Below are 57,671 nucleotides of genomic sequence, written 5' to 3'. Positions count from 1 at the left end.
TGAAAGCAGCTGATCAGGCAGGTTTAGGGCTATCAGCACTGATCATGCTATGTATGATTGCAATTCATGGTGTGATATTCCATATTGCCTATGGCTGGTATGCAACTTATTGTGCAAAAAAATTATAGTCATCGAAACATTCAAAAAATACCATTGCCGAGACTAAGCAAATGCTTTGGATGTTTTAAACTGATCCATGTTGTGTGATTCAATCCTTTTTAATAACGATAAAACGAAGTTTAAAAATGAAAAAATATATCCTGACTTTTACTGCAGCTTATGTGATTACGATGCTGGCTGTTGTTGCCATCGAGTCATTATTTGATTTACCTAGCGGAACATCCATGACCTGTTTAATTGTTGGTGGTTTTAGCGCTGCTGCAAGCTTTGTCAAAGACCGTCAACGTGTTCCTGATGAGACTGAAAAGAAAACTTTAGTTTGGGGCTGTCTACTTGCCTCAATCATCATCAGCATCATTGCGACATTAATTAGTATTGTTGTATTCCCTGAAACATTGGCATTTTTAAAAATGGCTATGACCCAGCTGCCCTCTTGGGTTTGGTTGATTGCGATCGCATTTACACTGCTTATTCACTATTTGATTTTGGCATTATCTTTTGGTTGGATAGCAAAGTACTTTTTACCCAAGACAACAGTATAAATGCTTATTTAACCCATAAAAAAAGCACCTTACGGTGCTTTTTTGAATCATTTGAAACACACTTGCAATGTAATTCAACATTGCACTGCAAACATTATGCTGGTGTGTGATACATCAAATACAACTCGTTCAAGTTAGTTGGAATTTCTTCTGCAAGTTCATCCATTAACTGACCATTACGACGGAAAGATTCCATTTGTGGATCTTCTTCGTCAATGCCACTGAACACCATAATTGGTAAAGTCAGGTCAACAAGTTGCTCTTCAAACTCATCTGTAAACCAAGCATCTTCGTTTAGGAACATAGCATCAACGAAACCAACACTCCAGTCACCAAGACTTGATTCAACATCTGCTTCTTCAATTTCAAACGGAAATTCAATACCGTCTTCATTCGCAAGATTTTGACGTATAGATTCAAGCCATGCTTTTACTTGTGCAATAATTTCAGTAGGAACTTTCTTTTGATTATTATCAAAAAGTTCATCCAACCATTTATCAAAAGTTGGGCCAACTGCAATTGCACACAAAAAACCATGAGTCGCTGCAAAATCTAGACCATGCTCGTTGTCATCGCCGTCTAGATAGTCACTCAAAAGGTCTAAATCTAAAGCACTCATTTCATATCCAGAGTTAGAAACTTAATGCGCTAGCATAGCATTTTCAGGCGCTATGCTAAACGTTAATTAGTCTTCTTCGTCATCAAAATCATCATCGTCGTCGAAGTCATAGTCAAAATCTTTAAGCTCACGCTCAAGACGACGTTGTGTAAGAAGTTCATCGATAAGACGGCGTTTTTCTAGCGATTCTTTCGCTGAAGTTTTCGCACTGGCCTCATCGAAATTCACATCATCATCACCGTAGTTATCATCTAGTTCAAAATCTGTAGAAGACACTGAAACTACCTCATAATGCAAAAAATTGAAGGGGTCTAGCCGCTATTTATATGGGTTATAAAATATTGTCAAGTTTTATTTAAAAAAAACATATTTAAAAGCGAAAAATAGGGCTTTTTTTCTTACTGAAATGTATGGCATGATATAATCCACCCTGCGTCCTTCTGTTTTATGACAGTTTTACAAAACTTTCAAAATAGGCGCGCGTATGGGATGAACTTGAAAACAACAAATTCACCCCCACCTTAAATTACTGAATTTATATTTTTAATATTTTATCAGTCAGCACATTTCGCTGTCAGAACTGATGAAATACTCAAGCTATTCACAAAATTTAAATGAGATGAATCGTGCACTTATGCACGGTTTTTTACTGCCACAGATTCACTGAAGAGTAAGCAAAGATGAGCGATATGACTTCCCCTACTTCTCAAGTAGCGGCGCTGATTAGCCGAGGCAAAGAGCAAGGTTACCTAACTTTCGCCGAGGTTAACGATCATCTCCCAGACTCGATCACAGAAAGCGAACAGATTGAAGACATCATTCAAATGTTGAATGACGTTGGTATTCCTGTGCATGATCGAGCTCCGGAAACTGACGATACAATGTTTGAAGGTGGCAGCGAAGCGACGGATGAAGTTGCTGAAGAAGAAGCTGCTGCTGTACTTGCATCTGTAGAAAATGAACCTGGTCGTACCACTGACCCTGTACGTATGTATATGCGTGAAATGGGGACAGTTGAACTGTTGACTCGTGAAGGCGAGATCAGTATTGCAAAACGTATTGAAGAAGGTATTCGTGACGTTCTTCACTCGATTGCTTACTGGCCAAACGCGGTTGAAGTAGTTTTATCAGAATACAAAGATTATGAAGCGGGCGAACGCCGTCTTGCTGACATTTTGTCTGGTTATCTCGATCCAGAATCAGATGAAGAAATTCCAGAAGTAATCGAAGAAGATGACGCTGATCTTGATGATGAAGATTCAAGCACAACGAAATCGACGAAATCGACGAAATCGACGAAAGATGTCAAATTAGATGACGATGAAGAAGACGAAGAATCTGAAGGTGATGACGATTCTGAAGGCGAATCTGGTCCAGACCCTGAAATTGCAAAAGCACGTTTTACGGAACTTGAAAATGCTTGGATCGTAACTAAAACTGCGATTGAGAAACATGGTCGTAACAGCAAAGAAGCTGCTGCTGCACTTGAAGCTCTTGCAACAGTGTTCATGATGTTCAAATTCACGCCACGTTTATTTGACATTATTTCTGACCTAATTCGTGATACGCATGATCAAATCCGTACTTCTGAACGTGAAGTAATGCGTTATGCAGTACGTCGTGGTCGTATGGATCGTACGCAATTCCGTACTTCTTTCCCTGGTCAAGAGTCAAATCCCGCTTGGTTAGAAGAACAAATTGCCAAAGCTCCTGCGGACATGAAAGGTTACCTTGAAAAAGTTCGTCCTGACGTTTTAGCATTCCAACAAAAAATTGCTGATATTGAAAAAGAATTGGGCCTTGACGTTAAAGGCATCAAAGACATTTCAAAACGTATGTCGATTGGTGAAGCGAAAGCTCGCCGTGCGAAAAAGGAAATGGTTGAAGCCAACTTACGTTTGGTAATTTCGATTGCGAAGAAATACACCAACCGTGGCTTGCAATTCCTTGACTTGATCCAAGAAGGCAACATCGGCTTGATGAAAGCGGTAGACAAGTTTGAATACCGTCGTGGTTATAAATTCTCGACATATGCAACTTGGTGGATTCGTCAGGCGATTACCCGTTCGATTGCTGACCAAGCACGTACTATTCGTATTCCAGTACACATGATTGAAACGATTAACAAAATCAACCGTGTATCTCGTCAATTACTTCAAGAAATGGGCCGCGAACCTACGCCTGAAGAATTAGGCGAACGTCTGGAAATGGATGAAGTTAAAGTTCGTAAAGTACTGAAAATTGCCAAAGAACCGATTTCTATGGAAACGCCAATTGGTGATGATGAAGATTCGCATCTTGGTGACTTCATTGAAGATGGCAACATCACCTCTCCAATTGATGCTGCAACTTCAGAAGGCTTAAAAGAAGCAACACGTGAAGTGCTTGAAAACTTAACTGAACGTGAAGCGAAAGTCTTGAAAATGCGTTTCGGTATCGACATGCCAACGGACCACACTTTAGAAGAAGTTGGTAAACAATTTGATGTAACACGTGAACGTATTCGTCAGATTGAAGCGAAAGCATTGCGTAAATTACGTCATCCTTCACGCTCAGAACATCTGCGTTCATTCCTTGAGAATGACTAACCTATCCATAGGATAATACAGGCTTGAATATGGGGGGAACTCCCCCATAATATGAGCATGTAGAGATAAAACAAAATACCTGCATCTTGCAGGTATTTTTACAAATGAGGTGTCCCATGACTGACATGACAAATCGTATGCCATCACGCGAATTGCAAGAACATCTTTGGGTGTTCCCGATGGACTATCCAATTAAACTGATTGGTCTTGCAGGTGAGGAACTCCGTCAAGCGGTAAATGATATTTTCTTGAAACATTTCCCTGAGTTTGATGGCAGTACCATGACTGTAACGCCTTCACGCACAGGTAAATACCATTCTGTAACTGCTCAGTTGCGTTTTATAGAGCTTGAACAAGTTCACGCAGTTTATGCAGACCTTGCAGCTTGTCCATTAATTAAGACAGCACTGTAAGTACTAAAAAACACGCTTTCGAGCGTGTTTTTTTATGTGAAAATAGAGCATTAAATTACAACTCAAACCGTTCAACGCCCCCATTATTCTGCCAATTCATTATAATAAAACTCTATGTTTGACCATAAAGGACGCAACACGCGTGACTGAGACTGCTCAAAAGCCAGAACTAATTATTCGCCAGTACAATACACTGACTCCCTATGAAGATCGCTTTTTAGAAATGAAAGCGTTGACTGAACAACGTGATGAACACACTGCGGATGAACTCTGGATATTGCAGCATCATGATGTGTTAACTCAAGGTCAGGCAGGCAAACCTGAACACATCCTCATGCACAGTAATATTCCTGTGGTACAAACCGATCGCGGTGGTCAAGTAACGTGGCATGGTCCTGGTCAGTTGGTCGCTTATTTCATGTTTGACTTAAATCGCTTAGGTTGGAACGTGCGTACGCTGGTTTCCTATGCAGAAAACTTGATGATCGAACTGCTGAAAAAGTACGGTATCGACGCTTATGCCAAGCCTGATGCACCTGGTGTTTATGTTGCAGAACGCAAAATTGGTTCACTCGGTTTTAAAATCCGTAAAGGGCGCTCATATCATGGTTTAGCATTAAACATTGACTGTGACTTGTTTGGATTTCATACCATCAACCCATGCGGTTATGCAGGTTTAGAAATGGTACGTATACAAGACTTAGTTCCAGATTATCCAAAATTTGCAAACTTGTGCGTCGATATCATTGATACTTTGAAAAACAGCGGTTACTTTAAAGACGTAACCGTCAAACAACTATAAAGACTTTGCTTTCTAATACAAAATAATTTAGAGTATTTACTCTAAACAGATAATTATAGATAAGGGATGATCGCGTGATTGCAACTAAATCCGTTAAACCCGCCCTCCAACAAGCCTATGTCAAACTCATGATGGATGTAATTGGCAGAGGCTTGGTCATGGCGAGCCAGGTCGATGAAGAAATTAAACAGGAAGTGGCTAAATTTCCTGTGAACTTCATTCTCTCTATGAATGTATTTCCAAATGGTGCTGCATTTGTGGCACAGGTAACTGAAGATCATCAGCTAAAGCTGCTGACACCGGGTAGCCAAAAACCTGATTTAACCATTACCTTTAAACATTTGACCCATGCTTTTTTAGTGTTTTCCTTTCAAGAAAGTACAGCTCAAGCCTTTGCTAATGACCGTATGATTGCAGATGGTGATTTGTCTTATGCGATTCGATTAGTACGTTGTCTTAATAAGATGGAAGCACTTATTTTGCCAAAACTGGTGGCTGAACTTGCAGTTAAAGAATATCCAACACAATTAAGTTTAAAAGAAAAACTCAGTGGTGCTGCAAATATCTATTTGAAAGTAGCCCAATCTTATTTAAAGCGGAGTGCATAACACATGGCTAAACCATATTACGAATTTTTCTGTCCTGTAAAAGTGATTGCTGGCCATGCAGCTTTAGAACACATTCCCTTTGAACTTGCCAGCCTCGGCTCAAAACGCCCGATGATCATTACTGACAAAGGTGTCCGCAGCAATAATTTACTTGCACCCATTGAAGCTGCGTTCGAAAGCACAGATGCTGTGATTGGTTTTATCTTTGATGATGTTCCACCGGACTCTAGTCTAGAAACCGTTCGTAAAGCAGCACAGCTTTATCGCGACAACAACTGTGATGCAATTATTGCCATCGGTGGTGGTTCCGTCATCGATACCTCTAAAGCGACCAATATTTTAGTGTCTGAAGGCGGCGATGACTTATTAAAATATTCAGGTGCGCATAATTTACCAAAGCCATTAAATCCTTTCTTTGTGATACCAACCACATCAGGTACGGGCTCTGAAGTCACAATGGTTGCCGTGGTGTCTGACACTGAAAAGAATGTCAAAATGGCCTTTGCATCTAACTACTTGATGCCACATGCTGCTATTTTAGACCCGCGTATGACACAGACATTACCACCTCATCTTACAGCAATGACAGCAATGGATGCGATGACACATGCGGTTGAAGCCTATACGTGTATGGCGGCAAACCCAATTTCAGATGCCTATGCCACTGCTGCCATCAAAAAGGTTAGCAATAGTTTATTTAGTGTATTAGATAATACAACCGATGCACATGGCCGTTTAGAATTGGCACAAGCATCAACAATGGCAGGAATTGCTTTTTCAAATTCGATGGTTGGTTTAGTCCATTCATTGGGTCATGCTTTAGGTGCTGTTGCTCACCTGCCCCATGGATTATGCATGAACTTATTCTTGCCTTATGTGCTTGAATACAACAAAGAAGTCAATGGCGATAAAATTGCAGAATTATTATTACCTTTAGCTGGCCCAGACATTTATGCGCAAACTCCAGCACATCTTCGTGCAGATAAAGCAATTTCAACGATTTTAACTATGCGTGATCGCCTGTATAGCTTGACCAAATTACCACGTACTTTGAGTGAAACAGGTAAAGTGACTGAAGCACAATTAGACGAAGTGGCCGAAAAGGCACTGAATGATGGTTCTATCATTTACAACCCGAAAGAAGCCAGCTTAGAAGACCTAAAAAGTATTCTAAAAAAAGCTTGGTAATTACTGAAAAATAAGCGAATATAGCGACAAATTTAAGCCTGATGTTTTTTTAAACATCGGGCTTTTCACTTGCAGAAACAAAGAATAGTCAGTTTTTTAACCAAATTGGCATAATTTCTGCTAAAAACAAATTCAAAGTTACTGACAAAATGTTCCATTTACAGTAGATTGGCACACTTTTGTTTTAAAACGTAGGGGGGATCGTTCGTCTCAAACGATCCTTAGAACATGACTGATCCTTGATCAACGATAAGAGGATAACGCCGTTGACAAATTTTTCTGGGACTCAATCGGCAGCTAAACTGCAAAAAACGCTTGGACTCTGGCACATTATTATTATCGGTTTGGCTTACATCCAACCAATGACTCTATTTGATACTTTTGGTTTAGTATCTGAAGAAAGTCATAGACATGTGCCGACTTCTTACATTATTGCCCTTATTGCAATTCTGTTTACCTCGATTAGTTATGGTCATATGATCCGTCGCTACCCTTCTTCGGGTTCTGCGTATACCTATGCCCAAAAATCTATTCACCCGAACGTAGGTTTCATGGTGGGTTGGTCTTCTTGGTTAGACTACCTATTATCTCCAATGGTAAATATCATTCTTGCAGTGATTTATCTTGAAGCCTTATTCCCAGAAGTTAACCATTGGGTTTGGGTAATTGTACTGACAGCATTCATGACAGGAATCAACCTGCGTGGTGCTAAATTCGTTGCAAACTTCAATGGTTTGATCGTATTCGTACAATTAGGTGTTATTGCTTACTTTACTTGGATGGTATACAGCCTATTGGCTGGCGGTGTAAATGCCGACGGTACATTGGTTAATGCGCAATACCAATTATGGAGTTTAGAACCATTCTGGAATGAATTAACCAGCGTAGGTGCATTAATTACAGGTGCAACCTTACTCTGCTTCTCATTTACAGGTTTTGACTCATTAAGTTCACTAGCTGAAGAAACTAAAGATACTGAGAAGACTTTACCTAAGGCAATTTTCTTAACTGCCTTAATTGCAGGTGTGATCTTTATCATCAGTACTTACTTCATGCAAATCTATTTCCCGAACGATCCAAAAACATACTTTGAAGATGTTGCTGCAACGCAACCTGACATTCTTCAAGCAGTTGGTGGTGTAGCATTTAAGACTGTTGTACTTTACTTTGCAATTGTAACTGTAATGGCATCGGGTATTTCTGCTCATGCGGGTGTATCACGTTTAATGTACGTTATGGGCCGTGATGGTGTTATTAATAAGAAAATCTTCGGTCATATTAGCCCGAAAAATTTCACCCCGTCTTATAACATCATGATCGTTGGTGCTGTTGCATTAACTGCAGGCTTCATGGATCTTGATATCGTTATTTCGATGATCAGTTTCGGTGCTTTGACTGCATTTACATTCGTTAACTTGTCTGTAATTTCACGATATGCGCTGCGTGATGGTCGCACCAAAAATGCCAAAGATATCTTTAGCTTCGTAGTTATTCCACTACTTGGTTTTATCAGTATCTTTGCAATGTGGTTGGAAATTGAAGAAACTGCTTTGAAATACGGTTTATGGTGGGCAATGTTTGGTATTTTATACCTTGGTTATAAAACCAAAGGTTTTAAACACCCTGCGCCGCAACATAACGAATTTGATGATAAATTCTAATCAAGTTTATCTCTAAACAAAAAAGGCGCTTTAAGCGCCTTTTTTGTTATTCTAAATATACCAATTAAGGTTGTATGGCTTTTCTAGATTGCTGAAATTGAATTGAAATTTCTTCACACTTGTCTGGTGTATTGCCTTTTAATTCAACCGATGCTCCATCACCGTGTGACCATATACCATCTTCAACAGTCTCTAAATTTACAGCTGCTTCAAATATATGCTGTTGTTGTGGATAGAGTTTGATATCTATAGGTGTATCACATACTTGTTTTGGAAAATATGGTCTAACCTGCTCGAATAATTGCATGGTTAATGGCATATCACATTGCAAATGAATGGTGACTGGTACGCTATTGGTATTTTTTAAGATCAATTGAACATTTTGCGAATTAAGATCCGCTTGGGCAGCAGGTATTTCTACATACGTTTTTGTGTCAATCGACTGACGATCAAATGGATTGAGGAAGGCTAATTTACGTTCCACGCCATAACAAGAATCCTGCACGGAAGCTGAAAACTCTAAATATCGTGTCCCCAAGATAATTGTTCCGCGGCCTTCCCCTGCATGACCGATATCAATGATTGGATCACCTGTACCTTCAATTGAAACCCCGCCACTGCGAAAAAACTCTATGTCACAACCCGCTAAAACGCTGATCAAGCCACAAAGGGTTAAAGTCTTAAAGTTTAATTTTCGTATCATGTTGATAAACTCCAAAGCGAAATACACGATTTGCTTCAGGATTTCCCTCATCCATTTCGCAACGCTCCGCGGCAAGTTTGAAAAGTTGTAGTGAGTATTTTTGCCAAAGCTCTAAACTCATTTCATGTAATTTATTAATCGATTCTTCTGTTAATTCGTCAGCACAAATGGCTTGTTCTAAGTATGGCATTTCATCAGGATTCAATAAATTATGCAAACCTGCTTCTAAATGCGCTTGAACGTTTCGAGTTAAAATTTTGCGTGCTTCTAATTGTGAAGGATCTGGAATAAAACGACGCTGTTGTAAATATACCTGCCCATCTTTTTCTGTCGCAATTTCAAGCCTTATAAGCTCGTTGAGTACTGAACGCGGATGACGTTCTGTTGAAATTCTTTTCACCAGCATTTCAAAGCTATTTTCTGACTCACTGCTAAATGGTAAACAATCCCCCCAACCTTCTGCTAACCATAAACCAATCACACGCGATGGCACACTAATCGGTTCAGACACAGTTGCATCTTTCAGCGCTTTACCTTCGGAAATCACTTCTTTATAAGCCGTGACATCTTTACGATGCAGCCCTGAAAGTAAACTAATTGCTGATATTGTTGGTTTTTGATCAATACGCTCAAGTTCATGCACAGCTTGTTGAAAAAATATAGGCTTCAATGCAGCAGTAAACTCAGTATATCCAACACCTGATCGTATCAACCATTGGCTCAACTCATTCATCAGCACCAATACTTGCTGTAAATTTTGATCTGCCTCATTGGTGAGAAGTTTGCTCATTAAATTGCCATGAAAATTAGACTGCATAAGTGAAATTTTCGCATTATTTGTTCTACTGCACAATTTTTATCTGATGAGATCTTGAGGGTATTCAGTAAAAAAATCATTCTTTACATTAAAGTGCGTAAATGACACGCTGATCGATATATCCAAACTTTCAACGCTATGCCACCACCCAATCGGTATAAATAAGGTTTCTCCTGGATGCACTGTACACTCAATAGGTGTGACCTTTTTCAACGATGGATATTGAAAAAAATCAGCCTTTTTTAAATCTGTAATTTCACTAAATACCCACTGATCGTTATACATATATGGCATTTGCCAAGCAGGAATTAAGGTCACTTTCTTACGACCATAGATTTGTGCCAACAAATTATTGGTTAAGTCATAATGCAGTGGCGTAAATGTGCCTGCTGGCCCAAACCAAAGAAAATGTCGATCTGTTTGTACAGTTTGACTATAGCCTGTTGAAAAGTCAGCGAGATCATCTTTCAATTTCAACATGAAATCTTTATTTTGAGCTGCATTATTTGCCGTCAAATAAATATCATTTGTCTGTTCAGACAATTTTATTTTTTCAACAAAATCTTGCATCAAAATAATCCGCTTAAGTTGTACCGACTTTTTTTCAAAGTCTTGATGTCGTGTTCTGTCCATCTGAACTTCTACAAGTTCATTTTTGAAAGTTTGTGAAAAATAGTCAGGTGACCATTTACTCAGTGCTGGCCAATGATCTATACCACCTTGTAAGATTACAGGTTGCATTTGGCTATAAAAATCTTGAATAAATGTTTTGAAATTTGGTGTTTCGATACGCTCGATATGATTTGTGGTTGTTGCGTTCAATGTTTTAAGTTGTCCTATTACACTCAACAACCAACGCTCTTTGTTTTGTTGCTGTGTTACTTTTTTCAATCTTTTAAAAATAACGTTATTGTTTATTTGCTTTAAAAAATGAATGATCAAATGATTTGAAATATTTTCTTGCTTATTTTTTTCTAATATTTCTGCAGTATTTAAACCATTCAAGCAGTCATCTAATAATACATTTTGCAGATGCACTGGTAATTGCTCTATTGGAGCAAAAGTATCTGTATAGCTAACTGGACTAAATCCATGTGCTTGTAAAATTTCACTTATTTTTTCTGTATCACAACCGTTATCAATGTTTTCAGTCAACCAGTCTTGCCATTCCGTTGGTAAAGATTGATACCAAATTTGACTATGCTGAATATTCTTATACTGGCTTTCTAAGTTCATCTCACTATCTCCACCCTCTTTACAACTGAAGTATAAATGATCTATTTTAAAAATGCTAAATTTTCGCATTTTAAAATTATTTAAACACAGTGGATGTTATCAGCCCCTATAAAAATAGCGCTAGATAACTCAACAAAGGAGAAAGTTAATGAAAATTAGTTACTTAATACTAGCAAGTAGTCTCTCTTTGATTTGCATTCAGACTAATGCTGGCTTTGCAGATACCATGCGTGATTTACGCAGCACCCTGAGCCAATTTAATGAAACTTCAAAAGAGGTTTCAAATACAGCCCGTGAATGGACAGGTAGTCGAACGAATAACACGTCAAATTATACAAATTCTAGTTTCACCGTAGGCCAACAACTTCGCCCGAAAATAAATAATCTTCCGCTTTATCAAAGTGCCGATAAATCTGGGGTAGTTTTGAACAAACTGTCAAAAAGTGCGGATATTATTTTTGCTGGGAATGCGACCAAAACTGGTCTAATCGAAGTCACTACAGAATACGGCAATGGCTGGATTGAATCTCACCTTGTGCAATAAATCATTTCTGAAAAAAAGCAAACATCAAAAATAGCTGTGCATAACAATTTCTTTTATCGAGCACTAGTCATGAATAACATCAATAAAATCAGCATTATTACTGCTGTATTTAGTACTTTGGTCGGCTGTGGCGGCTCCAATAATGATGGCCCATCACCAACGCCGACACCGACACCGACACCGACACCGACACCGACACCGACACCGACACCGACACCAACACCAACACCAACGCCAACGCCAACGCCAACGCCAACGCCAACAACTGTAGCGGATAAATTCACAGGAGAGTGGATTCAAGGAAACTCTGCTCTCGGTAATAGTAATTGTGATTTACCACAAATTTCCATTCATAAAACCAGTGAAAATTCAGTCAGTTCACTGAACGAAGAACTAAAATATGCTGAACACAATAGTTCAAGCAAAACCTGCAGCGGTGAATTTATTTCCAAACGTTATCAATTACTGCATGACATGGTAATCAGTGATATCCAACCTGCTGCAGCTCTAAATAACTTTGAATATCATGCCATTAAGTTTCAACCAGTCAGAGATGGAACAACCAGCAACCGTGTCCTGACTTTTTTAAATAGTAATTCTTTTTGTGTGATTAATGCGACGACTTCAAATCCAAGCTATATCATCATGGAGCGTGGTCTAATTAAAGATCCACTCAAGGACAGCCGCTGCTATACAAAAAATACCAATGAATTCTTCACCAATTTAAAACCGAAAGCCAAAATCACAACTGCAGACTTTAAGTCTGAGAGCTTTATTAATACGACTGACACTGTGAACTTCTTGGCTCAGCTCAATGCGATGGGACAAAATGGTTATAAATTAATTGGCTATGATACTAAGCCCCTGGACAATGGTAATGTTAATAGCTACATAAAACTTGCTAATGAAAACATACGTTTCAATCATATTGTGGCAGACCGTACAGCATCCTCTACCGCTGACATTTATTTTACATGGCGTAATCAGTTAAATGAAAAAGGTAAATCAGGTTATCAATACCTACATAGCGTCAGACCAACCAATGCCATGAATTTCAAAGATTATTTCATTAAAAAGGAAAACGATACCGCGACGTACACCTATGACAGCGGCTATGTTTCCCCACTCGTTGACCCAGTGCAACTGGAAACCATGCTCAATACATTAGGTTCCCAAGGCTGCCGTATTATTCAGTTCAAAAGCTATTTCACAGGTTTACGACCTGAAGTTCTGAACGGCAAACAAAATAGTCCTAAAGTTGCAACCTGTATCAATAGCAGTACACATCATGGCACTTACAGTTATCGCCATAAAACCTATCCAACCGGTAGCAATAGTCTAGAACGTACTCTGAAATTGCAGACAATGATTGATGAGCAAGCAAAAGAAGGGTATCGCTTAGTTAGTCGATCTTTAGATATGAGTTCAACCACCAAAAATGGCATGCTGTTTATGAAAGACAGTGAAAATACCAATGTCGGCGAATTTAAAGTCTTTAGTGAAACTGTCTTTGCAACATCGACGTTTAACGATGTCTTACTGAAACGTCTTCAGCAGCAAGGTCAATTGGGTTGGTTATACACCAGTGGTCAACTGCTATTTGCAAATAATCCAAAACATCTACAAACAGAACTGAGTGACTTTAATTTAATTGATTAATTCATGAGGTATCTCGAGCTTTTCCATGTCCTTTATTTTTTGCATCAAGGACATGGATCATTCACATAAATCAAAGCAGTGATAAAAACTACTTATTTTAAGCGGCAATTAAAACCCATCTTGGTATCAACGATATTATTTTCATAACCTAAGCTTTGAATAAATTGGTTGCGGTCTGATATTTGTTTTTGATCCGCTTGACTCAATCTTGCTTTATTTTTTTGTGCCAACCCATAGGTTTCATTCACTAAACCCTGATAGATCCCGCAAACTTCCTGACGCTTGGACTTTTTCAATTGACGACCACCATACCATGAACGTTCAAAATCTTCCGCTTTAAGTGTCTTACCCCAGTCTTCAATACGTTGATTTTGTCGCTGCTGCATTTCCAATAAGCCTTGTTGAATCTCAGCTTTAGTAAAAGGTTTATTTATTTCAACTTTTGGTAAAACAGGAACAACGTCTGGCACAGGTGCTGCAGTGGTAATCGCCTCCTCTGCAGTATTCGATACAACTGGATTTGCCAAACTCATTGATGAAATTAATCCGGTCACAATGACGACACCAAAAGCTTTTAAATTTATAGATTTCAAGTTTTAAGTACCCATTTTAATTTTTCACAGTGTCCTTATACACATTTTTATATTTTGGCAGAAGTTTTTAAAGTATTAATTTACAAAACTTCATTAGTGTAAATGATTAGGCTAATGCAGGCTCAATAAAAAACCGCTCCTAGAAGCGGTTTTTTAAATTATGATAACTTAAACCAATTCTTTAAAATCTTGTTGACGCCAAGCTTCATATAAAATTACTGCTGTCGCATTCGACAAATTCAAACTACGTGAATTTGCAGCCATTGGTAGACGAATCCAATGTTCTTTCGGGAACATCATACGTACATCTTCAGGTAAACCACGTGTTTCTGGACCCATCAAAAGTGCGACCGGTCGATTTAGATTAGACGTATGCGGTGTTTCAAAACCCTTGGTCGTTAATGGATAAATCGCATTTTGATCGATCCCTACACTCGCTAAATGCTCTAAACACGCAGCAAAATTTTCCCACACTTTCATGTGCGCCCATTCATGATAATCCAATCCAGCACGACGTAATTTTTTATCATCTAGTTCAAAACCCAAAGGCTTGACTAAATGTAACTGCGCTCCAGTATTGGCACATAAACGAATGATATTCCCTGTATTTGCAGGAATTTCTGGCTCGTATAAAACAACATGGATCACAGGATTTACTCTACTCTTTGGTTAAAAATGGATGAGGTAAGATATTCACTTAGCGATGATATGCCATAGCTAGCAAATAAAAATTCATTCGACTGAGTATTCGCACTTTAGCATAACGAACACCGAATAATGAGGGTAGCAACTATAGCTATGTCCACTTTACTCAGACATAGCCTTCGCCTTGTGCTCGGGCAGCGTTATCCCTGCTTTATCCTCTTTACTCAGGCACAGCCTTCGTCTTGCGCTCGGGCAGCGTTATCGCTGCTTTATCCTCGCTCATGCCATTGAAGTTGATCACGTAAGCTAACCACATCACCAATAATGGTCAATGTCGGCGCCTGTATTTGGTACTCGGATACTTTAGAAGCAATATCTGCCAAAGTCCCGACCACCACTTTTTGCTCTGGAGTTGTGCCTTTCGATACCAATGCAACTGGCATATCCGGACGTTGCCCATGTGCAATTAATTTTTCACAAATTTTTTCAAGACCCACCAAGCCCATATACAGCACAAGCGTTTGGTTTTGGTAAACCAGTTCATTCCACGGTAATTCAGGTGAGCCTTCTTTCAAATGCCCAGTTAAAAAACGCACACTTTGAGCATAATCACGATGGGTTAAAGGAATACCCGCATAGGCTGAACAGCCCGAAGCCGCAGTGATACCAGGCACAACTTGAAAGGCTACACCAGCAGCAAAGAGTTCTTGAATTTCTTCACCCCCGCGCCCAAAGATAAATGGATCACCACCTTTCAGACGACAAACTCGCTTACCTTCACTAGCGTATTTAACCAATAATGCATTAATGCCTTCTTGTGGCACTGCGTGATTCGATCGAGCTTTACCTACATAGATTTTTTCAGCGTCACGGCGGCATAGGTCCATAATCGGCTGTGAAACCAAACGATCGTAAATCACCACATCTGCTTGCTGCATTAAGCGTAAAGCTTTCAGAGTCAATAGCTCTGGATCACCAGGCCCAGCACCGACCAAATACACTTCGCCTTTTGGACGTGTCCATTCAATAAGAGCCTGCTGAATTAAGCGATTCGCTTCAGCTACATTGTCGTTAAACACCTGTTCTTTCAGTGGACTTGCATATAAGTCTTCCCAAAAGATACGGCGTTCGTCTGGATTGGCTATTTTTGCTTTAACTTCAGCACGCCACTTACCAGAAAACTCAGCAAGCTTGCCCATACCATGTGGAATAGCTGCTTCTAGTTGAGTTCGAATTTGGCGAGATAAAACGGGCGATGTTCCATTAGATGCAACTGAAACAATCAATGGTGAACGATCAATAATTGCAGGTACCATAAATCGGCAATGCGGCGGATCATCAACACTATTGACCAAAACATTTTCAGCTTCACAAGCCTCAAACACGGCTTGATTAATCGTTTTATCATTGGTTGCGGCTATAACCAAACGGTATACACTCAAATTAACTTGAGTATCTTGATAGCGTGAATTGAGATATTGCCCTTGGCTATGTGTCACCAATTGCATTAAATCATCTTCTATTTCGGGTGAAAGCACCGTAAGGCAAGCACCTGCTTTTGCAAGCAGCACTGCCTTACGATATGCAATTCGACCACCACCAACAATCAGACAAGGTTGCTGTTGCAACTTCAACGAGATTGGAAAAATATCCACACACTACCTCAGTATTTTAAATCTGATTGTCTTAAGCAAATTTTGTGCACAAAACTGTGCACTTTATCGTTCATTAGTCGATAAATTCTGCACCGCCCATATATGGACGAAGTACAGCAGGAATTTCAATTGAACCATCAGCGCGTTGGTAGTTTTCCATCACCGCAAGTAAAGTACGACCAACAGCCAAACCTGAACCATTCAATGTATGTACGAATTCAGTTTTCTTTTGGTCTGCACGGTAACGTGCTTTCATACGACGTGCTTGGAAATCGCCCATGCATGAGCAAGAAGAAATTTCACGATAGGTATTTTGACTTGGCACCCAAACTTCAAGGTCATAGGTCTTGATTGCACCAAAGCCCATATCACCGCCACACAGAACGACTTTACGGTATGGCAAGCCTAATGCTTGAAGGATACCTTCGGCATGACCCGTTAATTCTTCCAAAGCATCCATCGAAGTTTCAGGTTTTACAATCTGAACCATTTCTACTTTGTCAAATTGGTGTTGACGGATCAAACCACGTGTATCACGGCCATACGAACCCGCTTCGCTACGGAAACATGGTGTATGTGCTGCATATTTTAATGGCAAACGTTCTGGATCAATGATTTCGTCACGCACGAAGTTGGTTACTGGAACTTCAGCTGTTGGAATCAGGTAATATTCTTTTTCGCCTTGAAGTTTGAATAAATCTTCTTCAAATTTAGGCAATTGACCTGTACCACGTAAAGAGTCAGCATTTACTAAATAAGGTACATATGCTTCGGTATAACCATTTTCTAATGTATGCGTGTTCAACATGAACTGAGTCAATGCTCGTTGTAAACGCGCTAAAGGCCCTTTTAATACACTGAAACGTGTACCAGTTAATTTGGTCGCAGTTTCGAACTCTAAACCACCCATCATTTCGCCAAGATCGGTATGGTCTTTGATTTCGAAATCAAATTCGCGAGGTGTGCCCCACTTTAAAACTTCCACGTTATCATTTTCGTCTTTACCCTCAGGCACAGACTCGTGTGGTAAGTTTGGAATTGAAAGAGATTTAGCTTCTAACTCAGCTTGAAGTTCTGAAAGTGCAACTTCTGCTGCTTTAATTTCATCACCAATGGCAGACATGCGCGCCATGATTTCTGAAGCATCACCGCCTGCTTTTTTAATCTGACCGACTTGTTTTGCGCCAGCATTACGTTCAGCCTGCAAAGACTCAGTTTTTGACTGAATTTCTTTACGGCGAGCTTCTAGGTCTGCCCACTCTGCTACGTTGAGTTGAACACCACGTTTTGCTAAGGCTAAATTTACAGCCTCAATATTATTTCTGAGTAATTTCGGGTCGATCATAGCCAATCTGAAGTAAAGAAAAAAACTGGCTATAGTGTAAGCTCTTAACGCTTAAAAATACAGTGATCGAGCTTACACCTGAGCTTTATTGAATCAATATTATTGACTCAATGAACTTCATTTCGTTTCATAATTTGGCAAATTCGGTAAATACTCAGGTTTGAATAAACCTTTTACAGAATAATACGGTAGTTTTAATTCAGGCATACCTTCTGCATAACTTGCTAATTCATACAATGGATAAACAAACACAATACCGTTACCCCCATAGTAGAAATTATCACTCAGTTGTAATTTACCGCGTTCAATATCATGGTTATCTAACCAAATTGAATTGGAATCAAACAAAGCACTTATAACTTTGGCATCGGCACCTTTCACCAATACATCTTGTAGTGCTAAACGTTTTTTTGCATTCAGATCAAAATTGACATATTCCACATGAGACATACCGTGCGCAGCATGTGCGGCATAGGTATAACTTTCTATCGCAAAAGTCGCAATATGGCCCCATTGGCTAATATATCGCACCGAAGTTGTGCTTTGACCCATGCCAGCTTCTGGATTTTGTGCTAAATCCACTTTTTCATTAGGTTCAGGCGAAAATGCAATTGGATCCGCTTTCTTAATACGCTCAAGGAAGTATTGATTGATCCAATCAACATTGGTTTCTACAGTTTGAATGGAATATTGTGTACACCCTTCAGCTTCGCATGCTTGCGGTTTCGGCAAATTAACCACAACAGATTTAGATTCAATCAGGGGAACCGATTGCGTCGTCTTTTGTTTACTTTGTGTCGTGCTTGCATCTTCGACAGGTTCATTTCGTGGATGACAAGCTGTCAATGCTCCAACCATCAAAATTGTTGTGATAGCCGTAGCCAAAACATTGATACGTGTTTTTTTCATCCTAAAATCCCTATACCTCAAATCAGATATGCTGCAAAGTTGACGCTCAGCTTTGCAAAATAAGCATACTACTAAATGCATAGCTGCATACGCTTAGTTGATTTACATTTATCCATAAAAAAAGAGCAGATATTTATCTGCTCTTTTGCATATCTAAAGATCAAATTTATTGATCAATAATATCTGTACCTTTTGGAGGTACAAAATTAAAGGTCGATGCTGGAATTGATGCATTCACTTTAACGTTGTTAAAACGCACATTTGTGGTTTGACCCAATGAATCCTGAAGAATCATCAATGTAGGCGCATTTTTCGCACCAAAACTAATGGTTAAGCTTTGGAATACACCATCATCGCTTTTTGGATATAGAGTGTAATAAGTTTTGCTCTTATTCGGCTGCGTAATACGGTAAGACTTCATAATTTGAGCCGTATTACCCGACAATAACAAGGCTGGTGTATTTGCTACTTGCTCATCTAGGCTTTGACGTACAGCTTGTTGTAAGTCTGGATCATAAATCCATACCGTTTTACCTGTAGTTGCAATGGTTTGTTTCGATGGACTTGTGGTTTCCCAATAGAACTTACCTGGACGCTGAACTTTCATCACACCTTTAAAAGTCTGATTCATGTGCTGCGCGCTTAAGCCTTTTTTCTGAGTGGCCTTCGGATTGGTTACTTTGGTGGTTTGCTCAAAGTTTGCAGTAAAGCTTTTAATCCCAGACAGCTGTTTTACAAGATTCGCAGTTGCCTGTTGCTCCGACGCTGCTACTGGCGCAGCGAATACTGTAGTACTCATTACAGGTGCCAGAGTCGCTGCACCTAATGCCATAGCACAGATGGTTTTACGAAGCATTTTCATAGATTCACCTTTTATATTTGCATCAATGCAATTTGTTAGATAAGCCATCTTAAACCAATTTCAGCTGCTAAATTTAGAGAAAATAAGAAGTTTTGTATGGTTATTAATTCAATTTGATCATTTTTATTCATCATGATGGAGAAATTTGCAGATCTTTTACTTTATTTTGAGTGTTATTTCTATCAATCATTTTGGCTTTGCAAAGTTTTTGGTAAAGCATAAAAAAGCTCCGTCATTATGCGGAGCTTTTAAAGTAGACAACAATTTGACATGTTTTATTTCCATTACTAGCCAATGGAAGCATCTGCACCAAAATCACCTTCAGAATTTGATGTTGCTGCGACTTTATATACATATTTATTACTTTCAGCTACTCCGCTAAATCCAAGTGCATAAATTTGTTTACTCTCCCAAGTCCCCATACCTACGCTGAACTTATTGTATCCAGCATCAGTTGGTTGTGGTAAAGAAGCTATGGCAATACTAGAAGCCACGGCTGCATATACTTCATCTCTAAAGCTATCAAATCGGCTATTGAGCTCATTCACACGATGATGGGTATAGGCTTTGGACTCCTTCAGCACATCTTCCGTGTCAAGACCACCTTGTCCATTTGCACCTTTTAGACTTAATAATCATTGAGACTCTATTCCATTAAAACCTTGATTGAGTGCGACTTCATAAGTCGCTTAGACCTTGCGAACCTGTTGCACCAAGAGAGTAGAATACTCACAGCAAGTAATTTTGGTACAGCTTTAATAGCGATTGAAGTTGTTTCAGCAAGTCCTAATAGCTTTTCAAGTGCAATTTCTTGGTTTTTATCAGAACAATTCCTTTTCTGAAAGTCAGTATGCGCCAGCACTGTTTTTAAAATTTTATTAATGTCTTTATCCTTTTTTGTATTTTTATTCTTTTATGACCCACCCTTATTTATGTGAATTTAATCACTTATAATTTTGATTAATTGATAAAAAAATAATTTTTAACAATCTTGAAACTTTGATCCTATTTTTATAGACAAAAAAAAGCCCACATAATGTGGGCCTTTTTTTCTATTAAAACTTACGCTTCAACAGATACGTAGCGACGACCGAATTGGCCTTTCACTTCGAATTTTACAACGCCGTCAGCAGTTGCAAATAAAGTATGGTCACGGCCCATACCTACGTTTACACCAGCGTGGAATTCAGTACCACGTTGACGAACGATGATGTTACCAGCAGTCACAGATTGACCGCCATAGATTTTAACACCCAACATTTTTGGGTTCGAGTCACGACCGTTTTTAGTCGAACCACCGGCTTTTTTAGTTGCCATGTCTACTTACTCCTCGTAATTAGCCTGAAATAGCTGTAATTTTCAACTCAGTGAACCATTGACGGTGACCTTGTTGTTTACGATAGTGTTTACGACGACGCATTTTGATGATGCGGATTTTGTCGTGACGACCATGGCTAACTACTTCAGCAGTTACTTTAGCGCCAGCAACTACTGGTGCACCAATTTGAATGCTGTCACCGTTTACAAGCATCAACACGTCATCAAAAGTGATTGTTGAGCCAGTTTCAGCTTTCAATAATTCTACTTTAAGGGTTTCACCCTCAACTACACGGTGTTGTTTACCACCGCTTTGGATTACTGCGTACATAAATGTACTCCAAACATGCCCGTGTTGTCGTGCCGGTAAAGGGATATACCGATCTTAAAACGATCGTCACTGGGGTTTCACAAAGGCAGAGATTTTAAGGGATAACCAGCAAAACAACAAGCTATTTAGGCAAAATATTAGTTTAGCATGCGTGTATTTATTAAACAGCGGCGTTTAACTCAATAAAGTTCAGACATTTGATCGTGTTATTTTAAATTGAAATGGATTTTTAATACGCGTTCGCTAATATAGGCTTCAATTTTCAGTATTAGCGCTTTAAAACTTGGAAAAACACACTTAGGAATATTAAAAAAATCGACAGGAACATACCCTAGGATAAAAAAATCACTTAAGATTAAGCCAATTGAGTACGTTTCTGTCTGTAATTCATAAATCAAATTGCTACACTACGGCTGTAATTTAAAAATAACTGAGGTTTCTCTTCATATGACCATCGACTTTAAGCAAGATATTCTCGCGCCTGTTGCATCTGACTTTGCTGCGATGGACACATTCATTAATGAAGGGATTACGTCTAAAGTTGCCTTAGTGATGGCGGTCAGTAAACATGTGGTAGAAGCTGGTGGTAAACGCATGCGCCCGATTATGTGTCTACTGGCGGCAAAAGCATGTGGTGCAGAAGACCTTGAAAAGCATCGTAAGCTCGCTGCTATTATTGAAATGCTGCATACAGCAACTTTAGTACATGACGATGTGGTTGATGAATCCGGTTTACGTCGTGGTCGCCCAACGGCCAACGCAACTTGGAATAATCAAACTGCCGTGTTGGTAGGTGATTTCCTAATTTCACGCGCATTCGATTTGTTGGTCGATTTAGACAACAATGTCTTGCTGAAAGATTTTTCGACCGGGACGTGTGAAATTGCAGAAGGTGAAGTTCTACAACTGCAATCGCAGCACCAACCTGATACGACTGAACAAACTTATTTAGACATCATTCATGGTAAAACTTCGCGTCTCTTTGAATTAGCGACCGAAGGTGCTGCTATTTTAACGGGAACGCCAGAATTCCGTGAGCCACTGCGTAAATTTGCAGGTCATTTTGGTAACGCATTCCAAATCATTGACGATATTTTAGATTACACCTCTGATGCTGAAACATTAGGTAAAAATATTGGTGATGATTTGATGGAAGGAAAACCAACTTTGCCTTTAATCTCTGCGTTAAAGAATACAACAGGTGAAGAACATGAGATTATTCGCCGTAGTATTGCAACAGGTGGTACAGCAGATTTAGATCGTGTGATCCAAATTGTGCAAACATCTGGTGCTTTAGATTATTGTAGCCAGCGTGCCACAGAGGAAACCAATGCAGCACTTAGCGCATTGGATGCTTTGCCAGAAACAGAATATCGTCAAGCCTTAATTAATTTAGCAAACTTGGCATTACATCGAATTCAATAATTCACTATATTCATCGTAATACCCTTGCCTATGCATATAAAATTAAATGATTTATTTTTAAACATGCAGCAACAGCTCGACACGCCTCGAGCTGTGCTGGATGAAAATTTACTGATTGAACTGATTAATCGTATTCGTCCTGAAGACACAAAAAATACCGACGAAATTAAAAAGCGCTTTCAAGCTTTTATTCAAGCCCTATTGATTACCCCTGATGCAGCCTCAACACTGCAAAGTTTTGTCTTAAAGCTGATCAGTAAATATAAGCAAACCAGTCTTTATGCTGATACTGGGATTTTGTCTTTGGATGGTTTCTGGGGACAATTATTTCAACGTCTGGGTGCACACTTTCTCCCTTTAATTAATGATGAAACGCAGTTACAAGATCTTGTTCGTCGTGTTTTCCATCGACATAGTGACAAATATTGGCTCGATAGCATCCCAGATCAACAATGGATTCAATTGTTCCGATTATTTAATCAGGGGCATAGCAACCAAGATGAAAAAAGACAAATTCGCCGCGAGCTGATCAAAGCAATTACCGTCTTGTCTTATCGTGTCAGTGGTATTGGTCTTTACCCAGAATTCATTAATGCACAACCTGAATTAACTGAATATGAATCGCCTTTTTTGGTACAAAACCGTGAAATAAACGATTTTATTCAGCAATATAAAAAGCTCCATCAAAGCGCAGAACAGATGACTGCGGTACTTCCTCCGGATGCATCTCAAGCTTTAGTGATGTTAGAGCAGTGCCGCGATGTTGTCCTAAAAATCCGCCGTGCAACCAAACGTATTGGTGTGAGTGTCAGCCTGACATATTTACTGTCTCTACTTGAGCAATGTTTAGATCGTTTAGAAATTTTGCTTAACCTAATTGTTGAAGAAGATGACGTCCGCTACATCTCGATGGGTAGCCTACTGAGCGATGTCACTTCAGCCATATATAGTGAACGTAGTGTGCGTGATTTGCTCGCTACTAATAGTGAATTAATGGCTCTACAAGTTACTGAAAATGCCAGTAAAACTGGTGAACATTATGTAAGTACGGACAAACAAGGCTTTATGAGCATGTACCGCTCTGCTGCGGGTGCAGGTGTCATTATTGCCTGTATGGCCACATTAAAAGTACTAATGACACGTTTGACAATGGCGCCTTTAATGCAAGCCATTTCATACAGCCTAAATTACTCTCTCGGCTTTATGCTAATACATGTCTTGCATTTTACAGTTGCGACCAAACAGCCAGCTATGACAGCTGCTGCACTTGCTGCTACGGTCCAACACCGTAAAGGCTCTAAAATGGCGCAGATTGCAGAATTGGCTGCACTGATTATTAACATCATTCGAACCCAGTTTATTGCAATCTTAGGCAACATCAGTATTGCAATTCCTGTTGCCGCCCTGATTGCGCTGAGTTGGGATATGGCCTTACATGAACCTTTGATGAATCATGCAAAAGCCGCAAAAACCTTACATGACCTCAATCCATTTACCTCACTAGCTGTACCTCATGCTGCAATTGCAGGGGTCTGTTTATTTTTATCTGGCTTAATTGCAGGTTATTTTGACAACATGGCTGTGTACCGAAAAGTCGGCCCACGTATACAAGCACACCAGAAGCTCAAACGCTGGTTAGGTCAAGAGCGTCTTAATAAATTTGCTGCTTATATTGAACGTAATCTTGGTGCATTAGCGGGTAATTTCTTATTCGGCATTATGCTCGGTAGCATGGGTACCATTGGTTACATTTTAGGTCTTCCCTTAGATATTCGTCATATTGCATTTGCTTCAGCCAATTTTATTCAAGGTTTAATTAATATTAATGGCTCACCAGATATCGGCTTAATTATTGTGTCATTTTTAGGGGTTATCCTGATTGGTCTGACTAACTTATTCGTCAGTTTCACGTTAACCATTATTGTGGCATTACGTGCACGTCGCGTAAGATTTGAGCAATGGAAACCCTTGGCTAAATTGGTGATGACTCATTTTCTAACTCGACCAAGTGACTTTTTCTGGCCACCAAAAACCCCACTTGAAGTTGAAGATGGCACACAAGCCAGTAAGAACAATCATTAGCAGATTTGTGTTTTATTTTAGTAAGATGTTAATGAACACAAAAAATAAAATCAGCATAATTTACACAGACTTGAAATAAAGTGTACTGATGAGTACACTTTAGTCCATTAATTAACCGAGCTCAAACCGGTTAAAATGACAAGGAATTAAGCATGCCACGATTGCTGCTGATTGTCGGTTGTTTTGCATTAATTATCAGTGTGTTGTCACTCTATTCACCTCTGCTTAATCTTTTTGATTTAGCTTCAGTTGAATGGATGAGTCAGCACCGTATTGCTGTTTTTAATCAAATTACCACCGCTTTTTCAGCACTGGGCGGCATGCCTTTTGTATTATTTTTCACCACTCTATGGTGTTTACACTTGGCGTGGTATAAAAAATACTCAGAAATTGTTTTTATCAGTATAGGGATCTTCGGAAGTATAAGTATCGTATGGCTACTTAAATTCACTTTCACCAGACCTCGACCTCCGGAAATGTATCATCTTGTAGCATCTTACGGGAGTTCATTTCCAAGCGCGCATAGTTGTTATGCGGCAGCTTTGGCCTGTTTGATGATTTTGGTTTATCGGCAACATACACATCATAAACTGATCGCTCTCTTTGCATTCATTTGGATGCTCTGTATGGGGATTTCAAGAGTTTATGTAGGCGTTCACTTCCCGACAGATGTCCTATCCGGTTGGAGCATTAGTTTGATTTGGATCGCGCTACTTTATTTGATCACCATCAAATTCAGTAAAGCGTAAACAAATGAATAATTTAGATAAAAATCTAATTGAGGTGGAACAATGATGTCTGCAAAGCTTTGGGCACCTGCCCTGACTGCTTGCGCATTGGCAACAAGTATTGCACTTGTTGGTTGTAGCAAAGATCCTAAAGATGCACAGCAAGCTGCTGCTGCACAGCAAATGCCACCAACTGAAGTCGGTGTAATTGTTGCTCAACCACAAAGCGTTGAACAGTCTGTTGAACTTTCGGGCCGTACATCTGCCTACGAAATTTCTGAAGTGCGCCCACAAACCAGTGGTGTCGTACTTAAACGTCTTTTTGCAGAAGGCAGCTATGTTCGTGAAGGACAAGCCTTGTACGAGATCGACTCACGTACAAACCGTGCTTCAGCTGACAGTGCTCGTGCTGCTTTAACACGCCAACAAGCGAACTTAGGTGTGTTACGTGTTAAAGAAGGTCGTTACCGTCAACTTGTAGGATCGAATGCGATTTCTAAACAAGAATATGATGACATTGTTGCGCAAGTTAAACTGGCTGAAGCTGATGTTGCTGCCTCTCAGGCAGAACTTAAAAATGCAGAAATTAACTTAGGTTACTCAACTGTACGTGCGCCAATTTCAGGTCAAACAAACCGTTCAACTGTGACTGCTGGTGCTTTAGTTACAGCATCTCAGGCTGATCCATTGGTGACAATTCAACGTCTTGACCCAATGTATGTTGATATCAACCAATCGAGTGCTGAGCTACTTCGCTTACGTCAACAATTAAGCAAAGGCAACTTGGACAGCAGCAACAATACAAAAGTTAAATTACGTCTTGAAGATGGCAGTGAATATCCAATCGAAGGGCGTTTAGCTTTCTCTGATGCCAGTGTGAATCCGGATACAGGTACAGTCACTTTACGTGCTGTGTTCTCTAACCCGAACCACTTATTGCTACCAGGTATGTTTGCCAATGCACGTATTGTGCAAGGTGTGATTCCGAATGCCTACCTTGTTCCACAAGCTGCAATTACACGTACTCCAACAGGTCAAGCGATTGCAATGATTGTTAATGCTAAAGGTGCTGTAGAGTCTCGTCCTGTAACAACAGTGGGCACTCAAGGCGCTAACTGGATTGTGACTCAAGGTCTGAATACTGGCGACAAAGTAATTGTTGATGGTATTGCCAAAGTTAAGCCAGAACAACAAGTTGTAGCAAAACCGTATCAACCACAGGCTGCTGCCGCACAAGGTGCGCAACAACCTGCTGCAAAAGAAAAAGGTAAAGCTACTGAACAAGCAGCTCCAAAAAATGAACAAAAAGCTACTTCAAACGCATAAGGAGTAGACTGAATGGCTCAATTCTTTATTCATCGCCCCATTTTTGCATGGGTGATTGCATTGGTGATTATGTTGGCGGGTGTACTCACGCTAACAAAAATGCCAATTGCGCAGTACCCGACCGTCGCTCCGCCGACTGTGTCGATCTCTGCAACTTATCCTGGTGCATCTGCAGAAACCGTTGAAAATACAGTGACTCAGATCATCGAACAACAAATGAATGGTTTGGATGGCTTACGTTATATTTCGTCAAATAGTGCGGGTAACGGTCAAGCATCAATCCAATTAAACTTCGAACAAGGGATTGATCCAGATATCGCCCAAGTTCAAGTTCAGAACAAATTGCAGTCTGCGACAGCACTTTTGCCTGAAGACGTTCAACGTCAAGGTGTAAAAGTAACAAAGTCTGGCGCGAGCTTCTTGCAAGTTGTGGCATTCCACTCACCGTCAGGTAAGTTGACTGCCGACGACATTAAGGACTATGTAAACTCGAATATTTCTGAACCTCTTAGCCGTGTAGCGGGTGTAGGTGAAGTCCAAGTATTCGGTGGCTCATATGCAATGCGTGTATGGTTAGACCCTGCCAAAATGGCAAACCTAAAAGTAACACCGAGTGATGTTGCTGCTGCAATCCGCACACAAAACGCGCAGGTTGCTGTTGGTCAATTGGGTGGTGCACCATCAACACAAGGTCAAGTTTTAAACGCAACAGTTACTGCTCAAAGTTTGCTACAAACACCTGAACAATTCTCAAACATCTTCCTACGTAACAGCTCGGATGGTGCTCAAGTACGTTTAGGTGATGTAGCACGTGTTGAATTAGGCGCGGATAACTATCAGTTCGACTCTAAATTTAACAACAACCCTGCCGGCGGTGTTGCAATCAAACTAGCAACTGGTGCAAACGCATTAGATACAGCAGAAGCAGTTGAAGCACGTCTAAAAGAATTACGTCCAAACTACCCTGATGGTTTAGAAGATACTCTTGCCTTTGATACAACGCCATTCATTAAGTTATCTATTGAAAGTGTTGTACATACCCTTGTAGAAGCCGTGATTCTCGTATTCTTTGTGATGTTCTTGTTCTTACAGAACTGGCGCGCAACGATTATTCCAACATTGGCTGTACCAGTGGTTGTATTGGGTACATTTGCTGTCATTAACATGTTTGGGTTCTCGATCAATACACTCACCATGTTCGCGATGGTACTGGCGATTGGTCTCCTCGTGGATGATGCGATTGTTGTGGTAGAGAACGTTGAACGTGTCATGGTCGAAGATCATCTTGACCCAGTGACTGCAACTGAAATCTCAATGAAACAGATCTCGGGCGCCCTAATCGGTATTACCTCTGTTTTAACCGCTGTATTCGTTCCGATGGCATTCTTCGGTGGTACGACAGGTGTAATTTATCGTCAGTTCTCAATCACGCTGGTAACAGCAATGGTTCTGTCATTGATTGTGGCTTTGACCTTTACCCCTGCCCTCTGTGCAACCATGTTGAAACAACATGAAAAAGATAAACCTCAAAGCAACAGCATTTTTGCGCGTTTCTTTCGAGGCTTTAACAACGGTTTCGATAAACTTGCAGATAAATACCAAGGTGGCGTGAACTTCATGACACACCATAAGATTTTCTCTGGTGTGATCTATGCAGTTGTGATTGGTTTATTGGTGCTATTGTTCCAAAAACTTCCATCTTCGTTCTTACCTGAAGAAGACCAAGGTGTCGTGATGACACTGGTACAGTTACCACCGAATGCCTCATTAGAGCGTACGGACAAAACTGTTACCGCAATGACCAACTATTTCCTTAAAAATGAAGAAAAATACGTCGACTCTGTATTCAGCGTTTCCGGTTTCTCATTTACAGGTGTCGGTCAAAACGCGGGTCTTGCTTTCATTAAATTAAAAGATTGGGAAGACCGTACTAGCCCTGAATCTCAGGTTGGCGCGATTATTCAACGTGGTATGGCATTGAACATGATTGTGAAGGATGCTTCATACATCATGCCAATTCAATTACCAGCAATGCCTGAATTAGGGGTGAGTGCTGGCTTCAACCTTCAGTTGAAAGCATCAGCAGGTCAAACACATCAACAATTAATCGACGCACGTAATATGGTGCTCGGTATGGCTGCTCAAGATAAACGCCTCATAGGTGTTCGTCCAAACGGTCAAGAAGATACACCACAGTACAAAATCACGATTGACCAAGCTCAAGCTGGTGCTATGGGTGTCAGCATTGCTGAAATCAATACCACCATGGGTATGGCATGGGGTGGTTCATACATCAACGACTTCGTTGACCGTGGTCGTGTGAAGAAAGTTTATGTACAGGGTGAAGCTGCGGCACGTATGATGCCTGAAGACTTAAGCCAATGGTATGTACGTAATAACCAAGGTACGATGGTTCCGTTCTCAACATTCGCTACAGGTGAATGGACTTATGGTTCACCACGTCTTGAGCGTTATAACGGTATCTCATCTGTGAACATTCAAGGTTCACCAGGTATTGGGGTAAGTTCGGGTGACTCAATGAAAGCGATGGAAGAAATTATCCAAAAACTTCCATCTATGGGTGCACCTGGCTTTGACTATGAATGGACAGGTTTATCACTAGAAGAACGTGAGTCTGGCGCACAAGCACCATTCCTATACGCACTTTCATTGTTAATCGTATTCCTATGTCTTGCTGCCTTGTATGAAAGCTGGTCAATTCCGTTCTCAGTATTATTGGTTGTACCACTGGGTGTCTTGGGTGCGCTACTACTGACTTTCCTTGGAATGGTGTTCTTCAAAAATCCAAACTTGGCGAATAACATTTACTTCCAGGTGGCAATTATTGCCGTCATTGGTTTGTCCGCGAAGAATGCGATCTTGATCGTAGAATTTGCCAAAGAACTTCAAGAAAAAGGTGAAGATCTGTTTGACGCAACATTGCATGCCGCTAAAATGCGTCTACGTCCAATTATCATGACAACATTAGCCTTTGGTTTTGGTGTACTTCCGCTTGCCCTTTCTTCGGGTGCAGGTGCAGGTAGCCAACACTCTGTAGGTTATGGTGTATTGGGTGGCGTAATCAGTTCGACCCTACTCGGTATCTTCTTTATTCCTGTGTTCTACGTATGGATTCGAAGTATCTTTAAGTACAAACCAAAACAACAAAATAATCAGGAGCATTTATCGTGATGCAAAATGTATGGTCTATTGCAGGTCGTAGCATTGCGGTTTCTTCACTTGCGCTTGCTTTGGCTGCCTGCCAAAGCATGCGTGGTCCAGAACCGGTTGTTCAGACCAATATCCCAGAAAGCTATACAGCAAGTGCAGCTGGCACTTCAGTGGCTGAACAGGGTTATAAAGATTTCTTTGCTGACCAACGTCTGGTACAAGTTCTTGACTTAGCTTTAGCCAATAACCGTGACTTACGTACTGCGGCATTAAATATAGACCGCGCGCAGCAACAGTATCAAATCACTGCCAATGGTCAATTACCGACGATCGGTGCGAGTGGTGGCGTACTACGTCAAGACACTTTAAATATAACCAAGCCTATCACCTCTTATAATGTAGGTTTGGGTGTAACTGCCTATGAGCTAGATTTTTGGGGCCGTGTACGCAGCCTGAAAGACAACGCTTTAGATAGCTACCTAGCAACTGCAAGTGCACGTGATGCAACACAAATTGCATTGATCGGCCAAGTGGCTCAAGCTTGGTTAAACTATGCTTATGCCAATGCTAATTTAAAGCTTGCAGATCAAACGTTGAAGGCTCAGCTTGAATCTTACAATCTGAACAAAAAGCGTTTTGATGTAGGTATCGACAGTGAAGTTCCTGTACGTCAAGCACAAATTTCTGTAGAAACTGCACGTAATGATGTTGCCAACTACAAGACACAAATTGCCCAAGCGCAAAACTTGTTGAATTTACTTGTAGGACAACAAGTTCCGGCAAACCTACTTCCTGCCCAGCGTGTTAATCGTATCACTGCAACCAACACCATTGGCTCAGGTATTCCAAGTGACTTGTTAAACAACCGTCCTGATGTACGTGCAGCAGAATATAAACTGTCTGCAGCGGGTGCTAACATTGGCGCAGCAAAAGCACGTTTATTCCCAACCATCAGCTTAACGGGTTCAGCAGGTTATGCTTCGACTGACCTAGGTGATTTGTTCAAATCAGGCAACTTTGTATGGTCTGCAGGCCCAAGCTTAGATATTCCTATCTTCGACTGGGGTACACGTCAAGCCAACATTAAAGTCTCTGAAACTGACCAGAAAATTGCATTGTCTGATTATGAAAAATCAGTGCAATCAGCTTTCCGTGAAGTGAATGATGCTTTAGCTGTTCGTCAAAACATTGGTGACCGTATTGCAGCACAACGTCGTTTAGTTGATGCAACCAATACAACTTATAAACTATCAAATGCCCGCTTCCGTGCAGGTATTGATAGCTACTTAACTGTCCTTGATGCACAGCGCGCATCTTATGCAGCTGAGCAAGGTTTATTGTTGCTCGAACAAGCCAATTTGAATAACCAAGTTGAGCTTTATAAAACCTTGGGTGGTGGTATTAAAGCCAACTCATCTGATGCTGTTCAATACCAACCTTCAACTGCTGAACGTAAAGCGGCAGCGACAAAATAATCATTCGTTTTTAGCTTAGCTAAAGTACGAAATAAAAGCTCACTTCGGTGGGCTTTTTTTATTGCTTTTTCAATGAGACTTTTCTATCTTCAATTCATCTCTTTACTTTTTGATATTAAAAATGCTTTTAAGTAATCTCGAATCTGTTCCAGGCCACACCATTACCCAACAATTAGACGTGGTTTATGGCAGTACAGTACGCAGTAAACATGTTGGCCGTGACTTTATGGCTGGCTTAAAAAATATTGTCGGTGGTGAACTTAAAGGCTATACCGAATTATTAGAAGAATCTCGTCAAGAAGCCATGAGCCGTATGATTGATAAAGCCCGTGCGATGGGTGCAAATGCAGTCGTGGGTATCCGCTTCTCAACATCAAATATCGCCCAAGGCGCATCGGAGTTATTTGTCTACGGCACGGCTGTTCGTGTTGAACCACTACAACATAAAATTCCAGATCCATTTCCAACACAGGACTAAGTCATGGATGCTTTTATTTTAAAAGTCCTGATTTTTGTGGTGCTGTTTTGCATCGGCTGGGGATTTGGTCGTCATGCCGAACAAAAACATCTGAGAGAATTGGAAGAACAAGAACGAAGGTTGGCACATATTCGTGTAGACAATAATCGTTTTAAAACCAGTACACAGACAGGCCAAATGATTTCGAGTAATGTTGTCATTTCACATGATTACTTTAAGTATGTGATTGCCAACATTCAAAACTTTTTTGGGGGTCGTTTGACCAGCTATGAAAGTGTGGTCGAACGTGCGCGCCGTGAAGCGTTAGTTCGCTTAAAACAAGAAGCGGAAAATATGGGTGCAACTCATATTATGGGCTTACGTTTAAGTACCACCGAGCTGGGCATGCAAGGCGGTATGGTTGAAGTCTTTGCTTATGGCACGGCAATTCAGGGTTAAAAAATAAAAAGCCTCCTATATCTTTATTGCTAGTCATGGAGGCTTTTTAAATTCATAAACTTTTGAAAATGGATCTGTATTACTTCACTTTCATTTTACGAATCATCTTATATAAGGTCTTCGGCGATAGTCGTGATACCACAACGCCGAGTTTTTCCTTGCGACCACCTACTACAATATATTCTTGCCCTTGCTGTAAAGCTTTAATGGTTATTTTAGCAAAATCATCAGCTTCTAAACCATTGGCAGTGGCTTCATTGTCATAGCCTTGTGCTTTACCTTCACCATTCAGTGCATTTATCGAAACATTGGTTTTAACAAAACCAGGGAAGATTACCGAAACTTCAATGCCATCTTGAGCAACTTCAGCCCGTAAGCTATTTGCCCACATGTGAATGGCTGCTTTGGCCGCCGAGTAAGACGCTCGATATTGCGTACCTAGCAAGCCTGCCACACTCGAGACAAAAGCAATACGCCCAGATTTTTGAGCTAGAAAGGTCGGTAATACCGTTTTGGTTAAGAATACTTGCGAGAAGTAATCTACTTCCATAATAGCGCGTTCAGTTTGCATGGACGTTTCACTAATCAAGGCACGTTGGCTAAGCCCGGCATTATTAATTAGCCAATCGATACGACCTTTACGCTGTAAAACTTGCTCATAGGCATGTCGCACTTGATTTTCATTGGTTAAGTCTGCTGCAACGACTATATGATGCTCAGGGTTTGTAAGGCTTAAACGTACACTTTCCAATTCATCTACACGACGCGCCGTAAGAATAAGCTGCGCCCCTTGTGCTGCACATTCTGCTGCCATGGTTTTACCAATACCGGATGATGCACCGGTAATCCACACCACTTTGCCATCTAAATTTTCAAACTTTGCCATGCGCGTGCCTATGCCCTTCACTTTGTTTTTAATTAACTTTTTACCGACTTATCATTAAAAAATGCCATAAAATGGTCAAAATATTGACTCATGTCTTGTGCATTATAAGTTTTACCTAATTTATCAAAACGTTTATAACCCAATTGCGTGGTCAAATTAATGACACCATTTAAGGTTTTATCCACCACCATATTAAACTTCAGCATTTTTTTTGGTTCACGCACTAAGTGTGTTACGCCCTCATCCACCACTTTGGTAAAGGCTTTTAAAGCAGGCGATACATATTGATTATTGCCTTCCTTCATTTGATTCACACAACCCAACAATTCATTGGCAAGTGCGGCATCTACTGGGTAATTCATAAAATGCTGACCATTTTCTTGATAAAAACGACCATGTAAATAATTCACCATGGGTTTTAAACGGTCATTGCCAAAGAAAGACACCGACCATGGCATATACTTTCGGGTCGTTTCACGAATTTGCTGAATAATTTTTTCAGACTCGTTATCTCCCGATTTATTCATACGCGCCATTTGACCAAACACTTGATCTAAGATTTCGCAGGTAATATCTGCGAGATTGTCACCCAAAACTTTAGACTGGCTTTCAGACTCACCTGCATTTAATTTTTGATAAATCGAATCAAAACGTTGATAAGTTTCTGGCTGAATTTTAAGAAAAATTGAATAACTCATATGATATTGCTCCTATTTTTATCTTAGTTTTGGGATCAATCTGTGTTTCTTGTACTTGCCCTATCATACGGACTCTTTTTTATACTGCCAATTGGCTAAAGTTTACATTCGCCCAACATCCCTAAATCGTCATTTTTTTTGCTACAATAGATCCAATTTTTTATCCACTTTTGATCTGTTTAGACTATGACTGATTCAGCGCAAAATATCGCGACAACCTACGATCCGACTGAGATCGAAAAAAAATGGTACCAAACTTGGGAAGAGCGTGGCTATTTCAAGCCCTCTCAAAAAGGTGAATCTTTTTGTATCATGATTCCACCACCAAACGTCACTGGTAACTTGCACATGGGTCATGGTTTCAACAATGCCATCATGGACGCATTAACACGTCATAAGCGTATGTCAGGTTTTAACACCCTTTGGCAACCGGGTACTGACCACGCTGGTATTGCAACACAAATGGTTGTAGAGCGTCAGTTGGGTGCACAAGGTGTAAGCCGTCATGACCTTGGCCGTGAAAAGTTCATTGAAAAAGTATGGGAATGGAAAGAACAATCTGGCGGTAACATTACTCGTCAAATTCGTCGTTTAGGCTCATCTGTAGACTGGTCACGTGAACGCTTCACCATGGATGATGGTTTATCAAATGCTGTAAAAGAAGTGTTTGTAAAACTACACGAAGATGGTTTGATCTACCGTGGTAAACGTCTGGTTAACTGGGATCCTAAATTACAAACTGCCCTTTCTGACTTAGAAGTTGAGTCTGATAAAGAAGAAGCAGGTTCACTTTGGCACTTCAAATATTTCTTTGAAGACAAATCAATTCGTACCCACGATGGTAAAGATCACATCGTTGTTGCGACCACTCGTCCTGAAACACTACTTGGTGATACTGCCGTTGCGGTTGCGCTTGATGATGAACGCTATGCAGCGCTTGTTGGCAAAAACATTATCTTGCCAATTACAGGTCGTGCAGTTCCAATCGTTAAAGACGAATATGTAGACAAAGAATTTGGTACAGGCTGTGTAAAAATCACCCCTGCACACGACTTCAATGACTATGAAGTAGGTAAACGCTGCGAATTGCCAATCATCAACATCTTCAACAAAAATGCTGAAGTGTTGGCTGAGTTTGAATACATCGCTAAAGCGGGCGAACAAATTTCTAAAACTATTCCTGCACCTGCAGAATATATTGGTTTAGAGCGTTTTGAAGCACGTAAAAAGTTAGTTGAACAAGCTGAATCTGAAGGCTGGTTAGACCAAATTCAACCATACACGCTTAAGCCACCTCGTGGTGACCGTTCAGGCGTAATTGTTGAACCATTACTGACTGACCAATGGTACGTAAAAATTGCACCGCTTGCTGAGCCTGCAATTAAAGCGGTTAAAGATGGCGACATCAAATTTGTACCTGAGCAATACAGCAACATGTACATGGCTTGGATGAACAACATTCAAGACTGGTGTATTTCACGTCAATTGTGGTGGGGTCACCGTATTCCAGCTTGGTACGACAAAGACGGTAATGTTTACGTTGGTCGCAACGAAGCTGAAGTGCGTGAGAAAAACGGCATCGCTGCTGATATTCAATTGGATCAAGACGAAGACGTACTGGATACTTGGTTCTCATCTGGTCTTTGGACATTCTCAACTTTAGGTTGGACTGGCGACGCGGCGAAAGATAAAGAAAACTATTTCTTAAATACTTTCCACCCGACTGATGTACTGGTCACTGGTTTCGACATTATCTTCTTCTGGGTTGCCCGCATGATCATGATGACCATGCACTTCATGAAAAATGAAGATGGCACACCACAAGTACCGTTCAAAACTGTGTATGTACACGGTTTGGTACGTGATGGCGAAGGTCAGAAAATGTCTAAATCTAAGGGTAACGTACTTGACCCATTAGACTTGATTGACGGTGTTGACCTTGAAACTTTAGTACAAAAACGTACGACTGGTTTGATGAACCCGAAACAAGCATCGAAGATTGAGAAATCAACCCGTAAAGAATTCCCAGAAGGTATTCAATCTTACGGTACAGATGCAGTTCGTTTCACCTTCTGTGCGCTTGCCAACACGGGTCGTGACATTAAGTTCGACATGAAACGTGTTGAAGGCTACCGTAACTTTGCCAACAAAATCTGGAACGCAACCCGTTTCGTGATGATGAACTGCGAAGAGCAAGTGATTGGTCAAGAAGTTCGCCAAGACCTTTGGGAATTGCCTGAACAGTGGATTGTCAGCCGTCTACAAAAAGCGGAACAAGCAGTGCAAACCGCATTTGCAACGTATCGTTTAGACTTGGCTGCTCAAGCAATTTACGAGTTCATTTGGAATGAATACTGTGACTGGTATGTTGAGCTGACTAAGCCTGTTCTAAATGATGAAAACGTATCGACTGAACGTAAAGCTGAAGTACGTCGTGTTCTTCTTTCTGTGATGGAAGCGTCTTTACGTTTGGCTCACCCATTGATGCCTTACCTAACAGAAGAAATCTGGCAAACACTTGCACCAAAACTCAACATTTCTGGCGAAACCATTATGTTGGCGCAGTATCCTGTTGCTGAGCAAGCACTCATTAATGACCAAGCTGAAGCTGATATGCAATGGCTGCAAGGTTTGATTGGTGCGGTACGTAACATCCGTGGTGAGATGGGTCTAGGTAATGCTCGCTTATTGCCTGTACTACTTCAAAACACCACTGATGCAGAAAAAGCGCAAATCGCACGTATTGAACCGTTGTTTAAAGCATTGGCAAAAGTTGAAAGCATTACGTTCCTTGCAGATGCTGAACAACCGCCATTGTCTTCTTCATCTGTAGTCGGTCATGTGTCTGTATTCGTTCCAATGAAGGGCCTAATTGACCCGAAAGCGGAATTGGGTCGTCTACAAAAAGACTTAGACAAAGTTCAAAAGCAGCATGACCAAATTGCCACTAAACTTAGCAATGAAGGTTTTGTGGCGAAAGCACCTGCTGCTGTGGTTGAAGGCGAGAAAGTGAAACTTGCTGAGTTTGCGGATCAGTTAGCGAAGATTAAAGCGAATATGGAGCAAATTGCAGCGCTTTAATTTAATTGCTAAATACTTAAAAAATAAGATAAAATCCCCTCATTATTGAGGGGATTTTTTAATTAAAGGATAAAAATGATTATTTCTAAATTATATATAAAAAATTTTAGGGGCTATAAAGAGCAAACTATATATTTGCATGACGATTTGAATGTGATTATCGGTAAAAATGATGTTGGTAAATCTACAATTTTAGAAGCATTAGAAATATTTTTTAATAATGATCTAGTTAAAATCGATATCAGTGATCTAAGTAAAAAAAGAGATCAAGAATCGGATACTGATATTACTATTCAGGTTTCATTTCAAGTCGCGCAAGGTAAATCCTATACAATCGATACAGTCCCAACATATCTTGCAAGTGAATATCTACTAGATTCTGACAAATACTTAACAATTAGAAAAGTCTGGAGTGCTTCAGCTCAAACTATCACAACAAAATCATTAAAAACATTTATTGTTGCAGACTATCCAAACGCTAAATTTTCAACACCGTTAGTAAGTAAAAAAATAACAGAGTTAAGAAAGGATTTAGCTATATTTGACAATTCACACGATACCTCATTAGTTAATAAAGCAAAAAGTAGTGCTATTAGACAGGCAATCTATACTTTCTCTAATGTTCAGTCCATAGATTTAATTGAAACCTTTATACCTATTGATGCTGAAGATGGTAAAAAGATTTACGAGGCAATAAAAAATGACTTTCCTCTATACTTCCTCTTTAAAGCTGATAGAGAAAATAAAGACTCAGATAGCGAAGTACAGAGCCCACTAAAAGTTATTACAAAATCAATTTTAGCAAACATGCAAACTCAGCTTGATGAATTAAAAGCTCAAGTTGTGACTGCTACTGAAGAAGTTGGACAAAGAACTATAACCAAACTAAGAGAAATGAATCCTGAGATAGCTGATGAACTAATACCAAATGTATCAACAAAAGCATGGGACACTCTTTTTTCATTTACATTCGAAGATGAAGCTGGAATACCAATTAATAAACGAGGAAGCGGTGTACGCAGGCTAATTCTTCTAAATTACTTCAGAGCTGAAGCTGAAAATAGACGAACAGATGATAGAACTGTAATTTATGCTTTAGAAGAACCAGAGACGGCACAGCATCCAGATTGGCAAATTATGCTTTATAAGGCATTAGTTGAACTATCTGGCAAGCCAAATACTCAAATTTTTATGACTACTCATAGTCCTAGTTTAGGGACATTGGTCCCATTATCAAACATTATTTTCCTTTATAAAGAAAATAATGAACTAAGAATTGAAACAAATGATGTAACAATTTTAGAAAGAGTTACTGAGTCTTTAGGTATTACACCAAATATTGAAATATCTAAAATTTATTCCGAAATAAAATTAATTATTTGTATGGAAGGTCCTACTGATATTGAATTTTTAAAAAATATTTCTATATCTTGTTTTAATTTTGACTTATCAAGTCATTCCAGTATTTTATTATTACCTTTAGGTGGTGGCAATTTAGAGCATTGGGTAACATTCAAATATTTAGATAAAGTAGCAAACATACCACAAATTCACATTTATGATCGCGATGTAAAAAAATATGGAAAGTTTATTCAGAAAATAAATCAAAATCCACTTCATAAAGCTTTTCAAACTCAGCTCTATGAAATAGAAAATTATATTCACCCTTCTCTTTATGTGCAGTGTTATGAATATTCGAACCCTTTTGTAGAATTATCAAATAATGATTGGAAAGTTAATTGGGGAAATATTGATATTCCCAAAAGTCTTAGCCAACATTTAAAACAATGTTACATAGATGGAGATAGTCACTTAAAAGAATACAGTTCAGAGCATATTAAGAAAAAATTAAATTATCAATTATCCAAAGTTGTGACTAAGGAGCTGCTCGAAGACATTAACGCTCATACTGAAATCGAGTCTTGGTTTCAATTAATTCAACAAAAAATTGCATAATTAATATCAATACTTCACCCTCTCCTAAAAGGAGAGCGTTAGGGAGAGGTGCTTTTAAATTTCTTTCATTATGAATTCCACCCTCACCCTAGCCCTCTCCCCGAGGGAGAGGGAATTTTCAATTATTGATTTACTTTCAGCTCAAGACACACATTCCACAAATCCTCCAACACCACATCCCTCCTATCCAACACATCATGATTCCAATACCGCACCACCGTTAAATTCAAAGCCTCTAAAAACTTGGTGCGTTCAGCATCATATTCAATCGCATCATCCATTCCATGCTGACCGCCATCTAGCTCAATCACCAAACCAATTTCATGGCAGTAAAAATCTACAATATAGGGCTGAATCACATGCTGACGACGAAATTTAAGATTCATAAATCGCTTGGCGCGTAGAAGTTACCACATCAGGTCTTCTGCATCGGTGGCAGAGTGGCGCATGGATTTGGCGAAGGCGAATAATCAGCGGGTTAAAGTGCATAAAAAAGCATCGTCAAAATGACGATGCTCTGAATGACAATCAATGCTAAAAATTACTCAAATGACCAACTAAATGCTCTGCTTTTCAGTAAAATTTTTAAGTAATCAAAATCCTTATAATCATTTAAACGCTTTTCATCTCTTAACAGTTTTGCTTGAATATCTGCTAAATCGCGTTGATATTTTTTTATCAAATCAACAGGTTTAAAACGCTGTTTGTAAAAACCAGACCCAATCCAATCAAATGAATAAATAATATCATCTATTTCAAATTGCAATTTCTCTACTTGCTCTTCCAACAATAAATTATAAGATTTCAAATGCTCATTCGCGATTTTTGTTGCCTGTTCCTGATCACCTTGCGCTGTAAAAACACGCAATTTCAAAAGAGTAAGCAAATCTTTTTCCTCTAATGCAGCATTTGCTTGCTGTAATAATTCGGTTTTTTCAATGCGCTTTTGTTCATCTTGCTCTCGATCAGGGTGAATTAAGGCAGCAATTTTTGAATAAATGCTTTTTAGAGATTGCCCTGCCATTTTTTTCGCTTCTTCAAGCTGTGTTTGCTTCTTTAAAATTTTCTTTTTTTCCTTTTCAGCAAACTTTTGATATTCATCACGCTCATCTTCATTAAGCTGATTTTGAATAAAATTTGCTTCTTCTCGATCTAATTTATCTTTTACTTTTTCCATAAACGCGTCGAGATTATTGAGATCCAAATCAAAGTCAAGCCAAGCTACGGGTACCCCGATTTGGTCTGCTATCATTTCTTTTATGGCTTGTTTTTGCATCATTTCATCAGCATCATGCGCTTGATGCGAATGATCATTTACATGAGAGCTGACTTCTTCAGCATCAGCACTTTCTTCTATCAGCTCATAATGTTGAGCAATGATAAGCGTCAACTCATGTTGTTGTTCAGAAAGATTCGGATTATTAAGCAGCTGACTCGCTAAAATTGAAATTTTTTCATCTAAACGCACTAAATATGTTTTTGCGATTTTATGCGTATTTTTATATTGCCAAAGCGTCTCTAATTGAGCGAACAAAACGTGGTGCCACTGACGATATACAGGTAATAGCTCATCTCTTGCATCCTCTTGAACTTGTTTTTGCGTTTGTTGCCAGTCCGCCAATACCATTTGTAATTGCTCAATTTTTTCAAGCAACCGATTAAACTTTTTTTGTTGTGCCGATAATTTTTCACTCGTTTGATAAATGCTTAAATCTAAATTGCTCATTCACTGACTTCAACGCTAATCTCAATTTCTGTAATATTTTAGCATAATGAATAGCATACAAACTTTTTGCTTAGTTCAAAAAAACTATATTCTTTACAAAACCCCATGCTCCAACAACATCTCCAATCCACTCTCTTTCCCCATATACATGAGTCTCTGCTTCTCTGCTTTAAGCTGTTGCTTCAACACCGATACATCCGCATCAATCTGTTTATACAACTGCTCAATATTCAGTTGCCCATTTGACTTACTTACTGCAATTTTGGCTTTATTTGACCAAACCAGTGAATCAATCAATTCTTGAATCTGTTTTTTTAATGCTTGGCTTTGTGCTTCTAAAGCCTGTTGGTAAAATTTCACCTGCTCTGTGCTTAAACCTTTATTTGAACCATTCTTGCTTTGTTCTACTTCAAGCTGAAGTTTCAATAAAAAGAATAAATCTTCCTGCTCGTATGCTTCATTAGCACGTTGGAGAAGTTCTGTTTTTTCTGCTTTTTTAGCTTCATCAGGCTCACGGTCAGGGTGAATAATCGAGGCTATTTTTAAATATACGGTTTTTAGTGATTGATTCACTAACTTTTCGGCTTGGGCTTGTTTTTCTTGCTGACGTTTTAATTTGGCTTGGTCACGTGCTTGTTGGTATTGGTCGCTATTCCAATCTTCATCAAAATTTTCATCTTCAACTTTTGAGTCTTTATTTTCAGGCTCGTCAAAAGAAGCCGAGTTTTTCTTCTTGGATTTTTTCTTATCGTAATTGTTCGCCTGATGATAATAGACATACATCTTCTCAACCTCATCCACCTGCTGTTGATTCAGCATACGAGAACCTTGCAGTAGACGAGTAAGGGCTTGGATTTTATCTTCAACAGTCGATGTATCAGTTTTGCTGAAACGGTATAAATTCAAGCTATTCCACAAGGTCTGCATTTGTTCATACAGCGTAGCGTATAGATCCCGATAGACAGGCATGAGTGCCTTTTGACTATAAGCACGAATCTCATCTTTAGCATTTTGCCAAGCAGCCAACAATAATTTTTGCTGTTCAATCTCATCAATTAAACGATTGAGCTTTTTATCGGGTGTGGCAGGCTCTAGTTGGGTTTGATGCGTGGTTTTTAAATCGAAAGACATACATGAAAACGTACAGCGAAAATATCATTATAGCTGAAAACACAGCCTCCCAAGCAGTGCTACATAATGTGTGTCGTGTCGTTCATGCAGCATCGATTGGATAATTAAAAAAAATCACTTAAGCAAAATGTTGTAAGTATTGTTCTAATTCCTCATGGCGTACAACATCATGTCCTGCATGGCTTCGGCCTTGTTGTAAGATTTGCTCAGAGTCAATCACGACAACGTCATGACCATCTGCAATCAAGCGATCTACACCTTCAAATAACATACGTTCACCGACATCATGGATCAAAGAAATATTAGTGAGATCAAGGACAATTTGAGTCGGTTCGACAGCTTCATTTTGCAGTATGCGCAATAACATTTCAGACTCCGTAAATTGCAGCACACCACGCAGCTCATACACCACAACTTGGTTATCAACGCCACAGGTATAACGACTTTGTACGATGGTCTGGGCGCTAGGCGTCCCCTCCATCAGGTGCAGCCCCATATCTTTAGACAATCGTTCAAAAATTTCCACGCCACGTACACTATTGCCGTGTTCGTCGAGTTTTGGGCTAAATACCGCAATACCCACCTGCCCCGGTAGCACACCCATGATGGCTCCTGCTACGCCACTTTTTGCAGGTATGCCAACTGTGCTCAGCCAGTCACCTGCAGCATCGTACATGCCACACGTCATCATTACACTCAGTACTTGCCGAACCACAGCACGGGACAATATCCGCTTGCCTGTTGCAGCCTGTACTCCGCCATTGGCCAATACACTGGTCATTTTCGCTAAATCTTTCACCGTGACTTTTATCGCACATTGTTGAATATAACCATGCACAATCTGTTCAGGGTCTTCATCCAAAGCACCGACAGTACGTAACATGTAGCCAATCGACATATTACGAAATGCGGTCTTTACTTCAGACGCATACACTGCGTCATCAAAACTCAGCTCACGCCCTGCCAACTCACTTAAAAACTGACGAAGCTTTTCTGCACGTGAAATGCCATCTTGATGCGGGAGTAAAGCATGCGTCGTGATTGCGCCCGAATTTATCATCGGATTCTTGGGCAGATTGGTATTTTTATCTAAGGCAATTTGGTTAAAGGCTTCGCCGGAGGGTTCAACCCCGACTTTTTTAAATACCACATCCAAACCTTGATGACGTATCGCCAAGGCATAAGCAAAAGGTTTAGACATCGATTGAATGGTAAATTCAACCTCATCATCTCCTGTTGAGTAAATCGTGCCATCTACCGTAGAAAGTGCCAATGCCAATTTGTTTGGGTCAGCCTGTGCAAGCTCTGGAATATAATCGGCAAGTGCACCTTTATGGTTTTGATCGCATGCAGCTAAAACATGCTGAAGATAATCTGGCACGGGTGTTTTCATTCTTTTGCCTATGTCTGTTATAAGTTCGGATGTACTTTTTTTTATACCAAATTCAGGCTCAGGCTTGATTCAAACTTACAATATTTCTATAAAGCCTTGGTACCTAACTCAATATAAACAATATTTAAATGATGCATCATCTCGCGAATGAATACGAAATAGATCAATAAGATAAAAGCATCTTGTGCTAACAGGTTTAGATAATATTCTTTGCGCTCAACCATTTGATTAAAAGCTGCTTCTAGCGCGATACGATCAATTATCTGACTATCGTCAAAAAACACATGACTTAAGGTTTTTAATTCAGCATCTTGGCTTATACCAATACGTTCAACACGATGCTCCAGTTTTAATTGTTCTAATATTTCTTCAATTGCATAGATGAGATATTCAATCGCTAAATCATCAAAATGAGCACGGCGAATACTTTTTTCCATCAACTGTTTTAAACCGATTTGAAAGACACCTTGCTGCTCGGTTGTATCAAACTGCAATTGGTTTGCAGCCAAATGAAATTGAATTGTTTGCATGGCTCATCTCACCCAAAGCTTAAACACGATTCATGGAGTCTAAATTTAGCTTAAGTTAGCTCATGTCAGTTGATGTTAGCTCATGAAAATGACGTACCTGGTTCCGCCCTTGTTGCTTGGCTAAATACAGTGCTTGATCGGCGAGTCGAGTGACTAATTCAGGTGATGTCCCCTCAACAGCAGTCGCGACACCAAAGCTAGCTGTTATTTTTAAACAATGTTGATTGGTTAAAATAATGTCTTCATCAAAAATGGCACGACGGCAACGTTCAGCAACCTCAATGGCTTGTTCTAAATTTTGATCTTTTAAAATTAAAATAAACTCTTCACCGCCAAAGCGCCCAACCACATCTTGCTTACGGGTACTGTCATTGAGTATCTGCGCAATCCTTTTTAATACCAAATCGCCCGCTTCATGCCCATATTGATCATTGATTTGTTTAAAATAATCCATATCCAATAACACGACTGCAAATTCTTGTTCGTATTCATGGGTAAGTTGATGCAATTCATGACTGACAAAGCGGCGGTTATAGACATTGGTCAGTCCATCGACACGACTTAAAGCTTCAATTTTTTGTTCCCGATGACGCCATTGCATCAGTAAGATTTGAAAAAACAAAGCACTGACCAGCAAGATCGGTAAATACAGCTCCGCCATACTGAGTAGCCAAAAGGAATTATCGTAAAAACTGGATTGGTTGAGTAAAGGACTAAATATCGGCGCATAGTCCAAACGATTTTGTGCCGTTAAATAACAGATTACACCAATAAAAATCGTAATTGGGAACATAATCACCAACATAATAATAGGGCGATAAAAGACCAATCCGACCAATAGTAAATTCACTGTGCCCGCCATGGTAGCTGGACTATAAATACCCACCATATAACCGCCATAAATCATGCCGAAGCCAAACAATACGGGGGCGAAATAACTAAAAAAGGTACGAAAAGGCTTATTCTTTTTAAACCAAAAACTCAGTGCTGCCAGCAAGGCAAACATGCTCAAAACCAATGACCCAATAAGAATCCGCATTTTTAATGCAGCTGGATCAAACCAAATGACATTTTCTGAATAGTAAAAATTGGCCACAGACCAACGCAGCACACTAAACTGTGCCAAAATGCCAAAAATAAGCAGCAGCCGGCCTTTATCATAATCCGACCAGTTAATAATTAAATTATCTGATTCAAATAGATAATGTTTGAGCTTATCCCAATACACCCACATTTTTTTGTAGATGCCATATCCAAGATACTTCCCCATTTTTTGTACTGTTTTCTGATTTTATTATGCGCTTAGTTATACCCATAAATGCGTATAAAAAGAAATGACCAAAATGATTTGTTACATGTAAAATAATGAAAAATTTGAGTTATTTTTAATCTATCGCTGTTAAATGCTCACTATGCCTCAGTTTCAAAGCAGCCCTAAAATTGGCTTAAAAAGTAAACTTTACAGTCATCTGTTCAGGTCAACTTTTTTCAAAATAGTGCTGCATATTTTGCTTACACAATATTCGTAAAACCATCACATCTACTTAAAGTCGTTCAGTAAATAAGATACCGTCTAAATGATCGACTTCATGCTGTACAATTCGTGCTGGAAAACCTTCTAGATGAATTTCAACAGGCTGTCCCTGTAAGTTTAAATATTGCACGGTAATTTTCTCAGCACGTGCCACTTGCCCCCGCGTATCCGGCACACTCAAACAGCCTTCCTCACCTAAAATCGTTTGCTCTGAACGCTTAGTAATTACTGGATTCAGCATGATAATTGGCTGCATTTCTGGTGCATCTGGATAACGTACATTCGGTCGAGAGGCCACAATAATCACGCGTTTAGAAACATAGACCTGAGGTGCTGCGATACCGACACCATTACGTTCTAACATGGTCGCTTGCATGCTTGCCGTTAAATGCTGAAGCCAATTACTATTCAACTCATGGATTTGTATTTCCCTCGCACGAATGCCAAGTATTGCTTCACCTAGTTGTGCAACTGCCATAATCTGCGACATGTTAGTTTCCTTTAATCTTTTATCTTTCGCTGAATCACATCTTAGTGATTATAGCTGGTAGAGCTATGCTTATTTATTCAAAAGTACATCGGTTATCTGAAAATTCTCAGGCACATGTAACTTCAAAAATTCATCGACAGAAGTAAAAACTTAATCATAATAAAAAGCGATACACCGTCATCTAACATGGACGTCCAATGATGCAATTCGTTCAAATTACTGTACTGATCCTGTGCTCTGTATTCATATTAAGTGCCTGTAAACCTACGCCCCAAAATGAACATGTTGCTCAGTCTAAAAGTGAACAGGTCCTTTCGTCTCAAGCTGCAGATTTATTGCAACGTTATGAAAGAACTTGGAACGACTATCTCAAACATCACGATCATTTACAGCTACAACAAGACCTGAATGCTTTACTGCTGGATATTCCACAAATTAGCGAAGATTATTCCGTTCTACATTTAAAATCACAAATATTGATGCAGTTGGGTCGCTTTCAAGATGCCTTAGAGGTGAACCGAAATTTGTTTCAATTGAAACCATCAGCAATAACATACAGTCAACAATGTTTAGTGCAGGAAATTCTTAAAGCTACGCCCAACGATATTCAGCAATGTTACCGTGAAGTTGTCAAACTGAATCAAGATGCATTGGCTCAGCTCCATCAAGATTCAAATGAGTATCAAGATGCTTTGTGGTTACATCAACTGTTTCAATATCAAGCAGGAGAGCATCAAGTCTTAGGTGATTTACAAAGATATGTACAACGTCAACCCGAGGCTTTACGTGGTAATTTACAGCTTGAATTAGACATGCGAACACAGCTTGAAGTACGGGCAGAATTACTCGAATCAATCCGCCAAAATGGACAATTTTAAGATGAAAATTCTATTTTTACTCAATCTAAAGTAAAGGCTCTAAATAATTGTTTTTAAAAAAATTAATATTGTTTGAAGTTTCACTTAATTCATTTTTATCATTGATTTTATCAATCTTTGTTATGAAAATTTTTCTTCAAATTTCCGATCAGTTACAAACTGTAACATAGGATTTAGTGCTAAGATTAATTTTGATTATTGCTGTATTTTTATACTATTTTTTATGCTTGTTCCTCAGCTGAATGCTTTTAGTCTGGTTACCCCATTATTTATGATCACTATGGGATTCGTGATTAGCATTATGCCTTTCATAAAGCACATCCCCGATTATTTGGTGCGTTATGGCTATTCTACTGCGCTCGCAGGAACAGCATTGTTAATGTATAGCATTATTCAGCCCACAGAAATTCCACGGATCTCGACAATAATTAGTGGTCTGCTTTTTTTTAGTGTGGCTTTGTTTGTGCAAGCTGTCAGCCTACGCTTAAAAGTAAAAATTTCGTGGTTGTTTATGCTGCTGATCATTGCGATCGGCATGTCAATCACTTTTTATTTTTCAATAATTGATGAGCAATATAGCTATCGCCTAAGTATGCTGGCCATCGTGCCTATTGCCTTATTTACTCATAATTTACCTGCATTGTATAAGGCACAGCTTAAGCATCGTCTTGACCGCTTGCTTCGCGTTTCAGTCGTCCTGCTTATTTTTGTGGTGATATTTCGCATCGGTTATTTAATGTTTGTCCTTGAACCGAGCAATGAAATTTTAGCGAACAATATGTTATTCGCTACATTGCAGTTATTAATTTTAGTCTTAAGTATTGCACTTGCAGCCTTACTTATTAGCTGTGCTATTCAAGATATTTATCAAAAATTAAAACGTGAAAGCCGTATTGACCCTTTAACTGGCTTGCTTAATCGAAGGGCTTTTCAAGAAAAAATTCAACAGCGACAACAACGTTCATCCCCTTCTCAGCATGCTGTTATTGTCTGTGATATCGACCATTTCAAACACATTAATGATAACTATGGGCACAAAATTGGTGACATAGCCCTCAAGAAAGTTGCAGATATTTTAAGAAAATCTTTACGTAAACAAGATGAAATTTCTCGTATTGGTGGCGAAGAGTTTTTAATCCTGTTACATGACATTGACCGTGATACAGCGCTATTAGTGGTGGAGCGTATGCGTCATCACATTGAACAGTCAGTCATGAATATTCAAAATCAAAAAATAAAGATAACAATCAGTTTTGGTATCAGCTTTTTTCAAGACTATGCACAAATTCATGAATCAATTCAGCATGCAGATTTGTTACTTTATCAGTCCAAAAGGTATGGGCGAAATCAAGTACAGTGGCAGTTAAGCCCTTAAAATACACACTTCTAAGTTTTGGAATTGTTCATAGGTATTAAAAATTCGACATAATATAATTGTCATAAAAATTAGTTTGTTATCATTCAAAAAAGTTTGATTATTCATCAAAAATACAAATCACTAAAATCATAAAACTGCATATTTGCTACTGGATTTTTTTGCATGGAAGCACAGACTCGTCTCACCCCACAAGATAAACGCACACTTGGACTATCCTCACTCGGTGGCGCATTAGAGTTCTATGATTTTGTCATCTATGTGTTTTACGCCAAAATCATTTCTGAGTTATTTTTCCCCACGGGCTTAAGTCCATTTTGGGCCATGCTAAATACTTATGGGATTTTTGCGGCGGGCTATTTTTTCCGCCCTTTGGGTGGTGTCGTCATGGCACACTTTGGTGATCTGGTTGGACGTAAGCGTTTGTTTAGTTTGTCCATTTTACTTATGGCACTTCCAACATTAATGATCGGCATTATGCCAACCTTTGAAACGATAGGTTATGCTGCACCTCTACTACTGTTACTCATGCGCGTTATTCAAGGCATTGCTATTGGTGGAGAAATTCCTGCTGCGTGGACTTTTGTATCAGAACATGTACCTGAAGGTAAAATTGGTATTGCCAATGGCTTACTGACCGCAGGACTGTCACTGGGCATCTTATTGGGCGCCTTAATGTCACTGTTCATTTCTTTAAAATTTAGTGAAACTGAAATACATGATTGGGCGTGGCGAATTCCCTTCATTGTCGGCGGGATTTTCGGTTTCGTGGCATTGTATTTACGTAGTTATTTAAAAGAAACGCCTGTGTTCAAAGCCATGCAAGAAAAAAAGCAATTGGCGAAAGAACTACCTGTAAAACAAGTATTGCAACAACATAAAACTGGTGTTGTGATTGGTATGTTGTTTACTTGGTTCTTGACGGGCTGTGTGGTGGTGTTGATTCTCGCTATGCCAAATTTGCTGACGGGTGCTTTTGGTTTTGAACGTGCCGATGCCTTTAAAATGCAAAGTGCTGCAATTGTCATGCAGATGCTCGGCTGTATCTTGGCAGGCTTATTGGCTGACCGCTTCGGTGCAGGAAAAGTGATGTTGTTTGGATCATTACTCGTTGCGATTATTGCTGGCGTCTTTTACAACAGCTTAGGTCATGTTGCAGCTTCTACGATATTCATACTGTATATGCTTTTAGGTTTAGCGTCTGGCACTGTCGGTATGGTGTCTTACAGCATGGTTAAAATGTTCCCAGCCCAAATTCGTTTCTCTGGCATTTCGTTTTCCTACAACCTTGCATACGCTATTGCTGGGGGTATTACGCTTCCTTTAGTCCAATGGCTCAGCCTATATAGCAACATCGGTGCTTTATATTATGTCTGGACAGTGTGTGTAGTGACGTTCTTCACGGCCATGCTGTATCGCAACAAATTTGAAAAAGCTTAAATTTTAGCGCATAAAAAAGCGGCATACATGCCGCTTTTTTTAATCAAAACGCTGTTCACTCTTAAAGATTTTACGTAATTCGTCTTCTACAATTTCAATTTCAAGCTGACTAAAGCGACGAATTTCGCCTTCAGCATGTTTCTCTAACATCCCACCAATCAAAGGAACTTTTACTTTGACTGTCCAATCTAAGTTAAAACTTACTTGTGTTGCATCACCGGAAACACGGCGTTTACAACTTGCAGCCAAAGGTAAATTTGGATCTAAAATTACATCAGACGTTAAAGCAGCCAAATCACTGATGTCTGTGCGCTGTAAACGAAAAGCATCTTTTAAAAATTTTTTCGCAATATCTGGAATATTTACGTCTAAACTGTATTCACGTTTAAGCGTATAGATGTCACCCACTTTTTTAGATTCAAGTATTTCTAAATTTTCTCCAGGAATTCGTCTACAAACTGCCTCATGTAAACGGGTGTCTGCTGCTAGTCTTTTAAAATCCTCTAAAGAGACACCATGAATTGTGGCATTCACTGTAAATTGATGCGCCATTCGCATAATCCTTAAAAATAATTTTGGTTTTATTGTTTTATTTCGCTTACATCCAAAGCGAAAATCGAGAATATATGGATTTAATCGAAAACAAAAGTGACTGTCATTGACTGAAAAATAAGAAGCGCTCACCAATTTGCCAATCTTAAAGATTAGATCAAAATATTTAAATTTTAGAGACAAAAACTTGCCCCTCTAAGTCCTTATACTCCATTTCAAAACACCAAGCTGCATCAATATTGAGATACATACCTGCATAGGACAACTTCACATACCAATGACCAAAATCCAAGCCACCTATATCAAAACTGGCTTGTTTGGGTAATTGATTGAGCAGCCCAGCATTCAATAATCCATCAGGCTGCATCGATGTACAATGCTCACCATAATGATGAAACAACTGAAAACAGATATGATTAAAACGCTGCTGCTGGAAACTTTTTAAATCAAGTATGAAAAGTTCTGTCATCTTTATTCTTCTTATATTAAGGTGTTTGTGCATGTCTATGCTGTGTATTTCCTCTACACAATGGGACATTAGCCGAGCCGGTGTTCATGACCAAAACGATCGTGATGTACCAGTTTGATGTGTTGAGCATAATCAATCATCAAGCTCTGTTCCCGAAAACTGACGTAAATACAATACTCCTCAGTCCCATCATCTAAGCCACTGACTTGACAATGTGTCCCTTTGGGAAATTGGTTGAGCCACTCTGCTGCATATACATCTGCAATTTGCTCAAACTGAAAATAATGCATAGGATCACGCATGAATTTTTCTACCTGTTGGTCAAACCGCAGGCATTGTTCATGATAAAAATCAATGATCATGGGTTATTTCCCTCAGTTATCACAACAGAATATTTTCCAAAGCCTTTTCTTTGTAACGACATCTTCTACGAATAATGAATAGATTAAAAACTTACTGATTCTACCCATCAAAGCCCAGTGATAGCATGCTGTTGTTGTTTGTTTTTGACTTGTGTCCATTGCCACCAACCAAATGCGGCAAGTCCAACAAAGGCAGCATACAAGCCTGCGGTTAAAAATAAATCTTTATAGATAAACATGCCAACATACACGATATCGACAAATACCCAGAGCACCCACGTCGCAATATGCTTACGACTGGTCCAATAGGTCGCCAATAAACTAAATGCCGCCAGTTGAGCATCTAATAAAGGCACTGCTGCATCGGTAAAATACTTTAAACTTAGACCAAAAATTAACCCAGCCACGGCTGCCATTGCCATTTGCATAATGACCAGTTTTGTCGCAATAGGCTCTATTCGAATATCATGGTCTTGCTGCTTACCTTTTAACCAATGGTAAAAGCCATAAAAATTCACTACAACAAAGAAAAACTGCAAAATAGTTTCGCCATACAACTTATAGGTATAGAACAGATAGGCATATAGCAAGAATGCAGCAAAATTAAACCACCAGCACAGCATATTTCGCTTAATAGTCAAGCTAACACCAATAATACTAATAATCACCGCAAAAATTTCTAAGTTTGACATGCTAAAAGCTGCCCTGAATAAGCTGCTGCTATTATGAAAAAAACCGTGTCAAAGGCAAGTAAAATCCGCAAAATTTCACCAATGCTGAATAGCGTATGTTCTACGATTTTTACACCTTAAACCTGAATTTTGAAATTTTTCAAATATGAACGCTAGAGTTTTGACAGTTTTCTAACAATCGTTTAAAAACATATAAAACGAATAAGGAATAATCAAAATGTCAGAACTACAGGGGCGTGTTAGTCGTGAAGTACGTGGTCATCTTTTTCTCATTGGTTTAGACCGAGTAAATAAAAGAAATGCTTTCGATAGTCATATGATTCAAGACTTGTCCTTAGCCCTCACAGAATACGAAGACCAAGCAGAACTTCGCTGTGCTGTGATTTTTGCACATGGCGATCATTTCACTGCTGGTCTCGACTTAGTCGAACTACAACCCAAGCTCAGCACTGGTGTGTTTGATTTTCCTGAGACGCAAATCAACCCTTGGGGAACAACATCAAGACAACGTAAAAAACCCGTAGTGGTCGCTGTTCAAGGCTTTTGCTTTACGGCTGGAATCGAATTGATGTTGAATGCTGACGTGGTTGTCGCCCATAAAAATACCCAATTCGCACAAATGGAAGTTCAACGTGGCATTCTGCCTTTTGGTGGCGCGACAGTCCGTTTTGTACAAGCTGCCGGCTGGAATAAAGCCATGCGTTATCTACTCACAGGTGATAGTTTCGACGCACAAACCGCTTATGACATGAATTTAGTAACCGAACTAACTGAACAATCGAGTTTAGAACGTGCTTTAGTTCTAGCCCAGGCCATCGCTCAAGCAGCACCACTCGCAGTGCAAGCAACTTTAGCATCTGCTCAACAAGCCGTTACACAGGGAACTGATACGGCCTTTAAACAGTTAAATCAACACTTACAGCCCTTACTCCATACCCATGATGTGCAAGAAGGTGTACTCGCCATGCTGGAACGTAGAAGTGCCGACTTTAAAGGTGAATAGTACCTTAATAGTTTCAAGCCATATTGATCATAAAAATAAGAGAATGAAGAAAATGATGTCCACAGCCCAACTTAGCAGCATTCAAAAAAGCACCAGTCAACACGTTCAGTTTTCAGCAACAGATGGCTACACACTTGCAGGGATTCAATACACACCAGCCCTCCAAATCAAAGCACAAATCGTGGTGTCGAGTGCTACAGGTGTGCCACAACAATTTTACCGTCGTTTTGCTGAATATGCAGCCGCGCTCGGTTATCAAGTGCTGACCTTTGACTATCGTGGCATTGGACAATCTGCACCTCAACATTTGAAGGGCTTTGAAATGTCCTATCTAGATTGGGGCAAATTTGATCTTTCAGGTGCAATTGAGTTTGTGCAACATGCTGGACTTAAAACTTTTGTAGTAGGACATTCCTATGGTGGACAAGCTCTAGGACTCACCTCAAACCACCAACGCGTCAGTGCCATGTACTGTTTTGGCACAGGTGCAGGTTGGCATGGATATATGCCTTTTAAAGAGAAGATGAAAGTGCATGTAATGTGGAACATCGTTTTCCCACCCATGGTCGCAGTTAAAGGCTATCTCCCTTGGAGTAAACTCAATATGGGTGCAGACTTACCTGTCGATGTTTATAAGCAGTGGCGTAGATGGTGTAAAAATCCAACTTATTTTTTTGCTGACCCTGATCAGCCCGAATTAAAAACCCTATATGCGCAAGTCAAAACCCCTATATATGCAGTTGCCGCATTAGATGATGATTGGGCACTTCCAAACTCACGTCATGCCTTTATGCAACATTACCGTCAAGCACCTATGCACTATCAAAATATTGAAGCACAAAATTATGGGCTTAAAAGCATTGGACATATGGGCTATTTTCGACAAGGTGCTGAGCCCATTTGGGATGAGGTCTTAATGACGTTTGATCGCTATATTGCAGATGAAACCTAGTTACGATGCTGCTTATTACAATGCGGGAGTATCTGCATGAGACCGCGTAAGTCCTCTACTGAACAAGTGCTGATTCGCTCAGCACAATGTTTTAAAAGCTATGGCTATACCGCATGCAGTATGGGAAAACTTGCGGAAGCATGTGACGTATCCAAAGCAGCTTTTTATTATGATTATCCAAGTAAAGATGCCCTGCTCATGGATATTTTAAACATGACCCATCTGCATTTAAATGAACAAATCTTTAATACTTTAACCCAAAAAACCGCTCAACCACAGCAACAATTCACCATGGCGCATCAACGAGCTGTTGAATTTTTCAGCTACGGTGAAATGGGATGTTTGGTGGGAATTCTAAGTACAGAACGTCATCTACTCAGTACTGACTTGGTGACAAAGTTACAGCTCATTTTCCACGATTGGCAAAATGCCTTTGAAGCTTTTTTTAAGTTTTATTTAGATGAAGCCACAGCCCAAAAACTGGCCAAAATCAGTTTGGCTGACTATGAAGGCGCAATTTTAATGGCACGATTGAAGCAAGATTCAAGCTACTTAGATTTGGTATTGGAACGGATTTTAGCTCAACTGGCAGTTTCTTGAACTTTATATTCAAGCTTATGTTCTTCACCAAAACGATCCACATGAGTATAAAACTCGCCATAGCGCCCTAAATAATATTCAAGCGATTGATTATAAAAGTTCCAATAAATTGACCATTCGCCCAGATCAAGCTGACGAATTTGTGTTTTACAATTGACTGGCATTTTTCTTAAAAAATCAGCCTGTAATTGTTCCGCTGCGGCTTGCGAATCTAAAACATATTTTTGTTGAAAAAAAAGTGCTGCAATATCATCAAACAATTGTTGTTCATATTCGTCCACTTCTACCGTTTCATCCACTTCACGCATTACTTCTGAAACCGAAATTTTAGACGTACTTTTAGAGCGTTTAGGAGCTTGATATCGTGTGTAACCTTGACGATAGCGCTCTGTTTTATAGATTTTTTTAGCGACAATCCCAATACCGCAAAGGGCAATAAAGATACAAAGAAATATTAAAAAAGTGACCATAATCTCAACTCACTGAAGTTAAACACTCAGTATTTAGATATTTTCATTTTTAAATATAACGCAGAATATGCTGCAAACTTCACTAAAATTGCCAACAAATTGGCAAAAACTGCATTTTCAGACCAAAATATTATTTCAAGTTATTACAATGCTTAACCAATTCATCGATATACACAAGGCAATAAATAAAAAAATTTGAGAAAATTGTATTAAATACAATTTCTGTATCATCAATCGTAGTATTGGAATCGATTAGAAATTAAAGAGAAATAAATATACATTTGTAAATTTTGCAACAATTTTGAAATAAAACTTAAACCTAAATAGGCAAATGCTTCAATAAGGACATAAAAAGCAACAATAAGCCTATTTAAGCCAAGGGCATTATCTTCTGAAATGTCAGGCTGTTGAAGTTTATATAAAAAGAACAACCTTATGATTCGAGAGGCACAAATCCAGGACATTCCTGAAATTATTCAGGTCATTCACAACAGTATTCGTTCATGTATCCAGGACCATCAACGAAATGAAAGCGTTATTCAAACATGGCTAGAACAAGCCAATCATGCCAACATCATGTTATGGATGCTGTATAACGATAGTTGGGTATATATCAGTCATGACCGCGTTGTTGGTTTTATTTTAGTGAGCGATAAAGGTGAAATACTACTCAACTATATTTGCCCTGAATGCCAAAATCGAGGTATTGGCACTGCGCTTTTAATGAATATGATGAAATGCTTTCGTCAAAAAAATATCAATGAAATTCATCTGCAAAGTACCCATACTGCACTGCCCTTTTACCAAAAATATGGTTTCGAACCGACTCTTGGCGTATTGCAAGAACCGACACCTTTAAAATTAAGCAAGCAATTATGTTAATGCGAAGCGATATTAAAAAGCCTATCTCGTTATCAAATTATTCTTTTTAGTGTAAAGACGCTCTATCAGATGAATCTACTTGAGGTTGAAGCTGATCTCGACCAGCTTGTTTTGCGGCATAGAGACAAGTATCCGCTGCTTTCATCAACTCATGAATATTATCAAAATCATGCTGACGATCCATCCAGGCCATCCCCATACTTAAAGTGACATAGGTTTTTTCATCCCCTCGATTAATATGTTGCATATTTTCCTGACGAACAGCCTCAAGTACCATTTCAAGTTGTTCTTTGGCTATGGCATAAGGCACATCATTCATTAATATCGCAAACTCCTCTCCCCCATAACGAGCGATATACGCAGAGTCAGGCAATGTGTCGCGCATAATCTGTACCAGTTTTTGTAAAACTGTATCGCCTTTTAGATGCCCATAATGATCATTATAGTTTTTAAAATAATCCACATCTAACATGGCAAAGGTTAAGGTACGATGGCTATGAAAACGTATTTCGCTAAATAAACACTGAATTTCTGCATTTAAAGCACGACGGTTATAAGCACCAGTAAGTGCATCGATGCGCACTTGTAATTCAAGCTTCTCATTTAAAGTATTTAACTGTGCTGTACGTTCACGTACTTTTTGGTCTAATGAACTATTTAGTTCTAATAGCCTGTTATTGAGCTGCTCTGTGTTTAAGGTTTGCTGTGCATAATGTCGTGACTGCTGAAACATAATGAGTAAGGCATATAAGCTGGTCGATATAAATGATAAATTCATCGAATCAATTAAATTCATCATGAATAAGAAGTCATTCAAAAAGGTAATACATAGAAATATCACTGCAAATAAATTTAATCGTGAATATTGTTCTTTCTTTTTTATGGTTAGATAAAAGCCATAAGCAAAATTGAGTAATACTGGCAAAACATAAGCAAAGCTATAGGTCGCTAATGGCTGAAAAATTTCTGGAACTGAAACCAAAGTCACTGAAATATTGAGCGACAAAAGCAGCATCGCAATTTGATAGTTCAAACTAAATAAGTAGCGATGGCTAAGTAAATGGATATAACTTAAAAAGAAAATTGATGCGAGATAAGTAAATAGATACTCAAAGCGTGTGCCCCACAACCAATTAATATCGGTAAAAACCGTATAGGCATAAGGTGCTGAAAATAAATTATGTAAGGCTAAAAAAACAATAAATAAGCCAAAAACGAAATTACTGCGACTATTACGTCCACGTAAACCGCGAAACACCGAAAACACCGAAAACACCGAAAACACCGAAAACACCGAAAACAAAATGGTAAACAGTCCTACACCGAGTACTGCCCCCGAGACCATCGCAATGCTCATCATTTGCTGTTGGAACTGACGGTTAACCGTTCGGGCTAAACCAATCCGCATCGGATTTTCAAAACCGCCATGCAGCGTATTAAAGCTAGAGGCTTGGATGGTTAAGGTAAAATATTCATCTTGTGCAACAAAGTAGGCGATTCGTGGCGCATTTTCTGTTTTTTGTTCACTTTCACTTGTACTGACTTCCCCTAAGCGCACAAGTACGTCGCCGTTTAGGTACACACGATAAGCACCATATTGGTTAGGAATCAATATCGCTATACGACGTCCAATAAACACTTTAGGGATTTTAAAATGGCCAGTAAACGTACCGAAGCCTTTATTTTCACCTGTTAATTCTTTAAATGAAGCAGGTAAAACCACGGATTTACCCATCAATACTGAACTTGATTCAGTTAATAATTGATTGGGATAAAATAACCAATGGCCATGTAATAATGTACTGGTATCTTCAGTAAATGTGACCGAGTTAACATCTTTTTGATGTTCTAAATAAAAAGACTCTGGTGCTGTTTCATATTGCGCCTGTGCAGGCGATAGCCCCAAGGTGAGGCTTAATAATATAAGCGTAAATGCCCAGAACAGACTGGTGCGATGCAAATGAAAAAGCAACGTATCAAAATCCTGTGCATAGCGTCGAGTATTTATTCTAATCTACGCATAAAAATAGAAATCACCAAATACTATTTTATCTAATTGATCATTACATGGCGAATTCAAACATGAGGTGCGACAGTTTGAAAAGTCTTATGATAATCAACAAGCTGAGCAAATTTCTCTAATGGTGTAAGCCAATCTAACGCTTTTCTAGGACGAGTATTCAGTGACATGGCAACTTGATTTAAATAATGCTGATCTGCCTGATTTAAATCAATCCCTTTAGGTAAATATTGCCTAATTAAACCATTCATATTTTCGCATGTGCCTTTTT

Annotated in this window: 56 protein-coding genes and 1 pseudogene (1 of these 57 running past the window's edge); 27 read left to right on the top strand and 30 right to left on the bottom strand. The window is 39.4% G+C overall.

The genetic code is table 11. The features are described from left to right. Positions 1-128, top strand: partial view of an ABZJ_00895 family protein gene (locus tag FTT84_RS02530; protein WP_067764315.1) — the 3' portion only. 283 nt of this gene lie to the left of the window's left edge; the window shows 128 of its 411 coding nt (coding positions 284-411); its start codon lies off the left edge, out of view; its stop codon occupies positions 126-128. Positions 129-245: 117 nt separating this feature from the next. Next, complete coding sequence (locus FTT84_RS02525; RefSeq protein WP_180058067.1) at positions 246-662, top strand: ABZJ_00895 family protein; 417 nt, start codon at positions 246-248, stop codon at positions 660-662. A 94-nt stretch (positions 663-756) separates the two neighbouring features. Here FTT84_RS02525 and FTT84_RS02520 read toward each other — a convergent pair whose 3' ends face one another. Both FTT84_RS02520 and FTT84_RS02515 read right to left on the bottom strand, forming a co-directional pair. Then, positions 757-1,281, bottom strand: coding sequence for a YecA family protein (locus FTT84_RS02520; protein WP_067764321.1), 525 nt, complete (start codon positions 1,279-1,281; stop codon positions 757-759). 66 nt (positions 1,282-1,347) lie between these two features. Continuing rightward, a complete protein-coding gene (locus FTT84_RS02515; RefSeq protein WP_067764324.1) occupies positions 1,348-1,557 on the bottom strand; it encodes a PA3496 family putative envelope integrity protein in 210 nt (69 codons plus the stop codon). A gap of 404 nt (positions 1,558-1,961) precedes the next feature. Between FTT84_RS02515 and rpoD the strand changes: the two genes are divergently transcribed. From rpoD to FTT84_RS02485, 6 genes are all read left to right on the top strand, one after another. Further along, on the top strand, positions 1,962-3,869 hold the full coding sequence (gene rpoD / locus FTT84_RS02510; protein WP_067764327.1) for an RNA polymerase sigma factor RpoD: 1,908 nt from the start codon (positions 1,962-1,964) through the stop codon (positions 3,867-3,869). Positions 3,870-3,994: 125 nt separating this feature from the next. Further along, positions 3,995-4,282: a YbeD family protein gene (locus FTT84_RS02505; protein ID WP_067765004.1), complete on the top strand. Its 288-nt coding sequence runs from the start codon at positions 3,995-3,997 to the stop codon at positions 4,280-4,282. Positions 4,283-4,424: 142 nt separating this feature from the next. Continuing rightward, positions 4,425-5,084 carry a lipoyl(octanoyl) transferase LipB gene (gene lipB / locus FTT84_RS02500; RefSeq protein WP_067764330.1) on the top strand — a complete coding sequence of 220 codons (660 nt, stop codon included), beginning with the start codon at positions 4,425-4,427 and terminating at the stop codon, positions 5,082-5,084. Positions 5,085-5,158: 74 nt separating this feature from the next. Further along, a complete protein-coding gene (locus tag FTT84_RS02495; RefSeq protein ID WP_067764333.1) occupies positions 5,159-5,692 on the top strand; it encodes a hypothetical protein in 534 nt (177 codons plus the stop codon). A gap of 3 nt (positions 5,693-5,695) precedes the next feature. Beyond that, a complete protein-coding gene (locus FTT84_RS02490; RefSeq protein ID WP_180058063.1) occupies positions 5,696-6,880 on the top strand; it encodes an iron-containing alcohol dehydrogenase in 1,185 nt (394 codons plus the stop codon). A gap of 266 nt (positions 6,881-7,146) precedes the next feature. Next, positions 7,147-8,541: an APC family permease gene (locus tag FTT84_RS02485; RefSeq protein ID WP_067764338.1), complete on the top strand. Its 1,395-nt coding sequence runs from the start codon at positions 7,147-7,149 to the stop codon at positions 8,539-8,541. Between the two features lie 64 nt (positions 8,542-8,605). On the opposite strand, the gene FTT84_RS02480 is transcribed toward FTT84_RS02485, so the two are convergent. The 3 genes from FTT84_RS02480 to FTT84_RS02470 all read right to left on the bottom strand — a co-directional run bounded on the left by FTT84_RS02480 (position 8,606) and on the right by FTT84_RS02470 (position 11,297). Beyond that, complete coding sequence (locus FTT84_RS02480) at positions 8,606-9,244, bottom strand: hypothetical protein (protein WP_180079796.1); 639 nt, start codon at positions 9,242-9,244, stop codon at positions 8,606-8,608. Continuing rightward, on the bottom strand, positions 9,222-10,034 hold the full coding sequence (locus FTT84_RS02475; protein WP_180058059.1) for a DUF6502 family protein: 813 nt from the start codon (positions 10,032-10,034) through the stop codon (positions 9,222-9,224). The genes FTT84_RS02480 and FTT84_RS02475 overlap by 23 nt, the downstream gene beginning before the upstream one ends. Positions 10,035-10,100: 66 nt before the next feature. After that, positions 10,101-11,297 carry a cupin-like domain-containing protein gene (locus tag FTT84_RS02470; protein WP_067764347.1) on the bottom strand — a complete coding sequence of 399 codons (1,197 nt, stop codon included), beginning with the start codon at positions 11,295-11,297 and terminating at the stop codon, positions 10,101-10,103. Between the two features lie 148 nt (positions 11,298-11,445). On the opposite strand from FTT84_RS02470, the gene FTT84_RS02465 reads away from it, so the two are divergent. Beyond that, positions 11,446-11,841: a hypothetical protein gene (locus FTT84_RS02465; protein WP_067764350.1), complete on the top strand. Its 396-nt coding sequence runs from the start codon at positions 11,446-11,448 to the stop codon at positions 11,839-11,841. A 69-nt stretch (positions 11,842-11,910) separates the two neighbouring features. After that, on the top strand, positions 11,911-13,500 hold the full coding sequence (locus FTT84_RS02460) for a PT dipeptide repeat lipoprotein (protein ID WP_180079798.1): 1,590 nt from the start codon (positions 11,911-11,913) through the stop codon (positions 13,498-13,500). 92 nt (positions 13,501-13,592) lie between these two features. Here the strand turns inward: FTT84_RS02460 and FTT84_RS02455 are convergent, their stop codons facing one another. From FTT84_RS02455 to rplU, 9 genes are all read right to left on the bottom strand, one after another. Then, positions 13,593-14,093 (bottom strand): hypothetical protein, encoded by a 501-nt coding sequence (locus FTT84_RS02455; protein WP_218949612.1) that lies wholly within the window; start codon positions 14,091-14,093, stop codon positions 13,593-13,595. Between the two features lie 168 nt (positions 14,094-14,261). Beyond that, the gene (locus FTT84_RS02450) at positions 14,262-14,741 is read right to left on the bottom strand and encodes a tRNA (cytidine(34)-2'-O)-methyltransferase (protein WP_067764359.1); all 480 of its coding nucleotides are present in this window, start codon (positions 14,739-14,741) and stop codon (positions 14,262-14,264) included. Positions 14,742-15,007: 266 nt separating this feature from the next. Beyond that, complete coding sequence (gene cysG / locus FTT84_RS02445) at positions 15,008-16,393, bottom strand: siroheme synthase CysG (protein ID WP_180079800.1); 1,386 nt, start codon at positions 16,391-16,393, stop codon at positions 15,008-15,010. 73 nt (positions 16,394-16,466) lie between these two features. Then, positions 16,467-17,738: a serine--tRNA ligase gene (serS, locus tag FTT84_RS02440; protein WP_067764365.1), complete on the bottom strand. Its 1,272-nt coding sequence runs from the start codon at positions 17,736-17,738 to the stop codon at positions 16,467-16,469. Positions 17,739-17,855: 117 nt separating this feature from the next. Further along, positions 17,856-18,647 (bottom strand): RsiV family protein, encoded by a 792-nt coding sequence (locus FTT84_RS02435; RefSeq protein WP_180057844.1) that lies wholly within the window; start codon positions 18,645-18,647, stop codon positions 17,856-17,858. A 166-nt stretch (positions 18,648-18,813) separates the two neighbouring features. Then, positions 18,814-19,509, bottom strand: coding sequence for an outer membrane lipoprotein chaperone LolA (gene lolA, locus FTT84_RS02430; RefSeq protein ID WP_067765007.1), 696 nt, complete (start codon positions 19,507-19,509; stop codon positions 18,814-18,816). A gap of 287 nt (positions 19,510-19,796) precedes the next feature. Continuing rightward, positions 19,797-20,093 (bottom strand): YadA-like family protein, encoded by a 297-nt coding sequence (locus tag FTT84_RS02425; RefSeq protein WP_373684983.1) that lies wholly within the window; start codon positions 20,091-20,093, stop codon positions 19,797-19,799. A gap of 478 nt (positions 20,094-20,571) precedes the next feature. Next, the gene (gene rpmA, locus FTT84_RS02420; protein WP_067764378.1) at positions 20,572-20,826 is read right to left on the bottom strand and encodes a 50S ribosomal protein L27; all 255 of its coding nucleotides are present in this window, start codon (positions 20,824-20,826) and stop codon (positions 20,572-20,574) included. Between the two features lie 19 nt (positions 20,827-20,845). Beyond that, a complete protein-coding gene (rplU, locus tag FTT84_RS02415; RefSeq protein ID WP_035267860.1) occupies positions 20,846-21,157 on the bottom strand; it encodes a 50S ribosomal protein L21 in 312 nt (103 codons plus the stop codon). Between the two features lie 447 nt (positions 21,158-21,604). Here rplU and sdsA point away from each other — a divergent pair, with 447 nt between their 5' ends. From sdsA to FTT84_RS02375, 8 genes are all read left to right on the top strand, one after another. Beyond that, complete coding sequence (gene sdsA, locus FTT84_RS02410) at positions 21,605-22,582, top strand: All-trans-nonaprenyl-diphosphate synthase (protein WP_180079802.1); 978 nt, start codon at positions 21,605-21,607, stop codon at positions 22,580-22,582. A gap of 30 nt (positions 22,583-22,612) precedes the next feature. Further along, a complete protein-coding gene (locus tag FTT84_RS02405) occupies positions 22,613-24,664 on the top strand; it encodes a site-specific recombinase (protein WP_067764395.1) in 2,052 nt (683 codons plus the stop codon). Positions 24,665-24,816: 152 nt separating this feature from the next. Then, positions 24,817-25,413 carry a phosphatase PAP2 family protein gene (locus FTT84_RS02400; RefSeq protein ID WP_180079804.1) on the top strand — a complete coding sequence of 199 codons (597 nt, stop codon included), beginning with the start codon at positions 24,817-24,819 and terminating at the stop codon, positions 25,411-25,413. Between the two features lie 42 nt (positions 25,414-25,455). After that, entirely contained in the window at positions 25,456-26,718 is a 1,263-nt protein-coding gene (locus tag FTT84_RS02395) for an efflux RND transporter periplasmic adaptor subunit (RefSeq protein WP_180079806.1), read from the top strand. A 12-nt stretch (positions 26,719-26,730) separates the two neighbouring features. Continuing rightward, a complete protein-coding gene (locus tag FTT84_RS02390) occupies positions 26,731-29,910 on the top strand; it encodes an efflux RND transporter permease subunit (protein WP_067764404.1) in 3,180 nt (1,059 codons plus the stop codon). Continuing rightward, entirely contained in the window at positions 29,910-31,364 is a 1,455-nt protein-coding gene (adeK, locus tag FTT84_RS02385) for a multidrug efflux RND transporter AdeIJK outer membrane channel subunit AdeK (protein ID WP_180079833.1), read from the top strand. The genes FTT84_RS02390 and adeK overlap by 1 nt, the downstream gene beginning before the upstream one ends. Positions 31,365-31,485: 121 nt before the next feature. Continuing rightward, the gene (locus FTT84_RS02380) at positions 31,486-31,842 is read left to right on the top strand and encodes a YbjQ family protein (RefSeq protein WP_180079808.1); all 357 of its coding nucleotides are present in this window, start codon (positions 31,486-31,488) and stop codon (positions 31,840-31,842) included. A gap of 3 nt (positions 31,843-31,845) precedes the next feature. Further along, the gene (locus FTT84_RS02375; RefSeq protein WP_180057863.1) at positions 31,846-32,280 is read left to right on the top strand and encodes a YbjQ family protein; all 435 of its coding nucleotides are present in this window, start codon (positions 31,846-31,848) and stop codon (positions 32,278-32,280) included. 79 nt (positions 32,281-32,359) lie between these two features. Here the strand turns inward: FTT84_RS02375 and FTT84_RS02370 are convergent, their stop codons facing one another. Both FTT84_RS02370 and FTT84_RS02365 read right to left on the bottom strand, forming a co-directional pair. Beyond that, positions 32,360-33,166: an SDR family oxidoreductase gene (locus FTT84_RS02370; RefSeq protein WP_067764417.1), complete on the bottom strand. Its 807-nt coding sequence runs from the start codon at positions 33,164-33,166 to the stop codon at positions 32,360-32,362. 32 nt (positions 33,167-33,198) lie between these two features. Continuing rightward, entirely contained in the window at positions 33,199-33,864 is a 666-nt protein-coding gene (locus FTT84_RS02365) for a hypothetical protein (RefSeq protein WP_180079810.1), read from the bottom strand. A 186-nt stretch (positions 33,865-34,050) separates the two neighbouring features. On the opposite strand from FTT84_RS02365, the gene FTT84_RS02360 reads away from it, so the two are divergent. Both FTT84_RS02360 and FTT84_RS02355 read left to right on the top strand, forming a co-directional pair. Continuing rightward, entirely contained in the window at positions 34,051-36,945 is a 2,895-nt protein-coding gene (locus tag FTT84_RS02360) for a valine--tRNA ligase (protein WP_180079812.1), read from the top strand. Between the two features lie 75 nt (positions 36,946-37,020). Beyond that, positions 37,021-38,901 carry an ATP-binding protein gene (locus FTT84_RS02355; RefSeq protein WP_180079814.1) on the top strand — a complete coding sequence of 627 codons (1,881 nt, stop codon included), beginning with the start codon at positions 37,021-37,023 and terminating at the stop codon, positions 38,899-38,901. A gap of 122 nt (positions 38,902-39,023) precedes the next feature. Here FTT84_RS02355 and FTT84_RS02350 read toward each other — a convergent pair. The 7 genes and pseudogenes from FTT84_RS02350 to def form a co-directional block, all read right to left on the bottom strand. Next, positions 39,024-39,350 (bottom strand): annotated as a pseudogene (locus FTT84_RS02350) (endonuclease domain-containing protein). A gap of 92 nt (positions 39,351-39,442) precedes the next feature. Next, positions 39,443-40,627 (bottom strand): molecular chaperone DnaJ, encoded by a 1,185-nt coding sequence (locus tag FTT84_RS02345; protein WP_104492261.1) that lies wholly within the window; start codon positions 40,625-40,627, stop codon positions 39,443-39,445. Positions 40,628-40,720: 93 nt separating this feature from the next. Further along, positions 40,721-41,758 carry a molecular chaperone DnaJ gene (locus tag FTT84_RS02340; RefSeq protein WP_180079816.1) on the bottom strand — a complete coding sequence of 346 codons (1,038 nt, stop codon included), beginning with the start codon at positions 41,756-41,758 and terminating at the stop codon, positions 40,721-40,723. 118 nt (positions 41,759-41,876) lie between these two features. Then, positions 41,877-43,151, bottom strand: a complete 1,275-nt coding sequence (locus FTT84_RS02335; protein WP_180079818.1) for a glutaminase — start codon at positions 43,149-43,151, stop codon at positions 41,877-41,879. Positions 43,152-43,237: 86 nt separating this feature from the next. Next, on the bottom strand, positions 43,238-43,681 hold the full coding sequence (locus FTT84_RS02330) for a hypothetical protein (RefSeq protein ID WP_180079820.1): 444 nt from the start codon (positions 43,679-43,681) through the stop codon (positions 43,238-43,240). A 55-nt stretch (positions 43,682-43,736) separates the two neighbouring features. Further along, complete coding sequence (locus FTT84_RS02325) at positions 43,737-44,951, bottom strand: GGDEF domain-containing protein (protein ID WP_081410305.1); 1,215 nt, start codon at positions 44,949-44,951, stop codon at positions 43,737-43,739. A 274-nt stretch (positions 44,952-45,225) separates the two neighbouring features. Then, complete coding sequence (gene def / locus FTT84_RS02320) at positions 45,226-45,705, bottom strand: peptide deformylase (RefSeq protein WP_067764436.1); 480 nt, start codon at positions 45,703-45,705, stop codon at positions 45,226-45,228. Between the two features lie 197 nt (positions 45,706-45,902). Here def and FTT84_RS02315 point away from each other — a divergent pair, with 197 nt between their 5' ends. From FTT84_RS02315 to FTT84_RS02305, 3 genes are all read left to right on the top strand, one after another. After that, positions 45,903-46,583: a hypothetical protein gene (locus FTT84_RS02315; RefSeq protein ID WP_067764439.1), complete on the top strand. Its 681-nt coding sequence runs from the start codon at positions 45,903-45,905 to the stop codon at positions 46,581-46,583. A 301-nt stretch (positions 46,584-46,884) separates the two neighbouring features. After that, positions 46,885-47,958 (top strand): GGDEF domain-containing protein, encoded by a 1,074-nt coding sequence (locus FTT84_RS02310; RefSeq protein ID WP_180079822.1) that lies wholly within the window; start codon positions 46,885-46,887, stop codon positions 47,956-47,958. 165 nt (positions 47,959-48,123) lie between these two features. Further along, on the top strand, positions 48,124-49,398 hold the full coding sequence (locus FTT84_RS02305; protein ID WP_067764445.1) for an MFS transporter: 1,275 nt from the start codon (positions 48,124-48,126) through the stop codon (positions 49,396-49,398). Positions 49,399-49,437: 39 nt separating this feature from the next. Here the strand turns inward: FTT84_RS02305 and FTT84_RS02300 are convergent, their stop codons facing one another. From FTT84_RS02300 to pnuC, 4 genes are all read right to left on the bottom strand, one after another. After that, entirely contained in the window at positions 49,438-49,950 is a 513-nt protein-coding gene (locus FTT84_RS02300) for a DUF2505 family protein (RefSeq protein ID WP_067764448.1), read from the bottom strand. Between the two features lie 166 nt (positions 49,951-50,116). After that, a complete protein-coding gene (locus FTT84_RS02295; protein ID WP_180079824.1) occupies positions 50,117-50,419 on the bottom strand; it encodes a hypothetical protein in 303 nt (100 codons plus the stop codon). Positions 50,420-50,487: 68 nt separating this feature from the next. Then, positions 50,488-50,781, bottom strand: a complete 294-nt coding sequence (locus tag FTT84_RS02290; RefSeq protein WP_180057899.1) for a hypothetical protein — start codon at positions 50,779-50,781, stop codon at positions 50,488-50,490. A gap of 107 nt (positions 50,782-50,888) precedes the next feature. Then, on the bottom strand, positions 50,889-51,473 hold the full coding sequence (pnuC, locus tag FTT84_RS02285; RefSeq protein WP_180057901.1) for a nicotinamide riboside transporter PnuC: 585 nt from the start codon (positions 51,471-51,473) through the stop codon (positions 50,889-50,891). Between the two features lie 217 nt (positions 51,474-51,690). On the opposite strand from pnuC, the gene FTT84_RS02280 reads away from it, so the two are divergent. From FTT84_RS02280 to FTT84_RS02270, 3 genes are read left to right on the top strand one after another with little or no spacing between them, the layout of a single operon-like run. After that, complete coding sequence (locus tag FTT84_RS02280; protein ID WP_180057903.1) at positions 51,691-52,476, top strand: crotonase/enoyl-CoA hydratase family protein; 786 nt, start codon at positions 51,691-51,693, stop codon at positions 52,474-52,476. A gap of 52 nt (positions 52,477-52,528) precedes the next feature. Further along, complete coding sequence (locus FTT84_RS02275; protein WP_180057905.1) at positions 52,529-53,428, top strand: alpha/beta fold hydrolase; 900 nt, start codon at positions 52,529-52,531, stop codon at positions 53,426-53,428. A 36-nt stretch (positions 53,429-53,464) separates the two neighbouring features. Then, positions 53,465-54,028 carry a TetR/AcrR family transcriptional regulator gene (locus FTT84_RS02270; RefSeq protein ID WP_180057907.1) on the top strand — a complete coding sequence of 188 codons (564 nt, stop codon included), beginning with the start codon at positions 53,465-53,467 and terminating at the stop codon, positions 54,026-54,028. On the opposite strand, the gene FTT84_RS02265 is transcribed toward FTT84_RS02270, so the two are convergent. Beyond that, the gene (locus FTT84_RS02265) at positions 54,010-54,498 is read right to left on the bottom strand and encodes a hypothetical protein (RefSeq protein ID WP_180057909.1); all 489 of its coding nucleotides are present in this window, start codon (positions 54,496-54,498) and stop codon (positions 54,010-54,012) included. The genes FTT84_RS02270 and FTT84_RS02265 overlap by 19 nt on opposite strands. A 435-nt stretch (positions 54,499-54,933) precedes the next feature. Between FTT84_RS02265 and FTT84_RS02260 the strand changes: the two genes are divergently transcribed. Then, positions 54,934-55,380 (top strand): GNAT family N-acetyltransferase, encoded by a 447-nt coding sequence (locus tag FTT84_RS02260; protein WP_180057911.1) that lies wholly within the window; start codon positions 54,934-54,936, stop codon positions 55,378-55,380. Positions 55,381-55,426: 46 nt separating this feature from the next. Here the strand turns inward: FTT84_RS02260 and FTT84_RS02255 are convergent, their stop codons facing one another. Both FTT84_RS02255 and FTT84_RS02250 read right to left on the bottom strand, forming a co-directional pair. After that, positions 55,427-57,352, bottom strand: coding sequence for a diguanylate cyclase (locus tag FTT84_RS02255; protein WP_180057918.1), 1,926 nt, complete (start codon positions 57,350-57,352; stop codon positions 55,427-55,429). 104 nt (positions 57,353-57,456) lie between these two features. Further along, a partial coding sequence (locus tag FTT84_RS02250) for a hypothetical protein (RefSeq protein WP_031991246.1) occupies positions 57,457-57,671 on the bottom strand: 215 nt, incomplete at its 5' end.

The sequence above is a fragment of the Acinetobacter sp. YH01019 genome, assembly GCF_013420285.1.
Lineage (GTDB): Bacteria > Pseudomonadota > Gammaproteobacteria > Pseudomonadales > Moraxellaceae > Acinetobacter > Acinetobacter gandensis.
This window is presented reverse-complemented; position numbering and strand designations above follow the sequence as displayed.

Bases quoted from the DNA above. Each gene is read 5' to 3' on its own strand.
- FTT84_RS02270 (WP_180057907.1), top strand. From the start codon at position 53,465: ATGAGACCGCGTAAGTCCTCTACTGAACAAGTGCTGATTCGCTCAGCA.
- sdsA (WP_180079802.1), top strand. From the start codon at position 21,605: ATGACCATCGACTTTAAGCAAGATATTCTCGCGCCTGTTGCATCTGAC.
- FTT84_RS02395 (WP_180079806.1), top strand. From the start codon at position 25,456: ATGATGTCTGCAAAGCTTTGGGCACCTGCCCTGACTGCTTGCGCATTG.
- FTT84_RS02365 (WP_180079810.1), bottom strand. From the start codon at position 33,864: ATGAGTTATTCAATTTTTCTTAAAATTCAGCCAGAAACTTATCAACGT.
- FTT84_RS02310 (WP_180079822.1), top strand. From the start codon at position 46,885: ATGCCTTTCATAAAGCACATCCCCGATTATTTGGTGCGTTATGGCTAT.
- FTT84_RS02390 (WP_067764404.1), top strand. From the start codon at position 26,731: ATGGCTCAATTCTTTATTCATCGCCCCATTTTTGCATGGGTGATTGCA.
- FTT84_RS02465 (WP_067764350.1), top strand. From the start codon at position 11,446: ATGAAAATTAGTTACTTAATACTAGCAAGTAGTCTCTCTTTGATTTGC.
- FTT84_RS02505 (WP_067765004.1), top strand. From the start codon at position 3,995: ATGACAAATCGTATGCCATCACGCGAATTGCAAGAACATCTTTGGGTG.
- FTT84_RS02360 (WP_180079812.1), top strand. From the start codon at position 34,051: ATGACTGATTCAGCGCAAAATATCGCGACAACCTACGATCCGACTGAG.
- FTT84_RS02295 (WP_180079824.1), bottom strand. From the start codon at position 50,419: ATGACAGAACTTTTCATACTTGATTTAAAAAGTTTCCAGCAGCAGCGT.
- FTT84_RS02375 (WP_180057863.1), top strand. From the start codon at position 31,846: ATGGATGCTTTTATTTTAAAAGTCCTGATTTTTGTGGTGCTGTTTTGC.
- FTT84_RS02405 (WP_067764395.1), top strand. From the start codon at position 22,613: ATGCATATAAAATTAAATGATTTATTTTTAAACATGCAGCAACAGCTC.
- serS (WP_067764365.1), bottom strand. From the start codon at position 17,738: ATGATCGACCCGAAATTACTCAGAAATAATATTGAGGCTGTAAATTTA.
- adeK (WP_180079833.1), top strand. From the start codon at position 29,910: ATGCAAAATGTATGGTCTATTGCAGGTCGTAGCATTGCGGTTTCTTCA.
- rplU (WP_035267860.1), bottom strand. From the start codon at position 21,157: ATGTACGCAGTAATCCAAAGCGGTGGTAAACAACACCGTGTAGTTGAG.
- FTT84_RS02460 (WP_180079798.1), top strand. From the start codon at position 11,911: ATGAATAACATCAATAAAATCAGCATTATTACTGCTGTATTTAGTACT.
- FTT84_RS02480 (WP_180079796.1), bottom strand. From the start codon at position 9,244: ATGATACGAAAATTAAACTTTAAGACTTTAACCCTTTGTGGCTTGATC.
- FTT84_RS02370 (WP_067764417.1), bottom strand. From the start codon at position 33,166: ATGGCAAAGTTTGAAAATTTAGATGGCAAAGTGGTGTGGATTACCGGT.
- FTT84_RS02300 (WP_067764448.1), bottom strand. From the start codon at position 49,950: ATGGCGCATCAATTTACAGTGAATGCCACAATTCATGGTGTCTCTTTA.
- FTT84_RS02305 (WP_067764445.1), top strand. From the start codon at position 48,124: ATGGAAGCACAGACTCGTCTCACCCCACAAGATAAACGCACACTTGGA.
- FTT84_RS02290 (WP_180057899.1), bottom strand. From the start codon at position 50,781: ATGATCATTGATTTTTATCATGAACAATGCCTGCGGTTTGACCAACAG.
- FTT84_RS02475 (WP_180058059.1), bottom strand. From the start codon at position 10,034: ATGAGCAAACTTCTCACCAATGAGGCAGATCAAAATTTACAGCAAGTA.
- FTT84_RS02490 (WP_180058063.1), top strand. From the start codon at position 5,696: ATGGCTAAACCATATTACGAATTTTTCTGTCCTGTAAAAGTGATTGCT.
- FTT84_RS02435 (WP_180057844.1), bottom strand. From the start codon at position 18,647: ATGAAAAAAACACGTATCAATGTTTTGGCTACGGCTATCACAACAATT.
- pnuC (WP_180057901.1), bottom strand. From the start codon at position 51,473: ATGTCAAACTTAGAAATTTTTGCGGTGATTATTAGTATTATTGGTGTT.
- FTT84_RS02280 (WP_180057903.1), top strand. From the start codon at position 51,691: ATGTCAGAACTACAGGGGCGTGTTAGTCGTGAAGTACGTGGTCATCTT.
- lolA (WP_067765007.1), bottom strand. From the start codon at position 19,509: ATGAAAATGCTTCGTAAAACCATCTGTGCTATGGCATTAGGTGCAGCG.
- FTT84_RS02525 (WP_180058067.1), top strand. From the start codon at position 246: ATGAAAAAATATATCCTGACTTTTACTGCAGCTTATGTGATTACGATG.
- FTT84_RS02275 (WP_180057905.1), top strand. From the start codon at position 52,529: ATGATGTCCACAGCCCAACTTAGCAGCATTCAAAAAAGCACCAGTCAA.
- rpmA (WP_067764378.1), bottom strand. From the start codon at position 20,826: ATGGCAACTAAAAAAGCCGGTGGTTCGACTAAAAACGGTCGTGACTCG.
- FTT84_RS02345 (WP_104492261.1), bottom strand. From the start codon at position 40,627: ATGAGCAATTTAGATTTAAGCATTTATCAAACGAGTGAAAAATTATCG.
- FTT84_RS02520 (WP_067764321.1), bottom strand. From the start codon at position 1,281: ATGAGTGCTTTAGATTTAGACCTTTTGAGTGACTATCTAGACGGCGAT.
- FTT84_RS02315 (WP_067764439.1), top strand. From the start codon at position 45,903: ATGATGCAATTCGTTCAAATTACTGTACTGATCCTGTGCTCTGTATTC.
- FTT84_RS02380 (WP_180079808.1), top strand. From the start codon at position 31,486: ATGCTTTTAAGTAATCTCGAATCTGTTCCAGGCCACACCATTACCCAA.
- FTT84_RS02335 (WP_180079818.1), bottom strand. From the start codon at position 43,151: ATGAAAACACCCGTGCCAGATTATCTTCAGCATGTTTTAGCTGCATGC.
- FTT84_RS02260 (WP_180057911.1), top strand. From the start codon at position 54,934: ATGATTCGAGAGGCACAAATCCAGGACATTCCTGAAATTATTCAGGTC.
- FTT84_RS02400 (WP_180079804.1), top strand. From the start codon at position 24,817: ATGCCACGATTGCTGCTGATTGTCGGTTGTTTTGCATTAATTATCAGT.
- FTT84_RS02265 (WP_180057909.1), bottom strand. From the start codon at position 54,498: ATGGTCACTTTTTTAATATTTCTTTGTATCTTTATTGCCCTTTGCGGT.
- rpoD (WP_067764327.1), top strand. From the start codon at position 1,962: ATGAGCGATATGACTTCCCCTACTTCTCAAGTAGCGGCGCTGATTAGC.
- FTT84_RS02330 (WP_180079820.1), bottom strand. From the start codon at position 43,681: ATGCAAACAATTCAATTTCATTTGGCTGCAAACCAATTGCAGTTTGAT.
- FTT84_RS02325 (WP_081410305.1), bottom strand. From the start codon at position 44,951: ATGGGGAAGTATCTTGGATATGGCATCTACAAAAAAATGTGGGTGTAT.
- def (WP_067764436.1), bottom strand. From the start codon at position 45,705: ATGTCGCAGATTATGGCAGTTGCACAACTAGGTGAAGCAATACTTGGC.
- FTT84_RS02470 (WP_067764347.1), bottom strand. From the start codon at position 11,297: ATGAACTTAGAAAGCCAGTATAAGAATATTCAGCATAGTCAAATTTGG.
- FTT84_RS02340 (WP_180079816.1), bottom strand. From the start codon at position 41,758: ATGTCTTTCGATTTAAAAACCACGCATCAAACCCAACTAGAGCCTGCC.
- FTT84_RS02355 (WP_180079814.1), top strand. From the start codon at position 37,021: ATGATTATTTCTAAATTATATATAAAAAATTTTAGGGGCTATAAAGAG.